A 54,807-nucleotide genomic window follows, 5' to 3' on the forward strand; every position below is an offset into this window, starting at 1 on the left:
TTATGCCGATATCGGCATAAGGGGCATTACTCCGGCGCTCCGAACCGCTGTGACCGCCAATTCGGCAAGCGCTTCGGCGACGACGCCTACGCCATGGAAGAACTCGTGGCCGAGCTGGGCGCGGCGTTCCTCTGCGCCGACCTGGGCGTGACGCTCACCCCGCGCCCCGATCACGCCGCCTACATCGACAACTGGCTGAAGGTACTCAAGGCCGACAAGAAGGCGATCTTCACCGCCGCCAGCGCCGCCGCCAAGGCCACCGACTTCCTCGGTGGCCTGCATTCCGAGGACACTACCGAGGCCGCCGCTTAGGCGGCCTCACCTCACTTGAATAGCGGTATGGGCCCATAGTTGACTGTCAGACATTTTCGTCTCATTTCCGTATTGCGGCTGTTCACTCTTTTGACGGTGCCATCAGCAGCCCTGACACCCGCTGCTTGTCGATGGCCGAAGGCTGGCCCTGCGGACCGCAGGGGCGGGCACGGCCGATCCGGAGTTCGACGACACGAAATGCGGTCACTCTGGTGCCTCCAGCACCAGCGCCATGATCTGCGCCCCGAGCGCCAGATCCGACACCTGCCCGAAGTGGCGCGCCCGCATCCGCCCCTGCCGGTCGATGAGCACCAGCGTCGGGGTGCCCTGCAGGCCCCAGGCTTCCATTGTTCGGGGCATGGGGTCCTCGCTGGGGGCGTCCACCGCGACCGGAAAGCGGATGCGGTATTCGTGCAGGAAGGCCCGCAGGGCAACCGGCGTCATGGCGGAGTGGTGCTCGAAGACCGAATGTAGCCCGATCACCGCCACCTCGGCCAGGTCGAAGGCGGCGGCGATCCGTTGCGCCTGCGGCAGGCCGTGACTGACGCAGCCGGGGCAGAGCATCTGGAACACCTCGACCACCAGAACCCTGCCGGTGAAGTCGGCCAGCGAAAGCGACGCATCGGCGTTCAGCCATTCGGCAGCGTGAAACGGGACAGGTTCGGCCATGATGCCCTCATAGGCTTGGGCGGCGGCAAGCGACCGCCGCCCGGCGTTGTCAGTGGTTCACCCGGCCCGGCAGGCTCAGGTCGCCCGAGGCGACGTCGAACACGTCGGTCACGCACAAAAGCGGTGCATGGATGTTGGCATTCACCCGCAGCGCTGCCGTCACCCCGTCAAAGCTCGCCGCCTCGACCGCACCGATATCGGCGAAGGGAGCGCGCACCGACAGGGTCTCGCCGGCAAAGATCGGCGACCAGCCGGGGCTGTCGAGCAGCAGCGGCAGTCCGGGCCAGGTCAGCGGCAGCGCGGGGGTGGCGCCGTCGGGGATGTCGATCACCTTCAGCGCGCCCGGCCCGCAGGCCTCGTCCGCGCCCAGAACCACCCAGTGGCTGTGCCAGATGCCGCCGTCGTCGTCGGTCCGCCCGGTGTTGCCTTCGTCGAACAAGGGCGTGTCGTCGAAGTCCGGGTGGATGGTGACGGCAAAGGCCAAGATCCCCGCGCCGGGCTCGAAGCCCACCGCCGAGGGGTCAAGGCTGGTCGGCCAAACGTAGGAGAAGACCGACGCCCCGGCCAACCCATCGGCCGGTTCCGGCACGGTCGCGCCCGGCGTGCCGGCAACCGACATGGCGAAGGTGGCGATCCGGCCCTCGGTGGTGATCGTGGCCGAAACGATGTCGAAATCGGCGTGTGCGACAGTGCCGGCGGTCGCGGCGATGCCGTGGGCATGATCGCCCTCGCCATGCGCCCAGGCCGCTGTCGTTGCAACCAGCAGCGCCGCGCTCGTCAGGATGGTCAAGCTCCGCATCACGCTGCTCCTCTCACATCGGCCAGTGATGCACCGAAGTTGATGTGATAGGGCACCCCATCGATCACGAGGGCGGGGACCGAGGCGACCCCGGCGGCGTCGGCCTCGGCTATGCGGGCCTTGTCGGCGCCGAGGTGGACGATCTCGACCTCGTAGCGCTGCGGATCGAGCGCCTGCGCGACCTGCTGTTCGGCTGCAACGCAAACGGCGCAGCCGGCATGGTAGAACGTGGCTTTCTGTGGCATTGTGAAACGTCTCCTGTCTTTTCGAGAGTCGGGTCGGACATCAAGGACGCCTCGCCCGTTGCCGCGGGCGGGGCGTCCGGCTTTACGGCTCAGGCCGCTTCGAACCGCCGCCAGATGGCGGCGGCTGTCTCAGCAGGGGCCGCTTCGTGTTCACCGCAGTCGAGGCGCAGCTGCGCGTCCCCGAAGGCGGCGTCCACAAAGGCGCAATGATGCGGGTAGGCCGCATCGGCATGGGCATGGGGGCGGAAATGGGTGCAGGTCGCACACATCCGTTGCACCGGGATGGCGCGCGCCTCCTGCAGGGCGCGGATCAGGCGGGTGAGCATACGCAGAAGTGACCCGGACTCGGCTGCGGGCAGGTCCGACACCGCGGCTGTCAGGACGTCGGACGCGGTGGCCAGCCGTTCCGCGATGTGCTGCCCTGCAACGCAAAGTGCGACCCGTCTGGCGCGGCCGTCGTCGGGGTCAGGCTGCCGCATGACAAGCCCTTTGGCCGCAAGGCTTGCCACAGAGTCGCTCAGGCTTGCCGCCGAAACCCCGAGAGCTGCGGCCAGATCGACCTGCCGCACCGGCCCCCGTCGGGCAAGATGGCCGAGGATTTCGGCTTGGGCGGGGTTAAGCCCTTCGGCCGCCGCCGCCTGCCAGACCCCTGCCCGCCAAAGAACGGCTAATCGGCCAAGGGCGAAGGTAATCTGATCGGATGGTTCGGACATAAGGGTTCCATGGAGGTTATTTGATTAGGATTCCTAACTTTAAACAAGGCGAACGTCAACGGTTTTCACGCCTGAGCTTGATAAGAAAGAGTACTGCCAGTTCTTGTTCGCGGCTGCGATCGTGGCGAAACGAGTGGCAACACCCTGGCTGTGGGACGGAGCGCACTGCCAGCGGCTGCTAGCACAGGGGGCGAAGCTGGCGGTCTTCACGCGAAAATCGCTGTCGTTCGACGGTTGGCGGCCCATTCCCGCCTTTCGTAGGAAGTCGACATGCTGCGATGCAGCTTGCCTGAACTTGCCGGCCGTCTCAAAGTCAAGCAAACTAGGTGCTGATGGCGCCAGTTGGAGCGGAGTATTGGCAGATCGACTTTCAGACCGACATGGCTACCGCAGTGCTGACGCCGAAATCCTCGTTCACGAGGACGCGCCCGTAAACTTGTGCTACGTAATTCCGCTGATTGCGCAGGACGTTGGCACGAGTCCGTCGGCCAAGCTGGAAGGCCAAGGCTTGGTTTATCGATACCCAGCGGAATGGTATTCTCCACCGCAGGCCTTTTTTTGAACGACTCGGCATCGAGTATCTGACGGTCGCTATGGATGAATCCGATGGTCGCCGCTTCGGCGATATCGTAGTGCTGGCGAGGGCGAGGACAACTTCGCAGAGTTCGTGAATGTCTGGATTAGCCTTCGGTAGCGGACTCTCCAGCAACCTCAGCGAACGACCGGTCACCGCCCTTCGTACTTGTCTAGTAGGCTGTTGAAGAAGTCAGTCACGTTCGCAGACGAAGCCCGAATGATCTCGATTGTGAATGCAGAAGTGGCCGACGAGGTGGCCAGCGGCGCCGATGGCGGGGTCGTTCTCGTCCTGTCCTTCCCGCGAGAACTCTGCACAGGCCGAGAACGACCCCGCGTGCTGTAGCGGACGTCGAGGAAGCCCTTGAACGCCCCGGATATGGACGGCCCGTCGGGCCGAGGCCGATCCTTGATCCCGCCTTGGCGCGATAACGTCTACTGCCAGCTTGTGCCGACCCCGCCGGCCTTGCCCAAGGTCGCCGCCCGGCCTTCCCGCTCCATTCGGGCGGCTGACGCCGCCCTCCCGTGTTGGCCGGATGCCCGAGGGGTGGCCCTTGGATCTCTTCGGACGGCGATCTGACGCTCACCCCGCGCCCGACCGTTCCGCCTACATCGACAACTGGCTGAAGGTGCTCAAGGTCGACAAGAAGGCCATCTTCGCCGCCACCTCGCAGGCGACCAAGGCCACCGACTTCCTCGGTGGCCTGCAATCCGCTGAAGTGGAGGAGTCGGCCTGACGGCCGCTAATCATGAGTTGTTCGATACATTAGGTGGTGTTGAGTGCTGGCGATAACTGGCTAATGAAATTATCGCTAAGCTCGACCAGAACGCCGTTCGCAGGCTCATAGCAACGACGGTTCGCATTTCGTAAGCGTTGCCCGCCAATATCCATCCAACCAAACCAAGGAAGACTATGGCGGTCGCTGCAGCGATCGCCAAGGCAGATATAGGCGCCCACCCACGCTTCAACATCAATCCAGCGCCGGTGGCGATATATGCGAAACCGGCTGCAAAGTTGAAATGCAATACGAAGGGAACGATTTTTGCTGTGGAGGTTTCTGTTCTATACAGATCAAAAAGAGCGTTTCCTCCGGAAACGAGTGTGGCTATTCCGAACAGAAGCGCGATTCCAGCAAGTACTTTAGTTGCCAAATTTGATGTCCAAACAGACACCATGACTTCTCCTCCTTATTCATTTCGGAAGGCGCGTACTACCGCTCCAATCTGAAGGCTAGTTTGCCGCCTCTCAGGCCGACATACCCGTTTTCGGAACGAACCAGTTTGACGCATCGTTCGGGAAGCAGTGCCCCAGGTTTAAGGCATAGGCCATCCGGGGTCGGCCGCCACTTCGGGGACAGGTCCATGATTTCGCCCACCATTTTTCCTGTGCCATTCTTGAAAAGCACAAGAGTTCCCACGCGGCCATCGTCTGTCGTCATCTTCCATGGATGCCCATCTGTAATATTATGGGCTGGGGACGGCTCCTCCGCCTTGCTCGCGTTATTCAAAGCCACGGTTGCCATGACGAGTGCGAGCCATAATATCTGTAATACGAAGCGCCTTTGCTGAAGGCTTCCACGATTAATTCCTTTTAACTTCTCCACTTTGTCGGCTCCTAAGGTCAAGATGTTTTGCCAAATGGGGAACATGTTCGTTTGTGCTGTCAGTCAAAGCCGCGCCCCTCGCCTGCTTCTTCATGCGTCACGCCGTCTCTGATGTGATAAATGCGCCTGAAGGTCGGGATGATCTTCTCGTCATGCGTGACGACGATGATGGCCGTTCCAAATTTGACTGCCATGTCGTTGAGGATGCGGATCACGGTCAGAGCACGCACGCTATCAAGCGGCGCAGTCGGCTCGTCGGCAAGAATAACTGGTGGCCGGTTGACCAGTCCGCGCGCAATCGCGACCCGCTGTTGTTCTCCGCCAGATAGCTGCGATGGCATGGCGGCAGCGCGATGCGCGATGTCGAGAGCCTTCAGGAGTTCACTCGCGCGCTGGCGCGATTCATTATTGGGAACACCCGCTAGCATCGGCAGCAAGGCGACATTGTCGGTGACGTCCAGAAAGGGGATGAGGTAAGGCGCTTGGAAGACGAAGCCGATCTTGTCCCGCCGCAACGCGCGAAGGTCTGAAATTTTCCAGCCGTCGTCATAAATCACCTCGTCGCCGAGAGTCATACGCCCCCCGCTCGGATCGATCACGGCACCCAAGGCTTTGAGCAACGTGCTCTTGCCCGATCCCGACGGACCGATCAGGCCGACCACCTCGCCGGGTGCGACCTGCATATTGACGTCTTGCAGGGCATCGACGGCGGTGTCGCCGCTGCCATAGCGCTTCCTAATTTTCTCGATGAGGATTCCGCCGCTGCCCATCTCAACCTCCGATGGCCTCGGCGGGATCGACCTTGAGCGCCATGCGGATGGCGACGACGCTGGCTAGTGCGCATATGACGATGACGGCTATGAGCCCGATCATAGTGTCTACGGAAAGAAGAAGGACGAATTTCGGAAAAAGAGGTGCCGCGAAGGTTGCCGTGATCTTGCCGACGACGAAGCCGATCAATCCAAGTACGACGGCCTGCTGCAGGATCATGGACGCGATGGTGCGATTGCGCGTGCCGATCAGCTTCAGCACGGCAATCTCGCGTATCTTGTCCATCGTGAGCGTGTAGATGATGAAGGCGACGATGGCGGCGCTGACGATGGCCAGGATGGCGAGGAACATGCCGATCTGCTTGGCGGACGTCGCGATGAGTTTCCCGATCAGAATTTCTTCCATCTGTGGTCGCGTATAAACCGTCAGCCGCTTCCACCTTGCTATGTCAGTTGCAATGCGCTCCGGGTCATAGCCAGGTTTGACGCGGACCAGGACTGCGTTCACGTAAGGGTTGCTGTTTTGCGAGGCGATCACTGCGTCCAGCAAGCCAGGCACCCAGGGCCGGTTGAACTCTGGATTTTCGCTGGTGCGTCGGCGCTGACGGACTATGGAGTCGTTGTCCTTGAGGAATTGCGCTTCCTGCGCATCCTTCAGCGGGATGAAGACCATCGGATCGCCGCCTGACGATACTGTCCGCCGGGTGAGGCCCACAATTGTATAATGGTTTCGTCGAATAACGATTGTGTCCCCAAGGGAAAACCCCGTAGCGACATCGGCCACCGCCTCATAGTGGCTGCGCGTGATCTGCCGTCCTGCGACAAGAAACGGTGGCCGGCCGGGTGTCGCCATATCTCCCGGCGCGATGCCCACCACCATGGCGCGTACGTCCGAGTTTCCCTTTTGAACCTGCATCGTCAGATAGGTTACGTTAGCGACCCGCTCGACGCCGGGGATCGCCAGGATCACGCGATAGATGTCATCATTGATGCTTGAGGATTCTGCGTATGGGCCGAGTGTGTTCTGCTGGACGACCCACATGTCGGCACCGCTGTTGTCGAGCAGCACCTTGCCGTCGTCGACCATCCCTCGATAGACGCCAGCCATGGTGAAGGTCACACCGATGAGCAGGCCAAGCCCGATCCCCGTGAAGACGAACTTGCCCCATGAATGCAGAATGTCACGTCCGGCGAGGCTGATCATTTGAGTAGCTCGGCAGGATTGTCGGCTACACGAATGCGGCTCGTACTTGCCAATCTGGATGCGCTGTAAACAACGATCTGATCCCCGACCTTCAGGCCTTTTGTGACCTGTACGATCCCTTCCAGGTCTGCTGCTCCGAGTTGGACCGCCGTAAAGCGGATTTTCCCGTCTTCGATTTTCCAAACGCCCAATTTGCGTCCGACATTCTGGATCGCAGCGTTCGGGATTGTCGGTGACGCGGCAAGCTCCGGCAGGGCGACCGATACCTCGGCCAGTTCTCCAATCGGAGGCAACGGCTCGGGAAGCGTGTCGAACTCTACCTTGGCCAGATTTTCTTCCGTCACCGCGTCCGCAAGGACTTCCACACGCGCCACTCGTCCCGGTACGCCTTTGCCGGCGCGTGAACGCAATGCAATCGAGGCGGGTAGGTCCTGCCGTAGGCCTGTTGCCGCAATTTGGTCGAAACGGGTATTGATCCAGAGGTTCGTCGGATCGATCATTTCTATGACCGCTTGGCCGGCAACCAAGGTCGTTCCCGGTTCAGCCTTGCGTGCTGCGATCACCCCGTCGACCGGCGCACGCAGAACCAGATTTTCCCGTTGCTTGATCAGGCCGTCGCGGTCGGCGCGATTGCGTTGGAGATCCTGTTGCGATGCAAGGAGATTCGACCGAGCGGCCGAGAGAGAAGCGTCAGCCACCTGGCTGTCCTGCCGCTTGGTTTCCACCGCGACTTGGCTGACGGCGCGGGTCTTCCAGAGCTCTTCATAGCGTTTCGCCTGGGCAAGCGCGAAATCATTACGCGCCAGTGCATCGTCTACCTGCGCTTCCGCAGTCTTTATTGATGCTTCTGCCCGGCCGATCGCCGCATCGAGCGCTGCGATGCGGGCGTCAAGGTCCACCGGGTCCATTTCCGCCAGAACCTGACCGGCTTTCACCCTATCGCCCACATCAACATGTATCTTGGCGATGCGACCTGCGAAGGTGGGGCCGATCTTGTAAGAGAAGCGAGCTTCAACCGTGCCGATGCCGAAGAGAGCAGGTGAGATTGAGCGGACCTCGACGGCAGCGGTAGTGACAGCGACCGGCGCGAGCGGCCCAGAGCGCAACACCACGTAGCCGAACAAGGCGGCAGTCACGGCTCCGACGCCTATGAGCATCAATGTGCGACGCTGCAATGAAAGCAATTTCACGGGTTTGCCTCCATGCATGCGTGATATGATTCGAAGGCATCCAGAGTCGCCTTGCGGATGCTGTCGAGATTCCCGGCGATCAGCGCTCTAAACACCAGATGTTGGACGGCGGCTATGAACAGACGGGCAGCAGTCCTTTTCTCGATCGTGGTTCGTATTTCGCCACACTGCCGGGCCTCTTCGATTATGCTGGAGAGATGCCGTTCGTAGCGCTGGATAACTGCCTCGATCATCACTCTAAGTGCGGAGCTGCTCGTCCTGCCGAGCGCGCCCAGCAACATGCGTGGAATGTTCGGATGATCCGCGAGATAGGCAATATCAGCCCTAAACATAGCTTCGAGGGATCGAAGCGGAGATGTGGCGGCCGAGAAATGCGGATGGGTCATCTGGCCGCCTCGACAGCGCGTCGATACAGCGCAAACGCTCCTGGTGCACTGGCGCGGATGCGTTTGACGTCACCGGCGATGAGGGACTGCATGACGAGACCCTGAATTGTACCGATGAAGAGTGTGACTGCGGCCTTGTCATCCAGCGTCGCGGCCAACTCGCCACGCTCCTTGCCCTCCGCAACGAGCCGTCCGAGGCGCTCGCCATAACGCTGGATCAGGGTGTGCGCCATACGCTTGGCTACTGTCTGCTCAGCGCGTTGCAACTCTCCAAACAGCATCCGGGGCACGCCGGGGTGCTCGGAGATGAATTCGATATGCGCAGTGAACGCAGCCTCCAGCGCGTCAAGCGGAGAGGCCGCAGCGGAAGTCGCCTTGTCGATCCGTGCCAGCAAGCGCTCTGATACCCATTCCATGACGGCCTGAAGAATCGCGTCCTTGGAGGGGAAGTGCCTAAACAAGGCCCCTTGGGTCACTCCCATCCGCTTGGCGATCGCGCCAGTTGTGATGTCTGTAGGATTTTGCTCCGCCGCCAAGTCGATGACGGTCTCAACCGTCACCTCACGTCGCTCCTCTGCGGAAAGGTAGGCCGTTCGCGAGATCACAGGCACCTCCAAAAGATAGTGATCAATTACTATCTATCAGATCATGAGGCGCGGTTCAAGCTCCCAACGACCGGTATCTCTAAAGACCCAGACATTAGGCGGTGTTGCCAAAGTGCCTGATCCACAGCCGGATGGCTCCGATGAGCGCTAAGCCGAGGTGGCTGGCTGAGGTTTTGTCTTAGCGGGTCGCGAGGTCACCATGAGAACGCCCGATATCGTGGTGCGAAGGGCTTGAAGCTAATCCCTTATTTTTCGCGCCCACCAGCACTCGGCGGGCGCGGACGATGGTGCTGTCGACCATCTGGACGCTCTGGCATGCTCCTCGTCGCTCTCTTTGAGAGCGTCGAGGATGACGTCCCAAACCCTGGTCAGGGTCCAGTGCCGGAACTGGCGGTAGATCCTGGCCCAACTTGGGAAAGCTCGCGTCCAGGTCACGCCACGGGGCGCCTGTGCGGGCGATCCAGAAGACGGCGTCGAGGATAGCTCAGTGATCCTGCGGAAGCCTGCCGCCGCGAGCGCCCTCGCGCACCAGAAAGATTGCGAAAATCGCCCACTCCTCGTCCGTCATCCGCCCTCGAACCACGGCCGCCCTCCCGCAAAGAGCAGCCTTGAAGCAGATCGAAGACGATTAGGGAACCCCCTTTGTCAACACGCCCGCGTCAGCAGTCTGAGGCGACCTCACGGCCGCCTCTTTCTCGCTCAAAATCAGCCTCTGTGCATTGTCCGGTCCGTCAAGACCGTAACGATACAGCGTTCGTGCAGTCACGCTCGCCCATGACGCATTCCAGTACACGTAATTCCAGCCTGGCCGGAACCTGCGCGCAGGGGACACCTACGAACTGAACAAAGCTCGTCTTGCTTCCGCCGGCAGGAACGTTGCTAACCGGACCAACATACGGCACCGATCTCCGGTTATCGTTGAAAGAAAGCCAATAGTTGAAACTCCTCAACATGGCGGAACCCCGGTTGGTGATTTCCACATTCACCATGCAGGTCCGGGTCGATCCTTCACCCAAATTCTCTTTGCCGATAATTTTGACATCGACCCTGTCGCCGCCATTGCAGGCGGTGAGTGCAAGCAACGCGACTACTGGAAACGTGCACCAACTCCTTGACATCCTGTCCTCCCGAAGCGGGTTGTCGAAAAAGCCAACCGACCCGCGTCGAAAAGAAATCGTGGTTTCTCTGCAACAGGGCGTCAGGCCGAGTGAGTGACAGAATGGGCAATAGTGTCGCTCGCCCAAGCGGTCCTGCGTTACGATTCAAGAAGTTGAAACAGTAACGGAGGGACGGCCTTCAATCACGCGCGAGGCGATATGGACTGGAGCCTGTTCGACACGGCCGGCCACCGGAAGTACCTGACCGAGGCCGAACGGCGGGCATTCATCAAGGCTGCGAAGAACCAGGCGCCGGAGGTCTACACGCTCTGCCTCGTGCTGAAGGATACCGGTTGCCGCCTTTCCGAGGCGCTTGCCCTGACCGCCGATCACATCGATCTGCGCGCGGGCGTCATCGTCTTCCGCAGCCTTAAAAAGCGCCGAATAGGCGTGCATCGGGCGGTGCCCGTGTCGCCGACGGTGCTGGCCGAACTCGACCGTGTGCACGGGGTGCGCGCCGCTCAGGGTGCTCCCGAGGGCGGCACTTCGGTGCGGCTGTGGCCGTGGCACCGCATGACCGGGCACCGGCGCGTGAAGGAGGTGATGGCGATGGCAGGTGTGAGCGGGCCGCATGCGACTGCGAAGGGGCTGCGCCACGGCTTCGGCGTGGCCGCGCTCGAACGCGGCATCCCGATCACCCTGCTCCAGAAATGGCTCGGCCACGCCAAGCTGGCGACCACGGCGATCTACGGCGATGCCGTCGGCGCCGAAGAACGCCGCATGGCCCGCAAACTCTGGGATTAACTGGATTTTTCGATCTTGATTTCTGTGACCGAATTGCCCATTCCGTCACATAAGGGAAGGATGGGATGCTCCTCTTTCCTGTCTTGTTGGGGCTCCCTTCACCGGTTTGGCGACGAGCTTGAGCTGCCCTATCCACCTTCACCACCGAGCTGTCCGATGGATAGGCGTGTTGCGCCAAGCACGGAAAAACCCTCCTGCCGAAGCAGGAGGGATGTCGTTAAAGCTGCAACGGCGCTTACGCCGCCGAGATGGCGGGGTTGGATGTCAAGCAGACGAGCCCGAGTAGGCTGATGTTTCAGCATGCAGAGCCTTATGCGGCGACGTGCGAACGGGGCTGACGCCCGCGCAAAAAAAGCCCGACATTGCTGCCGGGCTCTCTTCGTTTCGATGGCTACATGGCTGAATTGCCGGTGCCTACGGTACCGAACGCCGACTTGAAGCCTTGCGTCATGCCCTTGTAGAGGCCGGGGAACGCGGTGATGGCAGCGCCTGCGATCACGATCAGCAGACCCCACGAACTTTGCTGGGCCAGCCAGACCCACAGGCCGAACAAGGAAATGCCCAAACCGACCACCGTGCCGAGGTGACCGGTCAGTAGATTCTGCACGTCCGTCAGCAGGCCCTGGCCAGCGCTAGCATGGGCTACCTCGGGCGCGAACGAGAAGATGGCGAGCGCAAACAGGGTGAACGCTGTAGTAAGAATACTCTTTTCAGAAAAGTATGAGTTCATGAAATATTTCTCCTTATGCAATGCATATAAATATTATTGGGATATGTTGTTTCAATATCAATATAGTTAATTCATAATGATATGGAGTTGTCTCCATACAACTCAACAACGGGAAGGGCTATAGAAATATAGCCCTTTCTTTTAAGTTATTTTAGGCTACCGGCGTGGAGCCGAGGATGCACAAGACAATATATGAGAGATCCGCATTGCGGCAATCTACTTGCAGCAGATCGCATATGCATGCGTCCGTGTGCTGCTGGAGCACTCCCATCTGGTGCTACGGTATTCCGGGCCGCCGCTCGGATTGTCGAGAATCATGCCTCTCGCGGGATTGATGAAGTCTGGCGTCGGGGCGGTGCCGATGATGGCATTGGCTGAGCAGCTATGGTCTCCTCTTGCAACACAATCACTGTTACAGCCGCCCCCGGTCAGGACTTCGCCATCCAGGCAACTGCCGCCCGGCCTGACGCGGCATTCGGAGATCCCCTTTCTTACACAGACGGGTTGCCCGCCGACCATGGACTGGAGAACCTCGTTCTCAGGGCAGGAAATTGCCGAGATGTAGAGCATTCCGTTCAGACCGGTTGGGCCACTCGAGCCTGGGTTCCCGCTGACCAATATTCTCAATGATGTTTCGATGGTCGAGAGTTGCGTCTGAAGTGTTTCAATTCGCTGATTTAGCTGGTTTATGGTCGTCTCGGTCCCGGTACGCAAAAGAACCAGATCGTTTTCGACGCGGCTGATGGACTGGCCACTGGTATTGTACCCCTTAGAGGTCATGACTTGGGCATAGGCATGCGATGTGGTTATCGCAATAGCAAAGACAAAAGTAGATATAAGGATCGAGCGATTTAATTTCATTTTCTATTTCTCAATATTTAGCTGTCGGTCTCTTATGTATTGTGATGCAACAAATCCCCTGACACTCTAAATAAATAATCATTGCGAGGCATTGATAAGAAAGTCCGCAGTTCCAACAATGTCGTTCTGAAGCGGGATCTTCCTACCTTTTCCTCGTGTGCGCAGATGCGCGCCCGTTACCGCTTCATCCTCAAACACATCGAAATCATGAGCCCGTCGCCCTATGCGGCGGTTGATGACCCATGTCCAAAAGCCTTTCGAAGTCGCTCGCCTTCGGCGCATTCGCTCTGGTCGCCAGCGTGGGCGCGCTTCTTGGTGCCTACCTGCCTGAATCGCTGGTCCTGTCCCTATCCCCAGCCATGTTCTTCGTCACGGTCATTTTTGTGTCCGCTTTGGTGCTTGTCCTTGGCGCCGATGCAACCGCGGCTTTGGTCATTGCAGCCGACTTGGGCGTTGCTTTCATCGCCGCTGTCGTTGCCGGTTGCTTGGCCGTTGGCGGCAATGCCGTCATCGTCGTCAGCGGTACTTTCCTTTGTGTCGTTGCCATCGCTCTGGCGATCGAGGCAATCGATTACGCCCGAAAGGGCACGTAGCGAGAGGCCGCCCCATCACAGGGGCGGCTTTTTGCGTGCCAGCCGACGTTATGCCGACCGATGTCCCCCTACCGCCGGTTCAGAAGCCAGGCATCGCTGTCGATAGCCGAACTCGACCCAAGTTGATCTTTTGCTATGCATGATGGAGCGAGCAGACAGCCATTCGGCCCCGCCTTGCCCGGAGCGACGACGAAACCTTTCTCGCACTCGGGTACGGCATAGTCGGGGCACTGGCTTGCGCCGATTTTGCTGACACATTTCGCCGGACCAACGCAGCCGTCTTTGCCGGCGGCGCCTCCCACCAAAACCTCTCCCGACCGGCACTGTGGTGGCATGTAGAGCGGGCAGTCACGCTCGACCGTTTTCTTGCGACACGTCGGGGCAGAGATACACCCGCTTGCGTCGGGAGAGCCGGCGACGAGCACTTCGCCGGGGCCGCACTGCGGCGGCATGTAGACCGGGCATTCGGGCGAGTTCGGAACCAAGACCCCGGCCGAGCCCAGCAGTGCAGCCAAGCGCTTAACCTCGCTCCTCAACGTCTCGATGGTCTTCGCGTTTTTCTCTATGGCCTCGGTGTTGGACGAGATCGCTCTGTTCATTTGGGCCGTAATCGCCGTCGTCGATTGCTCAAGCAGGAGAACGCGATTTTCTACATGACCGATGGAACTGCCAGTACCTCCGTAGCCCTTGCTCGTGACTGTCTGGCCTAAAGCGATGGGAGGAGAAAATATGAGTGCGAATAGTGTCAGTAATGAAAATGCGCGCATTTCGGGAGCCAATTTAGTTTTGCTTGCTCGTCTTATGGTGAGAACAGAAAATATAGACCTGACAGGGAGGCACTCTGACTGCGGCGCCTCCGCCGCTTACAGGAGAGTGCCTGAGATATTGAAGGCCTAACCGGTCGATTTAGACTGCCCCTACGGAATATCGTGCCCGTTGCGCTGGACGGCACCGTTGGAAGCGCGCGAGTCCCCCAGGGAAACAGGACTTTGTTCAACAGGTGCATCAGGTTGCTGAGGGGAAACGCCTCTCTGTATGAGTTGTGTCAAACAGAAAAGAACAAATCTACAAAATGGCCGAAAGCTGGAGAAATCCAAAATAATTGAGTCAGCTTTCGGCCTCGAAAAAAAACAACCGAATACCGATAGATTCGGTCATTGAAATACGACAATAAAGAATCCGGTGGTTCTTGCCTCTCTACGTGCTTACCACTCTCGGCGGCACTGGATACGGTGCGATAAGAGTGGAGGCAGGCACATCCTTTCCTCGTGCTTTGGCGAAAGCGCCAGGCACAGCTTTTCCCTCTGCCTTACCTCCAGCTCCCCGTCCTACCGGACTACTTCGGCAGCTTGTTAATTGAACAAGAGCCGAATCCTAATGGGCTTGTCGCTGCAATATTGTCCGACGAAATGTAAGGAGTTGGGGTAGAGCATATCCTTCCCTCATGCTTTGCGACTAACATTCTGGTGGCAAGCACAGCTTTCCCCACTGTCTTACCGCCAACTCCTCGTCCTGCCGGACAACTTCTCGACATCCGCCGAATCTGCAAACCTCTTAAGCAGCCCGCTCCATATTGGCATAACTTTCCGAGCTGAAGCGAAATTCTGATCCGTCCACCCACATGCGGTGCATCGTAATGGCAAGCCTTCTTGCGACAGCGACTCTGGCGTTTTTCAAGCTGCTACGTTTTGCAATGCGCAATCCCCAGGCTTTAATTGGGTTGCTCTTCATGGACGGCCGTAAGATAATCGATGCTGCTTCAAAGAGATGGTTCCGGAGCATGGCGTCACCTGATTTTGAAATGCGGCCGTTATAATCAACGTCACCTGATGCATACTTTCGGGGAGTTAGGCCGATCACGGATGCCACATCCTTGGATTTAGCAAAACGACTCGGATCATCGATGACTGTTTTGAAGAGGATAGCAGTGAGTGTTCCTACACCAGGCGCGGTCGTCAATAATTGACATACCGGGTCAGTTCTCGCGAGGCCTACAAGTATCCGGTCTAGTTCCCGAATTTTTTCAAGAGCAATGTACGCACTTCGAGTAATGGTTCGACCGCGAGTTCAAATTCACCGTCGCCTTTGATCAACTCCCGTATGCGACCGTCATACCGCGCAGTCGTTACTTCGCCTGCCTTGAGGCCGAATACCTTAAGCGTGCCGCGAATCTGGTTCTCAAGGACAACCCGCTGATCCACTAAGCAGCGACGGTTGTTTAATAGCATTCGGATGCGTTGGCTTTCGTCACTTTTGACATGTACTGGCGTGAACAGGTTGGTGCGCATCAAATGCGCTATAGCTCTGGCGTCGTTCCGGTCACTTTTCACAGCTTGGAGATTTATAATCGCACTTGTTCGACGCGCATCAATGCAGGACACGTTATATCCAGAGTGGAACAGGTCCCAGTACAGCCATACGGACAGGTTACCTGCTTCCAAGCCAATTTTTTCGAACGAAACATCGGAAGATTGGAGAAATTCCCTAATGCACGACGGATCTGTGGAAACCATACCTTCTTTAGTGATTTTGCCTTCGTAATCCATGATGCAAATGGCAGTTTCCTTGTTGGAAACATCAAGTCCAGCGAAGTATTTCATCGGCATATAGGTCCTTCGTGTATTGTTTGTGTTCTACGCGCACCCCCATGTCAGTTTACTTTAGCGAAGTTTGTCTATTTTGGGACGCTCAAAACTCATACACTGTATCCTTTCCCCTGGCCTCAGCCTGATGTCTTCGGCGCACCCCATTCTGCGGGAGTGCCCGCAACGCCCCGGTAGGCCGCCGCGCCGGGACACGCGCTGACGCTGCCCGACGCGGCGGCAGCGGACGGCCCTTTGGGCCGGAGTTGATCCTCTGATCGCGCCTTGGCGCGATACCCTCTTCTGCCAGCTTATGCCGACCCCGCCGGGCTTGCCCAAGGTCGCCGTCCGGCCTGCCCGCTCCATTCGGGCGGCTGACGCCGCCCTCCCGTGTTGGCCGGATGCCCCCTGACGGGGCGGCTCCCTTGGAGCCCGTCGGATGTCGGCGCGCCGCCGCCAGGCTCAATACAAGCACGTCCTCGCACTCCACCGTCTGTCGTCGCTCGCCGCTGGGCAGAGGGTAATGCGCGGGGCGTGGGTGTCCTTCGCAGCCTTGAACGACTGAACGGAGGACTTCGGCCATGAGCCAGACCAACATCACACCAGACCATCGCAGCGCCTTCGAGGCGCTGACCAGCGGCGCGTTTTCCAACTTCGCCCTGTTCTCCTGCTTCGCGGACGGCCAGCCCGCCGCCGCCATCTGCGCGGTGACCGAGCAGGCGGGCGAATACCTCATCCGCCCGCTGTTCGTGTCGGTGACCGACACGATGCGCCTGACCGACCATGTCGGACGGGAGGCCGCGCAATGATGCCGCTTCTCACGGATTGCCAGCATGCGCGCATGCTGGCCAATGGCCGCGCCAATGCCGAGCGCATGGCGGATGACGGCAACACCCAGGACTTCTGGCCTGTGGTGAAGCTGTTCTGCCCGTGGGGTGCCGCGACGTGGCTTCTCTCGGAGATCGACCCCGAGGACGAGGATATCGCCTTCGGCCTTTGCGATCTGGGCTTCGGATGCCCTGAATTCGGCAGCGTCCGCCTGTCGGAGCTTGCCGCCATCCGTGGCCCCGCTGGGCTGACCATCGAGCGCGACCTTCATTTCAAGCCGACCAAGAGCCTGACGGCCTATGCCGCCGAGGCGAACGAACACGGGCGCATCAGCGCCTGACAACCCGCGCCCGCGTCACGGCGCGGGCGCTCACCCCATCGAAAGGACCTGAACCCATGACCATCGAAACCATCCCCTTCTCGAAACTCGCCCCGACCGAGGGCGCCAATCCCCGCCGCAGCATGGACGCCGCCGCCATCGAGGGGCTTGCCGCCTCGATCAAGGCGGACGGCCTTCTGCAAAACCTTGTGGTGCGCAAGGACGGGCGGATGTTCCGCATCGTCTCGGGCGAACGGCGCTGGCGCGCACTTGCCCTGTTGGCCGAGCGCGGCGACATCGGGAAGGATTATCCCGTGCCCGTGGAAGTGCGCGGCGGCCTGTCGGAGGCCGACGCGCTGCGCCTCGCCACCGTCGAGAACATCCAGCGCGAGCAGCTTGCCCCGATGGACGAGGCCGAGGCGTTCGCCGCCCTGTTGGGCGAGGGGGCCAGCCTTGAGGATGTGGCCGCGAAAGCGGGCGTGTCGGTGCTCACCGTCAAGCGCCGCGTGGCGCTGGCCAGTCTGTGCGATGAAGCCAAGGCGCTTGTGCGCGAGGGGGAGTTCTCCCTGTCGGTTGCCGAGGCGCTGACCTTGGCCACCAATGACCAGCAACGCGCCCTCATCGAGCGGCTGGAGCAGGGCTATCACTACGATGCCGACGATGTGCGCGGCATGTTGACGGGCGAGAAACCCGCCGTGTCGCTGGCCATCTTCCCGATGGCGCAGTACGCGGGCACCGTCACCGCCGACCTGTTCGCCGATGACGACACTACCTTCTTTGACGATGCCGAGCAGTTCCACCGCTTGCAGTCGCAAGCCGTCGAGGCGCTGGCCGAACATCACCGCGAGGCGGGCGCGGCCTTTGTCGAGGTGCTGACCGAAAACTACGCACCGTGGTGGCAGTACCGCGAGGCCGATGCCCAGGACGGCGAGGCGGGCGGCGTGGTCATCCACTTCAAGCCGAGCGGGCGTGTGGAAGTGCGGGAAGGGCTTGTCCGCCGCGAGGTGCGCCCGAGCGTGGCGGAGGAAACCGCCGACCATCCCGCCGCGCCGAAAGAAAAGCCCGAATATACGGGCGCGGTCATCCGCATGGTCGCCGCCCACAAGTCGCTCGCCGTCATGGCGGGGCTTCTGGCGAACCCTCGCAAGGCGCGGGAGGTGGCCGTGGTGACGATGCTGAATGCCTGTGACTGGACGGCGCGGGCGCGTCTCGATGCCCATCCTGCGCTCGCCTACTTCGCGGGCGAGGATGCGCAGCCCGACACCTACGCCAAGGTGGAAGGGGCGGCGCAGGTGGTGATGGAGGCGCTCGACATCGCCGCGACGCTCACCAGCCGCTATCCCGCGCCCGACCGTGGGGCATGGGAGACGCTCTTGCGCCCCCAGAAGGAGCCGCTGGCGCTCTACGAGGCCGTGACCGCCCTCGATGATGCCGCGCTCGATGCGCTGCATCTGCTTCTGACCACGCTGACCTTCGGTCAGGGGAACATGGACGCGCTCGACGCGGGCGCGAGCCTGTTCAACCGAGTGGCCAGCGATCTCGGGGTGTCGATGCGGGATCATTGGTGCCCCGACGAGGCGTTCCTGACCCGCCGCCGCAAGGATCAGCTGGAGGCCATCGCCAAGGAGACGGGCGCGGTGACCCGCCTCGGGGCGCTCAAGGACTACAACAAGACGCAGCTGGCCGCTGCCCTTGCCCGTCACTTCGAGCGTTGCGCCGCCGATGACAAGCTGATCGCCGCCGACCTGAAAGCCCGCGCCAATGCATGGCTTCCCGAGGCCATGCGCTTCGGCGGGGTCGCGGTGGAGGGCGGCGACATGGCCGAGGCCGAGGAAGTGACCGAGGTCGAGGCCGATGACGCGATTGGCGACGGTTTCCCCACGCCCGCCGTCGCCGAGGACGCGCAGCCCGCCCACGCGGCCTGACCCGTCCAGCGAAGCCCGCCCGCCATGGGCGGGCTTCGTCCTTTCCTCATTTCGTCAATTCCTCATCCGAAAGGTGTCCCATGCCTACCATCCTCGGCGCAGTCGCGCTTTTTGTCCTCGCCGCCTACATCGCCCATGTGACCGGCAATCCCGAGAACTTCCTCTGGACGATCGTCGCCGTGCCCTTCGTCATTCCCGTCACCGCCATCGTGCTCTGGATCATCGGCAAGCTGCTGGCCGCGTTCCGTGGCCCGCCGCCCTCACCCTGACGGACAGGGAGCCGTCGCCATGCCGATCATCGTGACCCTCACGCTCGTCATTCTCTCCGCCTTGGGGCTGTTCTACGTCCTGCTCATCCTCGGTTGGCTTGTTCGGGCGATCCGAAGCGGCTAGAAACCCCGCTGACCGCGTCTGTTTTGAGTGCACTGCGCCGAATTGGCGCGGTGCACAGCCTCGATCTAGGGCCACGCTCACGCTGAAACAGAATTACCTATTCTGTAACCACCGAATAAAATCGTCGCCTTCTCATTATTCACTCATGATATTTTTGGACTATTGTTACAACAAATGCCAATAAAAACAGTTCGTTGACAGAATAGGTAATATTGTCTCACAATAAACAGGTATCCAGTGATGGATATATCCTCAGAGGCTGGCGGGGGACCGTCAGCCTCGCTGCTGGACATCGGCGTGGGTCTGCGTGGCGAGGAACCGCTCGCCGATCCCCTCGTTGCGATTGGCCGCGTTAATCTCAACACAAGGAAGTGCTGCATCGACGTGAAGCTGAAGACCTACGAGGCGCGCCTTTACAACAATTGGGTCCGACTGCTCCTGGACTCGGGTGAGCCGAACGTGACGGGTTTCAGTGACGCATGGGCCGATACGCGCTACGTCGAGGTCAGAGCCGACTCCATCGAGCAAGCGGCGCGGCTGCTTGCACGCGACTACCCTTCGGAGGCCGGCTTTGTCGTTATCGGCATCGAGGAGCTGCCTGAGCCGGACAAACCGCGCCTGAAGGCCGTCACATGAGAAGGCTCGTACCCGCGCTCTGCCTGCTAACTCTTTCCGCCTGCACGGATTACCAGCGTGGAGCAACGGACGCCCATGTTCGCCAGCCCGATGGCCCGCTGGACTGCCCCGCCTTTCGCCTGGGGCTCATGGGCTGCCCGGCCACCCTCCACGATCACGTCGGCGATTGCAGTTGCGCCGGTGCGTCCGTGGAAACGGGCGTCCGGTATTTCTGCCGGAACGGCCAGTGGCAGCACGTCAGCGGCTCGTGTCCGCCATTGTCCCCCGCGCATCGGTAGGCAGCCGTCCCGCCTCGGGCAGTACAGTGCTTGCCGTTCGTATCCGGAGAGGGCGGCGTCCTGCACCGGTTGGTCGATTGTGCATGCGTAGCCGCGACTGCCGCATGACCGAGCCCATCCGTTGCGTGCCTGGAATGGCGGATGTGGCAGGCCGCTTCTCGACACGGCACTGCCTTGTCCGGTGACGAGGCGGCGCATTCTCTCGACATCAGCACTGACGCAACCGTAGCCATTCTCGCCCATCGGGATCTGATACCGATTGGCCGCGTGTCGGGCGAAGGAGGCCGAGGTCGCCAGCGCGTCCTCCCCCTGTTTGGCGCGGATCAGCCGCCCAAACGCGTCCTTTCCTCGCATGGCCACATCTGAGCCCGTCGCCCGTCCCCGCAACGGCGCGCGGTCAGTTTCTTCCCCTGCGGCTTCGCCGCATTCCTCGCGGGCGCTGCGCTTCAAGAAACAGCCCGCTTGCCGTCTCCCACTGCGTTCCGCCCTGCGGGTGCGGGTCCGTGCTTCGACGGTCTCTCTCATGGGCCATGGAAAGGTCGCGATGGGCGCGACCGCCAGAACCAAACAGAGGAGACTTACATCATGGCAACCATCGGCACCTTCACCAAGACCGACAGCGGCTTCACCGGCACCATCCAGACCCTCGGCGTCAAGGCCACCAAGGTCGCGATCACCAGCGTCGAGAAAACCGCAGACGCCGCCCCCGACTTCCGCGTCAAGGCGGGCGCCGTCGAGATCGGCGCGGCCTGGCACCGCACCTCCAAGGGCGGCAACGAATACATCTCGGTCAAGCTGGACGACCCGAGCTTCGCCGCCCCGATCTACGCCAACCTGGTCGAGCAGGACAAAGGCTTCGCCCTCATCTGGAGCCGCTGACCGCAGGCGACGCCGCCCGCCGATGAGGCGGGCGGCGCTGCCTCCCCCGATAGTTTGACGATTTAACGAATGGACGATTTCAACATGATCACTTTGACCGACATCCATCTGCAACGCCTGCACGCCGAGGCCGCACGCCTCGCCGAAGACGCCGACCGCCGCCTCGCGGCCGCTGAGGACAGCGACGATCCCGACGACTGGGATTCGTGGAAGGAAGCCGACGGCATCGCAACCGGCTTCAAGCTCGCCCTTCAGGAGCTTGCCCGCGAGGCTGCCAACCCTGAGCCGACGCCGCCCGCGCCCGCTCTCTGCTACGACGAATGGCGCGACGCCTATCGCCCTGTCTCGAACACGCTCCGCACGGATGCGCCGTTCGACGGCTGCATGTTCGAGACCTTCGGCCCCGAACTCGACGCCGTTCGTGCAGCCGACCCGGCTTGCGTCTGGACGCTCGTCAGCAGCGATGACGACGACGGCCTCTACCTTCTGACCGGCTTCCACTTCGTCAACCGCCTTGGCTACCTCATCACCGAGCGCCCATGGCAGGGCGTTGGTCAGCTCGACATCCGCGTCGACTGAGGGTGCGTTCCGCCCCCGTCGCTTCGGCGGCGGGGGCTTTTCGTGTGGCCTGATCGGGAATGTGGTCGCGTCCGCGCGACTAACCAAAGGCGCCCGACTTTCGATTGTCACCTGGAGCCAAACGCAGGCCGCCTATGGCAAAGCCCTCCCGCTGAAGCGGGAGGGCCAACCGTTTGGGCAGGTTAGCAGAGCTTGCCGCGCTTGATGATGTCATGGACGCACCATGCAGCAACCGCGAGACTGAGCAAAAACCCTGTGGTGTTCCCAGCGCCGAAATGGAGGCCGGCGAGGAACAGGTTCAGACAGAGCACGAACACGATCATGGCACCACAGCCGCCGCATCCCCGCGGACGGTTCCCTATTGAGCGTTGTGAGAATTGCAGACTGAAATGCCGCTTACGCCGCCCATTGGGCGGGGGTGATGCTCGAAGCGGGACGCCGTTCAGGCGAAGATGTTTCAGTTTGCCGGAAATTATGGATCGCAGCGCAAGTGGCCTGGCTGACGGGCACTCGGGCTAATGGTGTGCCGAATCGCGGCGGCGAGGCGTGACGTGGCGAGCTGGCCCCGGCACAGGCGTCGGTCGGCCGACACGGGTCTTATGGCGGTGACGTGTCACCCGGCGCCTGACGTCCTCACGGTCAGCGGGTCGGTGGTCGGGCATGCAGGGCGGGGCTTGCCACCTTCCGAGGCGCGCGACCGATGCGGGCCTTCCAACTGGGCAAACTGGCGTCGGCGGCGTCCGCCGCAACGGCGCTGCCCGACTTTCTTCCCCTGGCCGATCACCCCAAGCGACAGGTCGCTCGGGGACGCCGATCTTGGCCATTCCTCGCGGTCGCTGCGCTCCAAGAAAGACGGGCCTCGCCGTCTGCCGCTGCGCTTCGCCCTTCGGGTGCGGCTGGACGCCTTTGCCGACGCCTCACGTTGCCCATGGAAGGCCGCGGTCGCGGCCACAGCAACGGAAGGAGGCAAACCATGAACACCCTGCACACCATCGACACCGACTACGAGCTCACCTGGGACGAGTTCCTGATCACCGTGGAGGACCTGCACCTTATCGAGACCGCTGCCGACCTGGCCGACGACGACTACGCCACGGTGCTCGCCGCCTTCGAGCGCGGCCTCAGCCCGAACGGCTGCGTCATGAGCATCATCGACGCCCGCCGTCCGCTCGACGCGCGCGAGCACTGGTTCCACGCCGCCTGACAGACGGCGGCCCGAGCGAACCCCGTCGGGGCGACCCGGCGGGGTTTTCGCATGCCTGTCCGCCGGCAGCTTTCGGGCGGCCGCGACGGCGCTGATGCGCCTCCGTCCGCCCGCTGGCGCTGTGCCGGGTTTCGGCGGCGACATTGTGTTGGTGGCCGTTGGTAGGTGTTGTAGCTTGTGGTACAGGGCGATTGCGGTTAGTATCGCGTTGTCCATCACTGGCATTAAGTGTTTGACCTGTCAGTCCGAATCCACTCCACCCTGTGGACCGACCCCATAAGCGGGGGAGGGTTTTCGTGTCACAGGGGGAGGCAAGATGGATGTTGCGTTACAAAAACTCCCGCGTCGAGGCTGCCGCCCCGACACCGGCCGCGGCTTCGCCGACCGGCCCGGCGGGAGTTTCTTCCACCCAACAGCGCCCGCATTCGACCCCCTGACGGGGTCTCAAGCGACACTCATCTTGCTCTGCGAGGCGACCGGGACAGGGGGCATCTGAGCCATGGCACGGCCAACCCTCGATCCCCAGCGCAAACGCTCCGAGGTCCTGAACCTTCGGCTCTCCCCGACCGAGATGTACGACCTGCGGCGCCGGGCGGCCGAGGCGGGCGTGACGCTCGCCGACTATGCCCGCGCCACCCTGACGGGGCGGCGGCCGAAGCCGAAGCCGGTCAAGGACCGGGTCATGGCAGCGCTGCTTTACGAGCTGTCGTCCATCGCCACGAACCTCTCCCAGCTTGAGGATGCCACGGGCGAAGCCAACTTCGGCCAATGGGCACGCTATGTCGGCGGCGAGCTGGTCGAGCGGGTGACCGACCGCCATGACCTGACGCCGATCATCGAGGAGCACCTTGAGGCGATCAACGGCGCGGGGCACATGGTCAACGCCATGGCGCGGCGCGCCAACATGGGCAAGCCGCTGGACGCGGCTCAGGTCGAGGAAACCCTCTCCATCCTCCGCCGCGTGCTGGAGCCGATCCACCGTGCGGTGAAGCGACCGGCCAAGACAGGCGACGGCGCGTCCGATCCGGGACACGGGCCGGATGCGCTTTAAGGTGCCTGCCCGCCAGCCGGAGAGCTTCCGGGCCTCCGCCCTCTATCTCGCCGGGCGGGTGCAGGGCCTGTCGCCCGACCGGGTGGAGTTCGTCGAACGGCGCAACCTCCACACCGACGATCCGCGCTCGGCGGCGGCCGTCATGGACGCCACCGCCCAGAAGTCGGCGCGGTGCCGCCAGCCAGCCTACCATTTCATCGTCACCTTCGACCCCGACGACGCGGCGGCGGGCAAGGTGACGCCGGAGCTGAAGCGCCGCGTGGCGCAGCAGGTCATCGAGCGGATGGGGCTGACCGAGCACCAGCTCCTGGTCTATTCCCACACCGACACCGACCACCCCCACCTGCATTTTCTGGTCAACCGGGTGCACCCGACGAAGCACATCGCCTACGACCGGCATCAGGACGGGCGGCGGCTGACCGACATCGTGCAGGAACTGGCGCGCGAGCACGGGCTCAACATCCTGCGCAACCGCGAGTACGAGCGCCAGCTCGGCCGCGAGGTGGTGGAGGATTTCGGCCCGGCCCCGACCGATGCCGAATACTGGCGCGCCCGGCGCGAGGAACGCGAGGCGCAGCGCCCCTTCGAGAAGGATGCCGTCACCGACCTGCGCCGCCGCCTGAAGGACGACTTCATCCGCGCCCGCGACTGGGATGACCTGGCCGAGCGCCTCGCCGCCAAGGGCATCACCATGGAGCGCAAGGGGCAGGGCCTGGTGCTCACCGACGGCGACCGCTTCGCCAAGCTCTCGGACATGGGCAAGGGCGTGCGCTTCCACGTCCTGGAGGAACGCTACGGCGAGAGCTTCGACGACCACATGGCCCGCCGCGCCGCCCGCGTCGCTGAGCGGGATCGAGGCAAGGAGGAGCGCACCCCTGACACCAGCGGCATGGCGCCGGCCGAGCGGCGGACGGTGGAGGGGATGTTCGACGAGGAGCCGGATCGCGGTTCGGCCGAGGCGGCCGTGCGGCGCTTCGACCAGGCGGACATGGAGTTCCGCTACTGGAGCCAGATCGAGGCGTCCTACCGCTCTGCCGCCGGCAAGGTGCGCTACGCCGAACGCCAGCAAGCCTTCAACGAGAAGCAGGTGCACCGGGACGAGGCGTGGCTTGGCAAGCGCAGCCGCAGCCTCGACGAGATTCTGGGCAAGGTCTATCGGGACGCCGACAAGGCACGGGCGATCTGGGATGACCTGGAGGAGAAGTTCGGAATCCGCGACGCCGAGCGGATGATCGAGAAGGACCCGTTCATCCTCGGCGCGGTGCGGGGCATCCGATTGGGCGACACCCGCACGGCCGACAGGCGGGAGGCGAAGCGCTACTTCCGCTACATCGTCGAGCGCCGCCAGCGCTGGCGTGACGCGAAGAACCGCCTGGAGCACACCCGCGCCGAGATCGAGCGCGCCCGCCAGCGGGTGAAGCTCGCCGTGCGCGAATACGAGCTTCTCCAGCATGTCGCTGGCTCACCGCAGATGCTGCGCGAGACCATGCTGGAGAAGATCAAGGCGCGGGCACGCGCCCTGTCGCGGGTGACCGAACGCGCTATCGAACGCAGCCGCCTCGCCGACGAGCGGCGCGAGCAGTTGCATCGCGCCTGGCGCGTGGCCAAGGAAAAGCGTCTTGAACGGGAGCGCAAGCGCGAGCGAGGCCGGGCGTTCGGGCTAGATCTCAGCTTGTTCGATAAGTGATACCTGGTAAGAGCATGTGCCGCTACTGATCCGTGTCGGTATCGTACATTCGATCAGGGGACGTGATGGCGGCAGTAATGGCAGGATGTACCCGATTTTGTAGCGCGTCATGCGCCCAAGCCGACAGCTTCGGTATATTGCGCGCCCGCACCATGCGTAGTGCAATCATCACTCGATGGATTAGTGGAAGGGAGCCGCTATCCAAGGCGGCGTCAACCCAAGCATCGGCGTCGGTCCATGTGCGTGAAAGTAGGTCGGCCATAGCCTGAGTTGCTGCTTCGATGGGTGCGCCTTCTTGGCAGAGCACCCGGCCGAGATTGTCCAGGTCGTGCTCTAAGTGACCCAGTCCTTTCTCGTTTGCCCGCAGCAGCGGAAACGGGCATTGGCCGATTTCGAGCAGGACCGAAGCGTCCATCCGTTGGCGGTCGTCACCGACGACAGCGGTCGGCAAGCGTGCGAACTGACCGAGGATCATCCAGGGAGTCGTGTCAGCGTACATGCGAGACCGCTCGGCTCCGAGGTCGATTGCTTCTCCACGAATTTGGCCATGGCGGTCAGATAAGAAAGCCTTACCGTCCTCGATCTTGATGTGTACGATCTGGCCGTCAGGAGTTGCCAGGGCAATCAGCGCGTGCTCGACGAACTCCTCCTGAGGTTCGACTGACAACAGTCCGCTGATGATTCCCGAACTAAACCCACCGGATTTGTCTGCGAGGCTGCGAATCGCCTGCGCACCGATCAGATCACCGAGGTAGACCGCGCCAAGCCGCCGTCCCAACCACACGCCGGCGGCGTGAGGGTCGATTTCCGCCCGGCGCCCGAGTTCGTCCGCAGCCGCGTCGGCAAGTTCGACAAGGAAGGCGGCCGGCACCGTGGGCACGACCACGTCGTCACTGCTGGCGTGGCGGTAGGTCCGCAGCCAACCTGCCGCCTTGAGGCTTGCTAGGTTGTCGCGGGCTTCGCCTGAAATAGCGTCGCGCCGGATAACGAAGCCATTGGAGGCGGTCAAGGCGAGTTCAGCCGAATGAGCCCCGCCATCAGCGAGGGCATCGCGAGCGAGTAAGCGATAGCCGCGAAGGAGGTCTGTCTGGTCGGCGTAGGCTTCGCGGGCAGCGTCCACCAATTCCAGCCCCAGCGAGGGGGGGAGCAGTACCCCGCGGCTCGGATCATTGTAACGGGGGTCGCGCGCAATGTTGTCGTAGATGGTGCGCAACACCCAAGGCGCGCGGTAATCCTCGCTGTACTCCGCCCCATCGAGAAAGACGATCTTGGCACCCTCCAGGGTGCGTCGTGCTGCTCTAAATTCATCCAAGCCGAGAGGGCCAAGCTCGATCAGGGTAGCGTGGGCACCCAGCCCTGTCTTCGTGCGCCCGTTCTGCGCCTTCACCAAACTCTCGGGGCGGTCTGTCGTCAGGATTACCCGCAGCTTTTCGCCTAGATGCAGGCTTGCCAACTCTTCCAAGTCTGCGGCCATCGCCGTTCCCGGATCAACACCGTCGACTGCGACCACCAATGTCGGACCAGTGGAACCGTTTGACATACGGCGGAGCCATTGACGCGCGTCATTGGATGTTATGTTCCACTCCAGTTGAGCAGCAAACAAATTGGCAAGGGTCTGGAAAAGTCCGGGACCGGAGCCCCGTAGCATTAGCACTGCCAGGTCCTCACTATCGACCATCCGCAGTGCCAACTCCCGCAAAAGACTGGTCTTGCCAGTCACCGGTGCTCCTTCTACCACAATGAAGATTGGTCCGCCCTTAAGTGCCTTGATGGCTCTTTGCGTAGCCAGACGTGGGAAAAGGAGATCCCTGGCGAAGGGGCGATCCGCAGCACCGGGTGGATCTGTCATCGCGGCAATGAGCGCATCAGTGTTTGCTCGAACGATACGAGGCCATACCCCCGTCTCCCGACCCATAAGCGCTTCAATCGCCCAACGCATGTCGGCGGCTGCCACTTTGGCGGCATTAGTCAGTAGCTGCTCCACCGCGGTCGCCGTGTTGTCCCCACCAGACCATGGCTGGCCATTATTGGCATCGTAGATACGGGTATCGGCCCCGTTGGTGACGATCACCAGAGGCGGTCGCGGTGTGATCTGATTGGCGTAGCTCTGGGCCTGTTCGAAGTCGGTGTGCGTCAGGGGCACGCTTTCCCGCTTGACCTCCAGCACCGCGAGCGGACGCTCCTGGTAGAAGATAAGAATGTCAGCTCTACCGCTCTTTTCCCATTGAGCGGCGCTATCGAATTCGTGGGTCTCATGCCCAAGTCGCACTCTGAAGTGCCGCTGCTGCACAAGCTGGTCCCGTGGGATGTTCGGGAAGGCGGTGGCTATGGCTGTTGCCAGCCGACTTTCGAGTTCGGCTTCGGGCCGCACGGCGTGGGCGGTTGCTTTGACCTTCTTGGGCCTCTTCGTAGGGGTTATCTGAGCCATACTTCATCCTACGACATTTGATGCCGACCGAAAATTGCGCTGACGGTCAAAGTCTCCCCAGACTGCGCTCGAAGTCCATCTAAGTGGGATAGTTACAATCCGTCCCCAGTACAGAATGGCATACCGTTTCGGCGATCATGCCAGCCGATCATGAACCTGATACGGGCTTCCTCATCGCTTGTCACGACGGTCGCATTGCAGCGTCGGTAGTCGCCAGTTGAACCAGTGCGAATTTCTGTCGCTGCGTAGAGCCCGAGGACGGTTCGACGGCCCTGCGCTTCGAGCGTCTCGCGAACCTGATCCGAAGAGCTCGCCTCGTCGCATCGCGGCAACTCCATCGCGTTCCCATGGGCGTCGCGGTCCAGGAACATAGCGAGCGGGATGGCCCAGACTGTGGCGACGAGCAGGCCCAGAAAGGCGTACCCGCCGATATCGTGATTGAACGGTTTCATCATTTCATCCTTTCGCTATTTCATCATGTCGGCGGAGATGAGCGCGCCGGGATCATCCTCGGCCGCTTCCATCCGCCACGGCGTCCAGCGCCCCTTGAAGGCGCGCTCCTCGAAGTAGCGGAGCTTCTGCGCCAGGATCGGCCGACAGCCCTGCACGAACAGCAGCTGGCAGCTCTCTGGCAGCAGCATGATCTCGGACGGCGCCAGCAGCGGGCGGCCGATCTCGCTCTGGTGTTCGCTGTAGGTCGAAGCGAAGGTGAGGAACGGCAGTCGTCCGCTCTTGCCGCCGCTGGTGACGGGGATGGTACGCTTGCCCAGCATGGCGGAGAGAAGCTGCGCGGTATCGCTGTCCTGAACGTTGAAGGCTTGCCGCACCGCGCAGTTGGCGATCATCGAGCGCCATTTGCGGTAGGTGCTCTGGAGCTGGTCGAGGTCCTGGACGAACAGCCACAGATGCGCCCCGTAGCCCGCGAGGTAGCCGATACCGTCCTCGATGGGCCGCATCGAGCCCAGCGTCGGCAGCTCGTCCAGCAGGAAGAGCACCGGATGCCGGGGCACACGCTTGTTGCGGGTCATGGCCGCCGTGGTCAGTCCGACCATGAGCCGCAGGAAGGGCTGGTAGACCGTCGCGTATTCCGGCGGGACGATGAGGAAGATTGACATGACGCCGTTCTTCAGGTCTTCGAGCCGGAAGGTCGAATGGTTGGTGATCGCCGCGAGCTGCGGGCTGTCGAACACCGCCGTGCGCGTCTGTGCCGTCGAGACGACGGCCGAGCGCTCCTTGGCCTCCTTCTGCGAGAATCCGTCAGCGATGCGCTGGACGATGGGGTGCTTGCTGTCGCCCATGTGGGCGAGCACCGCGTCGAACTTCTCGCGCGAGCGCATCAGGAGGACGCGGAGTTCGCGCAGGTTCCGGCGGTGCGGCGGCATGTCCAGGGCGATATGGAGCAGCAGGCCGGTGACCAGCACACGGGCCTCTTGCTCCCAGTGGTTCGGCTCGTGGCCTTCGGGAGCCACGATCATCTCGGCGATCAGCCGCGCGTCGTCCACATCGTTGACGGTTCCGGCGCGAATGAACTCGACGGCATTGTAGGAGGCGCTCTCGATGCCGGGATCGAATGGCGCGAAGGCGTGCACCGGTCCGAGCGTGCCGCGATGGCGGGCGGTGATGCGGTAGTTCTCGCCCTTGATGTCGGTCACCACCACCGAGCCCGGATGGTCGAGCAGGTTGGGGATGACGACGCCGATACCCTTGCCCGAGCGCGTCGGCGCGAAGGTGAGCAAATGCCCCGGCTTCCCGAAGCGGATGAAGCGTCCGCCTTTCTTGCCCAGGATTACGCCACGCGAGCGCAGCCCGGCGCTGCGGATGTCACCCGTCGTCGCAAAGGCCGCTGAGCCGTGTGCATCGGACGGCTTGCGCGAGAGGCGATAGGCGAAGAAGAGGATCGCCGCGAAGGCCGCGGCTGCCGTCGTGCCCAGCACGACCAGCCGGTCGGCGCCGATGGTCAGATTGTCGATGATGGTCCAGATGAGTGCTGCGATGAGCAGGCAGATGGGCAGCTCGACGAGGACAAGCCTGACGAGACGCCACAGAAGACATAAATGCCCCATGGTGCATTCCCTTGGTAGTTAACTTTGCCAAGAGTTTATGGGACGGCGAAAAATTACATTGGCTGACGTGTGGTAATTCGTATCGTTTGAGACAATAATTGAAGTGTTGCCGACCCCGTTCGTCGCATTCCCAATTGACGACTTTGCCAAATGAGGGGTCGGCAACGCCTTCCTGATACAGATATTGGCATCGAGGGTTTGCAGGAAAACCTGTCAACCTTCACAGCTTGTATTTCATAAAGAAATACCTATATAGCGATTTCGTTATTTCTTCATCCGCGCCGCTGTTTCACCAGCGCGAAGCCCTCTTTCAATATGTCCAGCATCGAGACGCCATGCACCGCCGCGTAGGCTTTGAACTCGCGGTGAAACTCTGGGCTGACCTTGAAGTTGAGCGGCTTCATAGCACCCGCCTCGGCGCGATCGAGGTTATGCACGACCTGAACCGGGGCGGGCGGCAGGCCCTTGCTCGTCCTCTGGGGCGGCAGAATCTTCGTCATCTCAGGCGGCCTCCCTGTTGCTGCTCGCCTGCATCAGCTCGGCGATCTCCTGGGTGATGGCTTCGGCCCGTTCGTTGAGGGACGGGAAGCGCGTTTCTGTCGGGGCGCGACCTTCGTCGCTGGCGCGACGGAATCCGGTCTTCTCGGGCAGAACGTTGGCTAGAGAACGGTATCCCGCCTGACGCACATAGGCGCTGGCCTCGGCCAGCTCGCCTTCGCTGTCGCCCACGCGGCAGAAGGCCACGACGATCTTCTCGGCCGGTATGCCTTTCCGGGTCAGTTCATGCGCCAGCAGGACGGTTGGTTCAAGGTCGTCCAGGGCAAGCCCGGTGGGCAGCACGACGAGCGTGCTCGCTTCGGCGATCTGAAGCGTGCCCATGGTAGCGTGCGGCGGGCCGTCGAGGATCATCAGGTCGTATCCGGCTGCCGCCTTCACGGCCTGGCCGACGGTGCCGAAGCGTTCGACCGCGACCACCGGCTCGACGCTGCGCTGAAGGCGCCGCGCCTGCCAACTGAAGCTGGTGCCCTGCTGGATGTCGAGGTCTGCGATCTTCACGTTCCAGCCGGCAAGCGCATATTCACGCGCGATGAGGCGGGCCAGCGTGCTTTTGCCGACGCCGCCTTTTTGAGAGATGGTTCCAATGAAAAGAGTCATGTCCGATCTTTCTTGTTGTTTTTGTTGAAAGGACGAATTGAGGAAATCATGACATATGGAAATCGTTATTTCACGCATTTTCGCCGAAGCGCATAAGTATTGGCAAAATACAATGTATGGAGGAGCCGCGCATTCGGCCGACCGTCTTCGCCTTCCTTGACCAGATACGCCATGTGGAGGACGTGGCGTCCCTCGAAGCTGCCTTCTCGAAGGCGCTCTGGGACCTCGGATTCCGGGAATGGGCCTACCAGGTCATTCGCACCGACGCGCTCCCGGACGAGAAGCCGCTCATCCTCACGACCTTCTCCGATGACTGGTACAACCACTACATCGACAACGGCTATCACCGCATCGATCCGGTGATCCAGAATGGACCGTTGCAGGTCGCGCCCTTTACCTGGAGCGCCATGTCATTCGGCATCGAGCCGTCGCCGGAACAACGGCGCCTGTTCGCAGAAGCCGCTGAGTTCGGGGTCCGGGAAGGCGTCGGCATCCCGATCCATGGTGCGCGCGGCGCGCTGGCGATGGCGTCCATGGTTTCCGACCATGGCGCGGCCGGTCTCGACCGACTGATGTCGACCGTTGGGCAGGATGTGCACCTGCTCTCGCTGGCTTTCCACAATCATGCCCGTGAGCTGCTCGCGCTCGGCCGCATGGGGCGCACCACCGTCAGCCTGACGCCGCGCGAGCGGGAATGCCTGCTCTGGAACGCGGCCGGCAAGTCGGCCTGGCAGACCGCGCAGATACTCGGGATATCGGAGCGCACGGTCTATTTCCACCTCGCGAACGTCCGCGCCAAGATGGGCGTCGCGAACGTCTATCACGCCGTGATGAAAGCGATCATGGAAGGCATGATCTCCCCCTGAAAGCGCTTTACTCGCCAGTAACCTGTGGAGGTTGACAGGATGGCAGGCGCGTCTTTCTCTGGCTCAATGCTCCCAAACACATTGGGAGGGAAGCCATTGCTTCACATCATATCGAAAGAGAATGCACACCTGCACTGGGATGCGCTTGCATCCATGCACCAGCTCCGCCGCGCGGTCTTCAGCGAGCGGCTTGGTTGGAGCGTCACTGTCGTCAACGGGTTGGAGCTCGACCAGTTCGACCTGCCCGAGGCGCATTACCTTGTTCACTACGCCGCCGACGGCCGCGTGAACGCCTGTACCCGGCTTCTGCCGACGACCGGCCCCAATCTTCTGGCCGATGTGTTCCCCGAGCTCGTCGAGGGAGAGATGCCGTGCGCAGCCGATATCTGGGAGAGCACCCGCTTTTGCGCCGACCAAGCCACGGCGCCGGGTAACATCGCGGCCATTCTCATGGCCGGCATGCTGGAGTTCGGGCTGTTCACCGGGCTGCGCGGTTATGTGTCGGTATCGGACGTCCGCATGGAGCCGATTATGCGCCGTGCCGGATGGAATCCCGTCCGCCTGGGCGGAACGATGGAGACTGGCACAGATACCGCGGCTGCCGAATGGCTGGAGGTGTCTCTGGCCTACCTCGGGCGGGTCCGCGAGCGGGCTGGCTCCGGCGCGCCGATCATCGCCAACCTGGACGAGATCGATCAGGGAAGGGTTGCGGCATGACATACGACACCGAATGGCCGGCGTCGCCGCCACAGGCCGGCGAACGGGCCTCCTGCATCGAAGCCGACAGGCTGGCCTGGTGCATCCGGTATCTGGCGGATGAGGCGCGGCGGAGTGGATTCGATGAAACCGCAGCGGCTCTGGAGGCAGTAGAAATGCCACGCAAAAACGACCGTTTATGCAACAAGTCAGACTATATTGATGGTACTGTATAATTCTGTTGCGAATACTTGTTGCGAAAAATGGAGTGCCGCTGACGGTTGATATTTGGGTATGTCCGCGTCTCGAAAGCTGAGGGCCAGGATACGGCCCCGCAGGTCGCTGCGCTGAAGGCTGTGGGGGCAGAGGCGATGTTTGAGGACGTGGCCTCGGGTGGACGGTTCGACCGCCCGGCGCTTCAGAAGCTCCTCGTCAGCGTACAGCCAGGTGATGTGGTCATCGTCTGGAAGCTCGACCGCCTCTCGCGTTCCCTGACGGACCTGCTGCGGATCATGGAGCGCCTCGACAAGGTAGGGGTCGGCTTCCGGTCACTGACGGAGGCCATCGACACGACAACGCCGGCCGGCCGCATGATGATGCAGATGCTGGGCAGTGTGGCAGAGTTTGAGAGGGAGATTATTCGCGAGCGCACCCGTGCTGGCTTGGCCCATGCCAAAGCGCAAGGGCGCACGCTCGGTCGGCGTCGTGCCATCACCAGCGATCAGCACCGCAAAGCCTTGCGCTGGATGCAAGAGGGGCAAAGCCAAGCCGAAGTTGCCCGAACTCTCGGGGTCCACCGTTCGACAATATCCCGTCTTACGGCAGCTACGCGACATAACAAAGATTGACAGTCTTTGCTTCGACCAGCATCAAATCTCCGCTACTTTCTGCCGCGAAGGCGGACGTAGTCGGGCTTGGCGGCCGGGTTCCTGCGGGGCATGGCAATGCCCGTGATAGTGACCGGCACACGTCGCATGGCGACGGTCTGGCTGCCCACCTTCACGACGCAGTCCATGTAGTGGGTGCCGCGATAGGCCGAACGTTCATTCGCCGTGAGGCCGAGCCCGGCAAAATGGCCAAGATCGTTCGTGTTCTCGGCCTCGCCGCCTTCATTGCGCACCATCCATGCGACGGAGCTGTTCGCCGGAAGCTGTCCCGGATTCACCACCTCGAAATTGATATCGCAGTCCTTCGGTATCGGCCCAATCCGGTTCATGTCAGTGAACCGCCCGCCCTGCGGGTTGTTGCGAGAAACCGCCGTGATCCGGATCTCGGGCATCACCGATCTTACCGGCAGCCACTTTGCCATTTCGACCAGCGCCTGCTGCCCCTCGGGCATCGGGAATAGGTGCTCGAACGCCTCCTGCCAGATGTCGGCTGCGGCGAATTCGGTTTCCGCCTCGCAGGCGCGGCTAGCTACGTCCAGCAGGTCAGATAGCGCAAGGGTGAAGTCGTGCATTTGCTGCGAGGACATCCGGACCAGGTTTTCATCAGGATCAACGGGATTAGGTACTTGCCAATCGTCCTCAAGGCGCTCGGTGATGTGCTCGACGAGATCGCGCAGAGCTTCATCATCGGCCGGAAGTTGGCCCAACTTCTGGGCCGCTTCGGCAATCAGAACGGTTAGAAGGATTGACGAAGGCCGGTCGGATTCAGGGAACTTGAGGGCGGCCCACGCCTTTAGGTATCTGATCTGGCGTCGCACTTTGCCGCGCTCGATGTCATCGAACGAGTCGCGAAACCAGATGTAGATTGCCTTCGGATCGCTGTCCTCCCAGCCATCGCGGGTCGCAAGGGACCGCTCGTCCAAATCAGGTTCCAGATGATACGCGGGCACGTCGATATGGAAATCTCCCTTGAACCGGATGCGCTCGCACCGTGGCTTGGACGGGGCGACTTCCAGAACGTCGTCCGGATTGTCCGCCGCATAGGCGACAAGACTGTCCCTGACGAAGCCCTTCAGGGTTTGAGGGGTATAGTCTCCGTCGTCGCGCGAACCCTTCCACACATAATAGATGCCGAGGTCGATATCGAACTCCTCGCCAAAGCGAACAGGGCGCGTTTGCGTTCCGAATTTATATGACCCCTGAAGCCATGTGCGGATCGAATAGCCGCTCCTCTCCCGCAAGTCGGCGGAGAGGTGTTCGGCGAGGGCGTTCCAGCGCTCCTGCTGTTCCTCGAACTGCTCGCTTGAGGGCGTAATGCGCCGATGCAGCGTCTGCTTCTCGGTATCGTTAGAACTGTAAAAAAGCGATGATGCGGAACCCATAAAATCATCCCTTCAAAGTGTCGAGATTGTAGAAAACAGGCGCGGGGGCCTGCCCTGACATTATTTCCTTTAGGAGGGGCGCGTTAAGCGCGGTCTGGACAGTAGCTTGGGCCAGACCCTTGATGGTTTTCTGGGCGTCAGGCGTTGCCACGTCGAGCGCAAGATGGCGCTCTTGTTCTTTCGACTGCACCGCGTCAAGCCGTAGGTAGCGCTCGGCCAAACGGTGCCTCATCATAAAGTCAACAGAATGTTGCTGCGCAGCGATGATGACGCTGACAAGCCGCTGCTCGCGCATCCATCCGAAGGCACCAAGCTCGCGGCCGTGCGCATGGGCAAAAGAAAACTGGGCGGTGGTCGTGCCGATACTCAGCAGCCGAACTTGGTCGGCCGGTCTCTGGAAGAAATGCTCGGCCTCATGTACGGCGAGCAAGTCGGGGGAGTTCGCATAGAGCCCGCCGTCGGTGAACAGCGCGTCCCCGACCTCGGCGATAGGAAAGTAGGTGGGTGCCGCGGAGGTCGCCAAGGCGACATCGACGGCCTTCAGGTGCAGATCCCTGCGGAAATCTTCGTGATGCGGGGTTTTGAACATCTGCGGCCCGCCCTTGGTCAGGTTGACGGCCGGGACAATGACCGGGTGTTTCAAATGACCAATGAGCGTGTCGGCGCCCACGATGCGGACGATAGTGTTCCTCAGGGCGTCGGGTCGGTATTTCGGCTTCCGCCAATAGCGGCACAGGTCGGCGAACGAGCCAGCAATACCTTGCGGCGCCGGACGGTCGGAAAAGATCATCGTGCCGTCGTCTTCAAATGCCTTCTTAATGTCTTTTGCGGGTATTTCGTTCGCCAGACCGAGGGCGATAATTCCGCCAACCGATGTGCCGGCAATCAAGTCGAAATGGCGGGCGATAGGGGCGCCGTAGCTCTCTTCGAGTGCTGCGAGGACCGACGCCGTATAAAGGCCGAGGTAGCCGCCGCCGCTCAAGGAGAGAATCGTAAAGCGATCAGTTTGCGTGCGCATGTCTGTTCTCCCTGTCCGGCGGCCGCTTCTTAATGCTTCTTGTCTTTGGGCGGGTTTGGGTCGTTGCCAGGCGCGACCGTATCGGAATCGCGCCACTTTCCGTCGCGACCCTGAATCCGCACTTCGCCGCCTCCCGCCTTTTCCACGACCTGCTTGGCCGCACGTTCGGCATCCGCCTGTCGCTCATGGACGCTACTGGCCCGCTCCGCGCCAGCGCCTTTCACAGCCCAGCCCTTCGGGTGTTTGACCACATACCGGTCGTTCTTCGACATCGCTCTCTCCAAATGCGTTGACGGCGATTCCCTCATGGGATAAGAAAGTATACGGGCAGTGTTTCGCTGTCAATAAAGTTACTGTACGGATCGGAGCGCACATGTCGGGAGGTGGCCCAGAGCTACGGTGGGGGGTCGAGCAACGGCTTGAGTTTATTGAGTTCCGCCTCTTCTGGGAGGGCGGCATCAACCGCTCAGACATCACCGGATTTTTCGGCGTATCGGTGCCGCAGGCGTCGAAGGACCTGACCCAGTACCAGGAGCTTGCGCCCGACAACGTGCGGTATGACCGCAGCGAGAAGCGCTACTTCGCGACCGAGTCGTTCCGCCCGCGCTTCCTGAAACCGGACGCGGATCGCTACCTTACGCAGCTTCTGTTCGCGGCCGACCCCGCTCTTCATGGCGACCGCACATGGCTGACCAATCCCCCGAGCGTGGACACCATGCCCGTGCCGCATCGCCGGGTGGACATCGCTGTCCTCCGCATGATCCTGGCTGCGGTCCGGGGCCAGGCCTCGGTTGAGGTTCTCTATCAGTCGATGAATGAGCAGCGGCCGGAGCCCCTTTGGCGGCGTATCAGCCCTCATGCCTTCGGCAGCGATGGCTTTCGCTGGCACGTCCGCGCCTTCTGTCACATCGACAACAGGTTCAAGGATTTCTTGCTCTCGCGATGCCTTGAGGCCCGATCGCTTGGGGAGCCCGGGGCACGACCCGAAGATGATAAGCAGTGGGCAGATTTCTTCGACGTGGAACTTTCGCCCAATCCGAAGATCGGCGAGAATCAACGAAAGATAATCGCGCAGGATTACGGCATGCGCGACGACAGTATCGCAATCCCCGTCAGGCGGGCGCTGCTTTACTACTTCCGAAAACGGTTGCGTTTGGACGTGGCGGATGTTCTCGACGATCCACACGAGACGCCCGTCGTCGTCACCAACCGCGCGGAATTTGATGCCGCCTTGGCTGAGGCGATGAAGTGAAACGGGGAGACGTCGGCTTGAAGGTCAAGAACAACATTATGGGGTGGGGCAAATCATGCTGACCGGCGAAATCCGCAGCCAGATCGATAGCATCTGGAACGACTTCTGGGCAGGCGGCGTCGCCAATCCGCTCTCCGTCATCGAGCAGATGACTTATCTGCTGTTTATCAAGCGTCTGGACGAGCTGCATACCCTTGAGGAGCGCAAGAGCCAGACGCTCAAGATTCCGATGGAGCGCCGTATCTTCCCGGAGGGGCAGGACGACAAGGGACGCCCCTACGACGATCTTCGCTGGTCGCGGTTCAAGAATTTCGAGCCGCGCGAGATGATGGACGTGGTCGATGAGCACGTCTTTCCGTTCCTGCGCGCGCTCAACGGCAGTCAGTCCAGCTACGGCAAGCTGATGCGCGACGCCCGGCTTGGGTTCTCCAATCCGGCGCTGCTGGCGAAGGTGGTCGAGAAGCTCGATCGCATCCCGATGGAGGACCGCGACACCAAGGGCGATGTCTATGAGTACATGCTCGCGAAGATCGCGAGCGCAGGCCAGAACGGCCAGTTCCGCACGCCACGGCACATCATCCGGCTGATGGTCGAGATGACCGCGCCGAAGCCGACCGACGTAATCTGTGACCCTGCCGCCGGCACTTGCGGCTTCCTTGTCGCCGCCGGCGAGTATCTTCGCGAGAAGCATCCCGTGCTCATGCGTGACCCAGCCTTGAGGAAGCATTTCCACGAGGGTTTGTTCCACGGGTTCGATTTCGACACAACCATGCTGCGCATCGGCGCCATGAACATGACGCTGCACGGCGTTGAGAACCCGAATGTCACCTATCGTGACAGCTTGGCCGAGGACCACGCCGAGGACGCGGGCGCCTATTCCCTGGTGTTGGCGAATCCGCCTTTCGCCGGGTCGCTCGACTACGAGGCGACCGCCAAGGATCTCCAGAAGATCGTCAAGACGAGGAAGACGGAGCTTCTCTTTATCGCGCTCTTCCTGCGTCTCCTGAAAACCGGAGGCAGGGCGGCGGTGATTGTGCCCGATGGCGTCCTGTTCGGTTCGTCCGGTGCGCACAAGGACATCCGCCGCATGCTTGTCGAGGATCACAAGCTCGATGCGGTCATCAAGCTGCCCTCGGGCGTGTTCCGCCCCTATGCAGGTGTGTCCACCGCAATCCTCCTCTTCACCAAGACTGGCGTCGGTGGCACCGAGAATGTCTGGTTCTATGACGTGGCGGCAGACGGTCTCAGCCTGGACGACAAGCGGGCCGATCTCCTGCCGCCCGAAAAACAGGGGCCGACGCCTGCTCAGCCGCTGACCGAGGCAGAACACGAAAAGAACAATCTGCCCGACATCCTGGCCCGGTGGGGAAATCTCGCCGCCGAGGCCGAGCGCCCCCGCACCGCGCAGAGCTTCTTGGTGCCGGTGGAGGATATCCGGGCCACGGGGTCATGGGACCTGTCGCTGAGCCGTTACAAGGAGGTGCAGCACGAAGAGATCATCCACCAGTCTCCGCGTGAAATCATTGCAGATCTGCGTGCGATCGAAGCCGAAATCAACGAAGGTCTGGACCGGCTTGAGGAGTTGCTCGGATGAGTTGGCCGAGGGTCCCGATTACCAAAGTTGCGCGGGTTGTAGGCGGCGCCACCCCCAAAACCGACAACCCCAGCTTCTGGGGCGGACACATCGACTGGGCGACACCCAAGGATTTGAGCGATCTCAGGGAAAAATTCATTTCTTCGACACCGCGCAAGATCACTGATGCAGGATTGAGAGGGTGCGCCGCCGAAGTACTTCCGGCGGGATCGGTCCTATTCTCGTCTCGCGCCCCAATTGGTCACATCGCAATCAACGCTGTGCCAATGGCGACCAATCAGGGCTTCAAAAGCTTTGTACCCGGTCCCGAATTAGATGCCAGTTTTCTTTATTGGTGGCTGGACGCCAACCGAGAACGGTTGCAGGCCATGGGAACAGGCGCGACCTTCAAGGAAGTCTCGAAGGCCGTCGTCGAGCGCATAGAAATCCCCCTCCCTCCCTTGGAGGAGCAGAGGCGGATTGCGGCGATACTGGATCAGGCGGACGCGCTCCGCCGCCTCCGCACCCGCGCCCTCGACAAGCTGAACACCCTCGGCCATGCGCTCTTTCATGAGATGTTCGGGGACCCCGGCCTGAATTCTCGAAACTGGCGTACCCTTCCTATTGGCGATGCCGTCGAGAGAATATCTGATGGCCCCTTTGGTTCGAATTTAAAGAGTTCTCACTATGTTGATCGGGGAGTAAGGGTCTGGAGATTACAGAATATTGGTGTTGGCGAAATCATCGACAGTGACAAGGCCTTCATTTCAGAAGAGCATTTCGTGAAACTCAAGAAGCACGAATGCAATCCTGGTGATGTGATCGTGGGCACGCTTGGCGACCCCAACCTGAGAGCCTGCATTCAACCTGAGAACATCCCTGTTGCATTGAACAAGGCAGATTGCGTTCAAATCCGACCTAATGATGATGTTGCGGTAGCTGAGTACTGGGTCGGACTCCTGAACCACCCTTCTACACTCAAGTTGGCTCACAGCGCCGTGTTAGGGCAAACCCGATCCCGCATTAGCATGGGGAGGCTAAAGAAGCTTCAGGTCCCAGTTCCTGACATCTGTGTACAGCGCGACTACCAAGCCAGAATGGCGATGTTGCGAGGCATCAGAGCCCCCCTGCACTCGCAGGTGGAGGCAGGTCAGCGTCTCTTCGAGTCCCTCCAACACCGCGCCTTCAAGGGGGAGCTATAGGTATGCCCACTGTTCCGGTTCTCACAGATGCCCAGCTTGAGCAGGTTTCCCGCTTGCTGGGTGACTGTGCGACCGGTTCGGAGATCACCCGTGTCCTGAACAGCCTCGGACTGGACGACGTTTCAGGCGAAAGCACGAAGTGGCGGCGCGTGTATGGCACGTTCCTTCACTACCAGCGGCAGGACCGGGCGGCCAGCAAGCTGATCGACTTCATCCGCACCCTGCTTGACCCGGCCGGGTTTGTGGGGCTACCGGACGAGTTCGAGGTTGTACGCCAGCAGTTGAACGCGGTCCTCGCCTTTGCCGGCTTGCAGTATGGCGAGGATGGAAAGTTCCGGCGGGCCACGGCGGCGCAGACGATCGAGGAAGCCCACCAGCGCGCCAAGACGCTGCAAGCCAAGTTCAGGGGGCGTCGCATCCACTCCGAGGTCGTCAAGTACTGCAAGCCCGAACTGCTACAGGATAACTATTTCCACGCCGTGTTCGAGGCTTCCAAGGGGCTCGCGCAAAGGATCAGGGAGTTGTCAGGTGCGGATGGCGACGGCGCTGCTCTGGTGGATAAGGTGTTCTCCATCGACCGTCCGATGCTCGCCATCAACACGCTCCAGACGGAAACCGAACGGTCCGAGCACAAGGGCTTTGCATCGCTCCTGAAGGGATGCTTCGCCGCTGTCCGAAACCCTTTGGCTCATGAGCCAAAGCTCCTTTGGAAAGGCGAAGACGACGCTGCTGATTATCTGTCGCTGATATCCCTTCTGCATCGGAAGTTGGACGACTGCGCAAGGACTGGACTCGGGGGGATGCGATGAGGGGAGAGATTATCGGGGTCTGGTCGGAGACCTGGCGTGAAATCTGGTCGAAGCTGGCCAAGCACCCGGACGCGCCGGAGGACCTGTTTTGCGAACTGTTCCGCGAATTGAACGCTGCCTGCTCCGCTCCGCTCGACCCCGCAACCGAACTGGCCGATATCGTCGATAACCCCGATCAGGCCCGCACGGCATTCCGCCGAACCAAAGCCTCGGCGTTGATGGGCGAGATCGCGTTGCTGGAGTTCATGGAGCGCGCGCATGGGGTGATGGTCGACCTCGGGGGCGATCCGCTGGCGAACCGCTACTTCGTGCTGACCGAGGCGTTCCTCAACAAGTACAGCCTGCGCTATGACCTTCGTCGGCCCTTCAGCCTCAACCCGACACTGCCGGGTGTGTTTGCTCGTCTCATGCGCGACCTGAAAGACGCGACGGCGCAGGATGCAGCTTTGCACCCGCTCATGATGGAGTTCGAGGATGCCATCCGCGACCTTCGTGCGGACCGCTCGGCGGGCAGGATCAAGACCTGCATACAGAAGCAGGTCAACCTGCTGGAGGCCATTGGCCAGCGCTGCCCCGGGGTAACGACCAACACGCTCGGCCAGATTTGCGAGCAGGTCGGCACATGGCCGCACAACAAGGTCAAGGACGCGATGAAATGCCTCTATGGCTTCGCGTCCGACTATCCCGGCATCCGGCATGGAGGCAACGCCAACAACAGCATCCGAGAGATTGAGATGCGCGACCTTGTGGGCATCACCGTGTTGCTCGCGGGGTTTGCACCGTATCTGACCAACCTGATCAATTCCGACAACGTCTACCGAGGCACATAGGGAGGATCGACATGTCGCAGTTCTCGTTCCTCCAAGCAGAATTCGCGGAGGTGCATGAGCATGCCGTCAAGGCGGAAAGCCTGGCGCTTTCCGACCCGCGCAGTGCCTGCTTCTACGCGCGGTTGGCGCTGGAGGTAGCGGTCAAGTGGATGTACCGCCATGATCGCGCGCTCCGGTCGCCCTATGAGACGACACTATCCGCGCTGATCCACGAGCCGACGTTCCGGAAGCTGGTGGGCGATGCGCTGGTCGCCAAAGGGAAGGTGGTCAAGGACCTTGGCAACGCAGCGGTTCATGAATCCAAGCCCGTCGCCCCCGCGCGCGCCATCACTGCCGTCAGAGAGATGTTCCATATCTCCTATTGGCTCGTCCGTACCTATGCGAAGGGCGCGAAGTCGGCCGCCGCAGTCGCATTTTCGGCTGATGCGTTGCCGCATACCACTCAGGTGGAGGCGTCCACTCTCGGAAAGCTCAAGGAAATCGCAAGACGCTTCGAGGAGGCAGCCAGGGAACGAGATCGCGCCGAGCAACTTCGCCTGAAAAGCGACGGCGATCGGCTGAAGCTGGAAACCGAGATCAAGCGGCTTCAGGACGAGATCGCCAAGATCAAGAAGGCCAACCAGGCCGTCCCCGACGGGCACGACTACAACGAGGCGCAGACACGGGACGCTTTCATCGACCTGCTGTTGGCGGAAGCTGGGTGGACCTTCACCAGACCCGGCCACGACACTGAGTGTCCCATCAGCGGCATGCCGAACGCCACAGGCGAGGGCTTCGTCGATTATGTGCTCTGGGGCGACGACGGCCGACCGCTCGGCTTGGTGGAGGCGAAGCGCACCCGCCGAGATGCGCGAGAAGGGCAGCGTCAGGCCGAACTGTACGCCGACGCGCTGGAGCGTCAGTTTGGGCAGCGGCCGATCATCTTCTACTCCAATGGCTATGAGCATTGGATCTGGGATGACCGCCGCTATCCGCCGCGCCCAATCCAGGGATTTCTCAAGAAGGATGAGCTGGAGCTTGCGATCCAGCGGCGTGCGACACGCAAGCCGCTGGCGCCGGAGGACATCAACTCAAAGATTGTCGAGCGCTACTACCAGACCCGCGCCATTCGCCGCGTTGCGGAGGCTTTCGAGAAGGACAATCTGCGCAAGGCGTTGTTGGTCATGGCGACGGGTTCGGGCAAGACGCGCACCGTCATCGCACTTTCCGACCTGTTGATGCGCGCCAACTGGGCGAGACGCATCCTGTTCCTTGCTGATCGTGTTGCGCTCGTCAATCAGGCGTCGAACGCTTTCAAGGCGTTCCTGCCGCAGGCTTCGCCTGTGAACCTAGTCACCGACAAGGCTGCCCATGGACGAGTCTACGTTTCCACCTACCCGACAATGATGGGGCTGATCGACGAGACGAAAAGCGGTGTGAGGCGCTTTGGGCCGGGGCATTTCGACCTGATCGTTATCGATGAGGCGCATCGGTCGGTCTATCGGAAGTACAAAGCGATCTTCGACTACTTCGACAGCCTTCTGGTCGGCCTCACTGCGACGCCGAAGGATGAGGTAGACCGCGACACCTACGCGCTCTTCGATCTGGAGCGCGGTATCCCTACTGATGCCTATGGGCTAGACGAGGCCGTCAGTGACGGCTTCCTCGTGCCGCCCAGGGCTGTGTCCGTGCCGCTCAAGTTCCAGCGGGAGGGCATTAAGTACGACGACCTCTCGGAAGAAGAGAAGGAAGCGTGGGACGCCATCGAATGGGACGAGGACGGTGGGATCCCGGACCGCGTTGAGGCGGCGGCCGTCAACAAGTGGCTGTTCAACGAGGACACCGTTGACAAGGTGCTTGAGCACGTCATGACCCATGGTCTGAAGGTCGCCGACGGCGACCGGCTGGGGAAGACCATCATCTTCGCCAAGAACCATGACCATGCGCAGTTCATTGCTGAACGCTTCGATGCGAACTATCCGCATCTCCAAGGGCGTTTTGCCCGCGTGATCGACTTCAAGACCGAATATGCCCAGTCGCTGATTGACGATTTCTCGTCTGCGGACAAGGAGCCTCACATCGCCATCTCGGTGGATATGCTCGATACCGGTATCGACATCCCCGAGGTGGTCAACCTCGTCTTTTTCAAGATTGTTCGCTCGAAAACCAAGTTCTGGCAGATGATCGGGAGGGGAACGCGGCTGTGCCCTGACCTGTTCGGCATTGGTCAGCATAAGGAATATTTCTACGTCTTCGATTTCTGCCAAAACTTTGAGTTCTTCAACCAGAACCCCGACTTGTCCGAAGGATCATCTGGCGTTTCACTGAGCGAGCGCCTGTTTGCGGGGCGCGTCGAGCTGGTCGGCGAACTCGACAGGCACGGGCATCCGGACGGCGATGATCCGGCCGCGGTGCTGCGGCGCGATGTTGTCGCCCAGCTTCGTGCCGAGGTAGACGGCATGAACGTCGAGAACTTCATCGTTCGACCCAAGCGGCGGATGGTGGAAAAGTATAGGGCCGATGATGTTTGGTCGAAGCTGGGTCTGGACGAGCGCACCGAGCTCATCGACCACATCGCCGGGCTTCCGTCTGCCGTGGTCGATGACGACATTTCCGCCAAGCAGTTCGATTATCTCATCCTGCAAACCCAGTTGGCGGTGCTGCGCGCGGAAAAGGCATTTGCCGGCTACAAGAAGCGCATCGTTGATCTGGCAGCGGCGCTCGAAGAACTCGGCAACGTACCGATGGTCGCAGCCGAGATGGCATTCATCCTAGAGATACAGACCGACGAGTTCTGGCAGGACGTGACCCCGCGGATGCTCGAAAACGTCCGCCGCCGTCTGCGGAGCCTCATCAAGCTCATCGAGCTGAAGAAGCGCCCGCATGTTTACACCGACTTCGAGGACGAAATCGGAGGTCCGACCGAGGTCGAGCTTCAAGGCGTCGCGGTCGGGACTGATATGCACCGTTTTCGCATGAAAGCCAGGCACTTCCTCAAGGAGCATGAAAACCACATAGCGATTCAAAAGGTTCGCCGGAACGAGCCCCTCACGGCACAAGACCTGGCGGAGCTGGAGCGCATCTTCATCGAAGCGGCTGTCGCGGCTCCCGAGGACCTGGAGCGGGTCCGCAATGATGGTGGGCTCGGGATTTTCGTCCGCTCTCTGGTCGGCCTCGACCGCGAGGCAGCAAAACACGCGTTCGATCAGTTCCAGTGCGAGCGAACGCTGTCGGCCAACCAGATCGAGTTTCTCAACATGGTGATCGATTACCTTACTGAGCGTGGTGTGATGGACCCACGGCTCCTCTATGAGAGCCCCTTTACCGATTTTGACGCGATGGGGGTCGAAGGCGTTTTCGACGATGCCGGTGTTGTTGAACTCATCGGTATCCTGGAAGAGGTTCGTCGGCGCGCAGCGGCCTGATGCGGATGCCGTCAGCGGCGAGCTTGCTTTGGGTGTTTGTCTTTTCGCTTTGCGCTACCCGCTTCAGGGGTCAATCCGGTCAAGCCGGATACGACCACCGGCGGCCGGTCGGGAAATCGCGCGATGAGCTCCAGCGTTCCGCCCATGGCGGTGACATAGCTGCGCAGCGTGGACAGAAGCAGGTCGGAGCGCTGTTCGAGGCGCGAAACGCTATCCTGACCAATGTGAAGCAGCTCCGCCATGCGCTCCTGGGTCAGGTCGCGCGCCTTGCGGAGATCACGAAGTGTCAGCTCTTCCGCGATGAGTTCCTCGGCGCGCGCCGCTACACGCTTCTGCCGTTCGGCCGGGAGCCGGTCCATCATCGTCTTGAGAGTGGTCGCCATCATCGACCTCCTTTCTTGCTCAGTCTTGCCAAGTGACCGTCAAAGCGTTCGTCCGCCTTAGCGATCAGTTGGCGGTAGAACCGCTTCTCCGACTGGCCGGACTTGTCGCCGGCCACCAGCAGGATGCCCTTCCGCTCGGGGTCGAACGCGAAGGCGACGCGCCAGACCCCATCGTCGGCTTCGAAGCGAAGCTCTTTCATGTTCGCGTGCTTCGACCCGTTGAGGGTGTCCGCCCGCGGGCGCTTCAGGTGAGGCCCCAACGTCTCAAGCAGCTTGGCGTGCGCCAGCAGCTCATCCTGTACGGCCTCCGGCAGGGCCTCGAACTCGCCCTCGAACGCCTCATGAAAGATCACTTCCCATTCCATAGCTTATTATGGTGTTGAAGGCATATGGTTTCAAGTCCATATTTCGGCTGCGAAAGAAGCCCCACCGCGAGGGTGGGGCTTCAGTCGTCGATTGGTGCCGGTCAGGCCGCGGGCTTCAACGGCTTCGGAGCCATGCGCTGGCTCTCCAGCCACTTGTTGAATTCGGCGCGGTCGATATAGACCCGGCCACCGATCTTCAGCAGCGCGGGCTTCAGTCCATTCGTCTCCGCATGGAATATCCACCAGCGCAACGTGTGCTCCGTGATGACCGGCGAATCCGCCGCAACCTGCTTCACGGTAGCGAGGTCCCTGTAATCCACCATGTTTTCCTCATGGTTCGGGGCCTATAAACAGCAGGAAGCCTTATCTATAGCCGGGACAGGGTTTCCCGACAATTACCTGGCCGTGTGCTGGCCTACAACTCGGCCGGCAGAACCTTATCGTTGACGGCCTGGACCAGCTCCTTGACGTGGCTTTCGGAGAGGTGCGCGTAGCGGCGCACCATCTGGAGGGTCCGGTGACCCAACACCTCGGCAATCTCGACCAGGCTGGCACCGTTCATGGCCAGATAGCTGGCCGTCGAGTGCCGGATGTCGTGGAAGCGGAAATCGACCAGTCCTGCCGCATCGCGGGCATTCTCCCAGGCGGTGCGGATGTCGATCGGCGCCATGCCGTCGCGGCGCGGGAAGACCCAGCGGGTAGGCGGGGTGTAGTCCAGCTTGTCGTAGAACGCCTCGACCTTCCGCATATGCGCCTTGAGCAGGGCTTGCAGGCTCTTCACGACCGGCACCGTCCGGGTTTCGCCGTTCTTCGTGTTCCGCAACACGGCGATGCCGCGCGTCAGGTCCAGGTCGGCGAAGGTCAAGGAGAGCACCTCGTTCTTTCGCGCTCCCGTGGACAGGGCGACGAGAACGACGGGGTAGAGGTGCTCGTTCTCGCTTGCCTTGCAGGCCGCAAGCAACTTCGTGCGTTCGTCGTCGCTCAGGAACCGTATCCGCTCGTTCCTGATCTTGGTGATCTTGTTCACCCCGTCGATGGGGTTGGCCGCCGTCCAGCCCCATTGTTTGGCGTGTTTGAGCAGCAGCGCCAGCGTGTCGCGGTAGTGCTTCAGCGTCTTCCGGCTCTTCGGCTTCGGAGCGCGGGCCGAGGGTTTGCTCCCGTTCTCCGCCGCGTCTTCGTCCGCCTTGCGGCGACCGTCGCCGGCTTCGCCCAGCTCCCGCAGCTTTTCGCTGATTTTCTCCGGCTCGATGTAGGAGAGGGCGTAAGCGCCCAGCTCGCGCTCCCAGAAGGCAATGTAGGTGGCTTCCGCCCGCTGCGTTGTCGCCGCCTTGTGCGGCAGCACATCATCGCGGTAGCGCTTGATGACATCCTTCAGGGTCTTGCTCCGCGCCGCCGAGACGACATTCTGGAACTCGCCCTTGCGGATGGACGCCTCGGTCTGTTGCGCCCAGAGCTTCGCATCCGTCAGACGCTTAAACGTCTTCTTCTGCCGGGGGAAGCCGTGGATGCGAACGTCGGCGAGATAGACCGTCCCGGTCTTGCGTTCGCGCTTTTCGATGGTGGCCATGGGAGCCTCATGGGGCAGGGGCAGCAGGGACAGTGCCCCTACCCGGTCAGGACAGCCCTTGAGAACCTGAAGGTTGCTGGCCGTATCATTGGGGGCACTTTAGGGGCACTTGATACCAGGATTTGGCCACAAAAGGCAATAGCTCTCAACGGCAGGAGATGGCATAAGTAGCTGAATAGGCGATGGAAAATTTTTGGCGGTCGTTGACGTCTATAGATCGTCATAGGGCTCATAACCTGAAGGTCGCAGGTTCAAATCCTGCCCCCGCAACCATCTTTACTTGCGACCCCGTAGCCCCCGCTGCGGGGTTTTTGCTTTGCGTGGAAATCGTAAGGATTCCAGCGAGATCGCCCTGAACGGCGATCTCCACCTTGCCGTCGACCGGCGTCAGCTCGATCTGATCCACGAGCGAGCGCAGCGTGTCGGCGGCCTCGATCCGCTTCCCCTCGTCTTCGTCCTGCAGGGCGTCGTAAAGCTGTTGGACCCGCTTGCGGTATTGCAGTGCCATGCTCGGGTGCAGCAGGGGTGGCGGCTCGTCGGCTTCGGCCAGGAACAGTTCAAGTTCCTTCTTGCGTTTCTCAATCGCCACCATCTTCGCGTTGAGCGCGTCAGCGGCCCCACCCTTCAGTATCAAATTGAGGAGGGTCTCGAGTTCCCGATCGATCTTCGCAATCTCCGCCTCGGCCGACGCGATCTCGGCGCGGCCCTCCATGCGCAGCCGGTTCATCTCCTGCGTGAAGACCTCGCAGAAATGGGTGAAGAGCTCCGGATCGACGAGTTTGGTACGCAGTGCGTTCAGCACACGCGCTTCCAACTCGTCGCGGCGGATGTTGACCCGGTTGTCGCAGGTCCCCTTGTTGCGCGCCGTCGCACATCCGATCAGCGTCGCCGAGATCGCGGAATAGCCGCCACCACAGCAGGAACATTTGGTCAATCCCGAGAAGAGGTATTTGGGGCGGCGGCGGGTATTGATCCGGGAGAGATCGGCCTCGCCGTTTTCCTTCCGGGCGATCTTGTTCTTCTCCTGCCGCGCCTTCACGGCGTTCCAGAGATCGTCATCGAGGATGCGCAGCTCCGGCGTTTCCTGGATGACCCATTCCTCTTCCGGGTTGGGGCGGGCCTGCCGCTTGCCGGTGTTCGGATCCTTGACGAAGCGCTGCCGGTTCCAGACGATCTTGCCGATATACATCTCATTGTTGAGGATGCCATTGCCCCGTTTCGGGTTGCCGTTGATCGTGCTGAACCCCCAATCGCCGCCTGACGGAGCGGGAATGCCTTCCTTGTTCAGGGCGAAGGCGATGGTCTTGGCCGACTTGCCGGCGGCGTAGTCGCGGAAGATGCGGCGGACCACCTCGGCCTGGAACTCGTTGATGGTGCGATCGCCGCGGATCGGCTCGCCGTTCGCATCGAGTTTCTTGACCACATCGTAGCCATAGGCATTGCCACCACCCGATTTGCCCGCCTCGACGCGGCCGCGCTGCCCGCGGCGGGTCTTGTCGGCCAGATCCTTCAGGAACAGCGCATTCATCGTGCCCTTGAGACCGACATGCAGATGCGTCACCTCGCCTTCCGACAGGGTGAACATCTTCACGTCGGCATACGACATGCGCTTGAAGATGCCCGCGATGTCTTCCTGATCGCGGGAGAGGCGGTCCATCGCTTCGGCCAGGATCAGGTCGAAACGGCCGCCCATTGCGTCGGCCATGAGCGCCTGAATGCCTGGGCGGATCAGCGAGGCGCCGGAGATCGCGTGGTCCGAATACTCCTCGACGATATGCCAGCCCTGCTTCTCGGCATGGAGACGGCACATACGGAACTGGTCGGCGATGGAAGCGTCGCGTTGATTGTCGGAAGAATAGCGGGCGTAGATCGCGACTTTCAAAACCTGGCTCCCGTCCGTATCAGGAGGAGCGCTTCCTCCTTTGCCGTGACATCTTCACTTCCTCTGCATAGCACTCCTGCGCCGCCTGCCTCGCCAGGATGCCGACCAGACGCAGAAGGCGAGGGTCGGGATTGCCACGCGGCGTAAACGTCAGCTCCGGCGCGTCCAGCAGCAAGGATTCGAGCAGCGCTTCGCGCTCTCCTCCTGTCATCTTTGCCGGGTTTCCTGGGGCTCGCAAGGTCATAGCTTGCAGCATTCGCCCCGAGGGAAGCATAAGCAACGGAAATTGAAGGCGAATATTCGGCGGCGATTGGCGCGGGCAATCGTGCCATGGCGTGGCCAAGCGCAGCCGGGCGTGCCTTTGCGTAGCAAAATAACCTATCGGAATCCCTCGCTGACCCGGTCATCATTGGCCTCGTCGCCTCTCCTCGTGAGGTCATTGACTGTTGACGCAACCCTAGCGTATTGTAATTCGCGATACAAGGCGCTATATACCGACCAAGGAGATTCGCCATGGCCACGACCGCCGAACGCAAGGAATATCCGATCTCGATGCGCCTGCCCGAGGCGGATGTCGCAATGATCGATCGCGCAGCGAGCCTGCGCGGCCGCTCGCGCACCGATTTCGTGCGCGACGCCGCAGTGCGCGCGGCCGAGGAGGTCGTCATGGAGCAGGGGCTGATCCGGATGAGTCCAGAGGGCTTCGCTGAGTTCATGGATGTGCTGGCGCGTCCGGCCGCTCCCGTTCCGGAGATGGTCGAAGTTCTGAAACGGCCCGCGCCGTGGGAGCCCGGCTACGTGGCGAAGCGGTAAGCCATTGCAACTGTCAGGCCCCGAACCGCTTACCGCCGCTCACGATGTGTCTGATTTCTCCTGTGGCAAGCCCACGCTTGACCACTGGCTGAAGACGCGCGCCCTCTCCAATCAGCAGAAGGGCTTCACCGCCGTCCTTGTCGTGCACGAGGCCGGACGCGTGGTCGGTTACTATGGCCTGGCGCCGACCGCCGTTGTGCCATCGGTGCTGCCGCGTTCGATCCGGACGGGGCAGCCACCCAATCCGGTCCCGTGCATGCTACTCGGCCAGCTCGCGACCGATACGGGTTGGGCAGGGCTGGGCATCGGGACCGGTCTTGTGAAGCACGCCCTCCAGCGCTGCGTTCAGGCCGCTTCGCTGATCGGCGGACGGGCCTTGTTGGTCAATGCCGTCGATGGTGAAGCCGCCGAATTCTGGAGGCGGCGCGGCTTTGAGCCGTCCAGGGATGATCCCCTGGTTCTGCTCCGATCGATCAACGACATCGCGGCCTCGCTCGGTGAGGCTGGAGGTTGAATGCTTGGCTGGCCTCACCCCAGCGATCCGCCCGTTCACTCAGATTGCAGTAGACCAGATCTGCCCATGCAAATTCGTCTCCCCCCATTGTCCACATTCCGCTGGCAGATGTTCGTGCTTTCCCTCGCTCTATCTTGGGCGGTCGGCGGCCTGCCGGAACCTGCCCAGGCTCAGCCTCGGCCGCAGATTGCGAAGTGCGTTCCCGGTCAGGCGCGCACCGCTGACGAATATTGTCTCGTCGACGGTGACACGATCTGGATTGACGGGGAAAAGCTGCGCATGGAGGGATATGACACCCCGGAACCGCAAACCCACATCTGCGGTGGCGAGGCCGAAGTCGCGCTGGCACACCGAGCCAGCGACCGGGTGATCGAGCTGCTGAACTCGCATAACTGGACTGTCGAATATGGAGAGCGGGATAACACCGGCACGCGGACGCTCGTGACGATCAGAATCGGTGGTCGCGACATCGGCGACATCCTGATCGAAGAAGGGCTGGCTCGCTCCTGGCCTGACGGCGATGAATGGTGGTGCAGCCGGTAGGTGCGGCAATGCGAACCGCGCGTGGAGCGGCGAGGTGAGATGCCAGTTATGCTGACAATGCGCCTTGTTGCTGCGTACGCGCAGTTTCCAACCTCGCAGGTGCAACATCCGGAGGCACGCACGGAACATCAGCCATTCGGCGCGTCACCTCCGAAGTTGATGGCTACGGTAAGAAGCTACATGTTCGTGGTTGCTTTCTTCAGTCATCAGGGCCTGATAACAAATATTTATGATTGAAGACTGGCTGAACATCGAGGAGGCGGAGCACGGCGAAAGAAAGCGCCTCTTTGTGCTTGGCGAGAGAGGTGGCGGTAGAGTCGCAGTCCAGGCGGACCTCATGGAGCGTGTCCGCGCTCACTACGACGATCCGCGGCACATTGCCGACGACATTGCCGAGCTGGGATTCCCCGGCGCTGCTGCCATTCTTCGCGAGCGCTTGCCGACCGACGCCAGAACGCGGTCCGGCGAAGTAGGCGAGATATTGGCTACGGAGTTTGTGGAGCACCAGACTGGATTCCGGATCCCCGTTCGCCGCCTGCGCTACAAGGACGGTCGCGAAATGGCCCTGCGCGGCGATGATTTCCTCGGCATCGAGGAGGTAGATGGACGCCTTGCCTATCTGAAGGGCGAGGCCAAGAGCGGTCAGGCGATGGCCGCAGGTGTGATAAACGCCGCTCGTGCCCGGCTCAATGACGACGATGGCCGTCCCACGCCGATCTCCCTACTGTTTGTAGCCGATAGGTTGCTGGAGGGGAGCGAAGAAGACGAGGCGCTAGGTCGCCAAATCCGCAATGCTGTCGGCAGAGGCACGATTCGGGCGCGTGATGTCACGCATGGACTGTTCACGTTAACCGGCAACGACCGGCGCGCCGACCTCGAAGCCGATCTTGCAGGTGCTGGCGGTGACCACGGCCATATCTCGGTGAACCTCCGCATAAACGACCACCAGGAGTTCATCGCCTGGATTTATGAAGAGGCCGAGAGCCTTGGAAACGATTGAGGAGCTTCAGGAATTTATCGAAGTGATGGCGCAGCCGACGGTACGCGGTCGGCTTCAAGCACGGGGTGACGCGCGGGCGATCATTAGGAGGGCCGGCCAACTTCCCGAGGGTGCTCCGGCTTTCGCGGTGAGTCTCGACACCGATTTGTCCGAGTATGGATTCTCTTTGCTCCGTGCATCGCTCGCCCTGCGGGAGCGGGGCGAGGGCGACCCAGCAATATGGCGCGAGGGCTTTCTCAAGGCTGGCAATGCCTTCGAGGCCCTTGTCCGCAACGGGTCACCGGAACTCTCCCAGCGTGGCTTCTGGCGTGTGATGGGCGCGGCCTCGTACCATCTCGCGGGGTACGCAGCGATGGCGTTCTCGCTGATGTCTCAGGCCGAAGAAGAAGCGAATCTTGCGCCCGCAGAACGCGTGATCGTACGGCTACTCCTTAGTGATCTCGGGACTCTGCGTGACGAGGCGCGATCCTGGCTGCGCAATCCTGAATACGGCGACGATGCTCTCCAAGCTGCTCTCGAGGTCGGCGATCAGGAGATCGACGACATCTTGTCGATCATGCTGACTACGGCGGTCTTCAGAGCTTTCGCGTTCTTCGAATTCGCGTTGCTCACCGGCGATACCGCTATGCACGACGGAGCGCTATCAATACTCCGGCGCGCTCTGAGAGTGGCCAGCAATGTCGGTGCGGTATCCCATTGGTGGATCATCCGCGTAGCCCGAAATTTAATTGACGATCTCTGGGGCAATAGCCTCCACCATGTGCTGCCTCAAATCGGGCCAGCCGGCACGGATGGTTATGCCGCGCTGCGGGAGATGTTTCTTGCGTCGCTTTATGCGCGCAAGACGGCCGAGGTTGAGCTCTGGCCTTCGCAGATCGGCGCGGCGCGCCGCGCAACCGATTTGACTGATGATCTCGTGGTGGCTCTGCCGACGAGTGCTGGAAAGACCCGCGTCGCGGAAATCTGCACCCTCATGTCGCTCAGTGCAGAGAAGCGGGTGTTGCTCGTGACGCCGCTGCGGGCACTGTCGGCGCAGACCGAGCGGTCCTTTCGCAAGACGTTCGGTCCTCTCGGATTTTCGGTGTCCTCGCTCTACGGTGCGAGCGGCGCAATGCCGGGAGACCAGGACGCACTGCGCTCGCACGACATCGTTATTGCGACGCCGGAAAAGCTGGACTTCGCGCTAAGAAGCAATCCGCAATTGCTGGATGATATCGGATTGATCGTTCTGGATGAGGGACATCTGATAGGGCCGAGCGAGCGCGAGCTCCGCTACGAAATTCTCGTGCAAAGGCTTCTGCGCCGCGCGGACGCGGTCGACCGGCGTATCGTCTGCCTGTCGGCGATCCTGCCCGATGGCGAACAACTCGAAGATCTGACGGCGTGGGTGCGTAGCTATGCCGAGGGCGAAGCGGTGAAATCAAGCTGGCGGCCGACCCGTCAGCGTTTCGGAACGCTGGCGTGGGGCGGACAGGGAGCGCGCCTGACATTCGATCTTGATGATGACGGACCCTTCATCCAGAACTTTGTCACGGAGCAGCCTCCCATCGCTCCGCGTCGAACGCCGTTTCCCAGAGACAATCCCGAGTTGACCATTGCTGCGGCATGGCAGTTTGCCGATGAGGGCAAGCGCACATTGGTATTCTGTACGCAGCGGGATCATGTCGAGAGCTACGCAACGCGCATTGTCGACCTCGCCCGGCGTGGCTTCATCGCTCCACTTCTTGCTGACGAAGGCGCAATAGAGAGGGCGAAATCGGTTGGGGCTGAATGGCTAGGTGCAGAGCATCCGGCCGTCCGCTGCCTTGAACTGGGCGTGGCCATTCATCACGCGCGTTTACCTAACCCTTTCCTTCGCGAGGTCGAACGCCTGCTAAACGAAGGCGTTCTAACTGTGACTATCGCATCGCCGACCCTCGCCCAGGGGCTTAATCTCAACGCAGCGGTCCTGCTTGTGCCGACCCTGTATCGCGCGGGAACTCCCCTCACCGGTGAGGAATTTGCGAACGTCGCGGGGCGCGCCGGACGCGCCTTCGTCGATCTCGAAGGGCTTGTGATCCACGTAATGTTCGAACCGCTGCGTTGGCGCAGGCAGGCATGGCGCGAGCTTGTGAACGCATCAAGGGCCCGGACGCTTGAGAGCGGGCTTATTCAGATCGCCAGCGAAATTCTCAATCGTCTGGCGCGCAGCGGGACGCTAAGTCGAGACGACGCCTTTGAGTATCTCGCCAACAACCGAGATGCCTGGAACATCCATGTCGACGAGGAAGACGACGAGCCTTTCGAGCTTCTGCTAGAGAAACTCGATCACGCGATCCTTGGTCTTGTCGAAGCGCTGGATGCTGATGATGCGGACTTGCCGCGGCTCATCGACGAGTCGCTGAACGGTTCGCTTTGGGCGCGGCAGCTTGCCCGCCGTGGCGATGACCTGCGTGAGCGCCAGCTTGAATTGTTCAGGGCGCGCTCGGGGCTGATCTGGTCGCAGACGAACGCCGATCAAAGGCGCGGTCATTTTGCGATGGGTGTTGGGCTTGAGTCCGGATTGACACTCGACGCGATGGCCGACGAGCTCGCCGTGTTGCTCGACCAAGCCGACGAGGCAGCGTTGCCCGGCGATAGCGAGGTGCTCGTTGCATCGCTTACCACGCTTGCGGAGCGC

61 protein-coding genes (1 of these 61 only partly in view) are annotated in these 54,807 nt (G+C 61.4%); 30 read left to right on the plus strand and 31 right to left on the minus strand.

What is annotated here, in order from left to right; genetic code table 11:
• Nucleotides 1-312 (plus strand): zincin-like metallopeptidase domain-containing protein (locus tag P2PM1_RS20965; protein WP_244301587.1); only part of this gene is annotated, 312 nt, incomplete at its 5' end.
• A gap of 82 nt (nucleotides 313-394) precedes the next feature.
• Here the strand turns inward: P2PM1_RS20965 and P2PM1_RS25725 are convergent.
• The 5 genes from P2PM1_RS25725 to P2PM1_RS20985 form a co-directional block, all read right to left on the minus strand.
• A complete protein-coding gene (locus tag P2PM1_RS25725) occupies nucleotides 395-520 on the minus strand; it encodes a hypothetical protein (protein ID WP_256376482.1) in 126 nt (41 codons plus the stop codon).
• Nucleotides 517-981, minus strand: coding sequence for a redoxin family protein (locus tag P2PM1_RS20970; protein WP_186400406.1), 465 nt, complete (start codon nucleotides 979-981; stop codon nucleotides 517-519). The genes P2PM1_RS25725 and P2PM1_RS20970 overlap by 4 nt, the downstream gene beginning before the upstream one ends.
• Nucleotides 982-1,030: 49 nt before the next feature.
• Nucleotides 1,031-1,780, minus strand: coding sequence for a hypothetical protein (locus P2PM1_RS20975; protein ID WP_186400407.1), 750 nt, complete (start codon nucleotides 1,778-1,780; stop codon nucleotides 1,031-1,033).
• Nucleotides 1,780-2,025, minus strand: a complete 246-nt coding sequence (locus P2PM1_RS20980) for a thioredoxin family protein (protein ID WP_186400408.1) — start codon at nucleotides 2,023-2,025, stop codon at nucleotides 1,780-1,782. Before P2PM1_RS20980 ends, P2PM1_RS20975 begins: the two co-directional genes overlap by 1 nt.
• A gap of 89 nt (nucleotides 2,026-2,114) precedes the next feature.
• The gene (locus P2PM1_RS20985; protein ID WP_186400409.1) at nucleotides 2,115-2,738 is read right to left on the minus strand and encodes a MarR family winged helix-turn-helix transcriptional regulator; all 624 of its coding nucleotides are present in this window, start codon (nucleotides 2,736-2,738) and stop codon (nucleotides 2,115-2,117) included.
• Between the two features lie 1,127 nt (nucleotides 2,739-3,865).
• Between P2PM1_RS20985 and P2PM1_RS20990 the strand changes: the two genes are divergently transcribed.
• Nucleotides 3,866-4,048, plus strand: coding sequence for a zincin-like metallopeptidase domain-containing protein (locus tag P2PM1_RS20990; RefSeq protein ID WP_186400410.1), 183 nt, complete (start codon nucleotides 3,866-3,868; stop codon nucleotides 4,046-4,048).
• Between the two features lie 10 nt (nucleotides 4,049-4,058).
• On the opposite strand, the gene P2PM1_RS20995 is transcribed toward P2PM1_RS20990, so the two are convergent.
• The 6 genes from P2PM1_RS20995 to P2PM1_RS21020 all read right to left on the minus strand — a co-directional run bounded on the left by P2PM1_RS20995 (nucleotide 4,059) and on the right by P2PM1_RS21020 (nucleotide 9,070).
• Complete coding sequence (locus P2PM1_RS20995) at nucleotides 4,059-4,487, minus strand: hypothetical protein (protein WP_186400411.1); 429 nt, start codon at nucleotides 4,485-4,487, stop codon at nucleotides 4,059-4,061.
• A gap of 487 nt (nucleotides 4,488-4,974) precedes the next feature.
• Nucleotides 4,975-5,685, minus strand: coding sequence for an ABC transporter ATP-binding protein (locus tag P2PM1_RS21000; RefSeq protein ID WP_186400412.1), 711 nt, complete (start codon nucleotides 5,683-5,685; stop codon nucleotides 4,975-4,977).
• A gap of 1 nt (nucleotide 5,686) precedes the next feature.
• On the minus strand, nucleotides 5,687-6,889 hold the full coding sequence (locus P2PM1_RS21005) for an ABC transporter permease (RefSeq protein ID WP_186400413.1): 1,203 nt from the start codon (nucleotides 6,887-6,889) through the stop codon (nucleotides 5,687-5,689).
• A complete protein-coding gene (locus P2PM1_RS21010; protein ID WP_186400414.1) occupies nucleotides 6,886-8,079 on the minus strand; it encodes an efflux RND transporter periplasmic adaptor subunit in 1,194 nt (397 codons plus the stop codon). The genes P2PM1_RS21005 and P2PM1_RS21010 overlap by 4 nt, the downstream gene beginning before the upstream one ends.
• Nucleotides 8,076-8,465 (minus strand): TetR/AcrR family transcriptional regulator C-terminal domain-containing protein, encoded by a 390-nt coding sequence (locus P2PM1_RS21015; RefSeq protein WP_186400415.1) that lies wholly within the window; start codon nucleotides 8,463-8,465, stop codon nucleotides 8,076-8,078. The genes P2PM1_RS21010 and P2PM1_RS21015 overlap by 4 nt, the downstream gene beginning before the upstream one ends.
• Entirely contained in the window at nucleotides 8,462-9,070 is a 609-nt protein-coding gene (locus P2PM1_RS21020; RefSeq protein ID WP_186400416.1) for a TetR/AcrR family transcriptional regulator, read from the minus strand. Before P2PM1_RS21020 ends, P2PM1_RS21015 begins: the two co-directional genes overlap by 4 nt.
• Before the next feature lie 936 nt (nucleotides 9,071-10,006).
• Here P2PM1_RS21020 and P2PM1_RS21025 point away from each other — a divergent pair.
• The gene (locus P2PM1_RS21025) at nucleotides 10,007-10,285 is read left to right on the plus strand and encodes a hypothetical protein (protein ID WP_186400417.1); all 279 of its coding nucleotides are present in this window, start codon (nucleotides 10,007-10,009) and stop codon (nucleotides 10,283-10,285) included.
• Between the two features lie 101 nt (nucleotides 10,286-10,386).
• Nucleotides 10,387-10,971 (plus strand): site-specific integrase, encoded by a 585-nt coding sequence (locus P2PM1_RS21030; protein WP_186400418.1) that lies wholly within the window; start codon nucleotides 10,387-10,389, stop codon nucleotides 10,969-10,971.
• Nucleotides 10,972-11,362: 391 nt separating this feature from the next.
• Here P2PM1_RS21030 and P2PM1_RS21035 read toward each other — a convergent pair whose 3' ends face one another.
• Both P2PM1_RS21035 and P2PM1_RS21040 read right to left on the minus strand, forming a co-directional pair.
• On the minus strand, nucleotides 11,363-11,701 hold the full coding sequence (locus P2PM1_RS21035; protein ID WP_186400419.1) for a hypothetical protein: 339 nt from the start codon (nucleotides 11,699-11,701) through the stop codon (nucleotides 11,363-11,365).
• A 216-nt stretch (nucleotides 11,702-11,917) separates the two neighbouring features.
• A complete protein-coding gene (locus P2PM1_RS21040) occupies nucleotides 11,918-12,562 on the minus strand; it encodes a hypothetical protein (RefSeq protein ID WP_186400420.1) in 645 nt (214 codons plus the stop codon).
• Nucleotides 12,563-12,804: 242 nt separating this feature from the next.
• Between P2PM1_RS21040 and P2PM1_RS21045 the strand changes: the two genes are divergently transcribed.
• Entirely contained in the window at nucleotides 12,805-13,155 is a 351-nt protein-coding gene (locus P2PM1_RS21045) for a hypothetical protein (RefSeq protein ID WP_186400421.1), read from the plus strand.
• 68 nt (nucleotides 13,156-13,223) lie between these two features.
• Here P2PM1_RS21045 and P2PM1_RS21050 read toward each other — a convergent pair whose 3' ends face one another.
• The 3 genes from P2PM1_RS21050 to P2PM1_RS21060 form a co-directional block, all read right to left on the minus strand.
• The gene (locus P2PM1_RS21050; protein ID WP_186400422.1) at nucleotides 13,224-13,922 is read right to left on the minus strand and encodes a hypothetical protein; all 699 of its coding nucleotides are present in this window, start codon (nucleotides 13,920-13,922) and stop codon (nucleotides 13,224-13,226) included.
• A 787-nt stretch (nucleotides 13,923-14,709) separates the two neighbouring features.
• Nucleotides 14,710-15,114: a transposase gene (locus tag P2PM1_RS21055; RefSeq protein WP_186400423.1), complete on the minus strand. Its 405-nt coding sequence runs from the start codon at nucleotides 15,112-15,114 to the stop codon at nucleotides 14,710-14,712.
• Nucleotides 15,115-15,161: 47 nt separating this feature from the next.
• The gene (locus tag P2PM1_RS21060) at nucleotides 15,162-15,755 is read right to left on the minus strand and encodes a transposase (protein ID WP_186400424.1); all 594 of its coding nucleotides are present in this window, start codon (nucleotides 15,753-15,755) and stop codon (nucleotides 15,162-15,164) included.
• A gap of 563 nt (nucleotides 15,756-16,318) precedes the next feature.
• Between P2PM1_RS21060 and P2PM1_RS21065 the strand changes: the two genes are divergently transcribed.
• From P2PM1_RS21065 to P2PM1_RS21095, 7 genes are all read left to right on the plus strand, one after another.
• Entirely contained in the window at nucleotides 16,319-16,546 is a 228-nt protein-coding gene (locus tag P2PM1_RS21065; protein ID WP_186400425.1) for a hypothetical protein, read from the plus strand.
• Complete coding sequence (locus P2PM1_RS21070; protein WP_208985370.1) at nucleotides 16,546-16,905, plus strand: DUF2958 domain-containing protein; 360 nt, start codon at nucleotides 16,546-16,548, stop codon at nucleotides 16,903-16,905. Before P2PM1_RS21065 ends, P2PM1_RS21070 begins: the two co-directional genes overlap by 1 nt.
• Before the next feature lie 56 nt (nucleotides 16,906-16,961).
• A complete protein-coding gene (locus P2PM1_RS21075; protein WP_186400427.1) occupies nucleotides 16,962-18,809 on the plus strand; it encodes a ParB/RepB/Spo0J family partition protein in 1,848 nt (615 codons plus the stop codon).
• Between the two features lie 80 nt (nucleotides 18,810-18,889).
• A complete protein-coding gene (locus P2PM1_RS21080) occupies nucleotides 18,890-19,078 on the plus strand; it encodes a hypothetical protein (protein ID WP_186400428.1) in 189 nt (62 codons plus the stop codon).
• Nucleotides 19,079-19,499: 421 nt separating this feature from the next.
• Nucleotides 19,500-19,838, plus strand: coding sequence for a hypothetical protein (locus P2PM1_RS21085; protein ID WP_186400429.1), 339 nt, complete (start codon nucleotides 19,500-19,502; stop codon nucleotides 19,836-19,838).
• A gap of 863 nt (nucleotides 19,839-20,701) precedes the next feature.
• Nucleotides 20,702-20,995, plus strand: a complete 294-nt coding sequence (locus P2PM1_RS21090; RefSeq protein ID WP_023433005.1) for a DUF736 domain-containing protein — start codon at nucleotides 20,702-20,704, stop codon at nucleotides 20,993-20,995.
• Nucleotides 20,996-21,064: 69 nt separating this feature from the next.
• Nucleotides 21,065-21,574 carry a hypothetical protein gene (locus tag P2PM1_RS21095; RefSeq protein WP_186400430.1) on the plus strand — a complete coding sequence of 170 codons (510 nt, stop codon included), beginning with the start codon at nucleotides 21,065-21,067 and terminating at the stop codon, nucleotides 21,572-21,574.
• A gap of 182 nt (nucleotides 21,575-21,756) precedes the next feature.
• Here P2PM1_RS21095 and P2PM1_RS21100 read toward each other — a convergent pair whose 3' ends face one another.
• On the minus strand, nucleotides 21,757-21,897 hold the full coding sequence (locus P2PM1_RS21100; RefSeq protein ID WP_186400431.1) for a hypothetical protein: 141 nt from the start codon (nucleotides 21,895-21,897) through the stop codon (nucleotides 21,757-21,759).
• A 650-nt stretch (nucleotides 21,898-22,547) separates the two neighbouring features.
• Between P2PM1_RS21100 and P2PM1_RS21105 the strand changes: the two genes are divergently transcribed.
• The 3 genes from P2PM1_RS21105 (at nucleotide 22,548) to P2PM1_RS21115 (ending at nucleotide 25,516) form a co-directional block, all read left to right on the plus strand.
• Nucleotides 22,548-22,778, plus strand: a complete 231-nt coding sequence (locus P2PM1_RS21105) for a hypothetical protein (protein ID WP_208985366.1) — start codon at nucleotides 22,548-22,550, stop codon at nucleotides 22,776-22,778.
• A 499-nt stretch (nucleotides 22,779-23,277) separates the two neighbouring features.
• A complete protein-coding gene (locus tag P2PM1_RS21110; RefSeq protein WP_208985367.1) occupies nucleotides 23,278-23,829 on the plus strand; it encodes a hypothetical protein in 552 nt (183 codons plus the stop codon).
• Nucleotides 23,819-25,516 (plus strand): relaxase/mobilization nuclease domain-containing protein, encoded by a 1,698-nt coding sequence (locus tag P2PM1_RS21115; protein WP_186400432.1) that lies wholly within the window; start codon nucleotides 23,819-23,821, stop codon nucleotides 25,514-25,516. The genes P2PM1_RS21110 and P2PM1_RS21115 overlap by 11 nt, the downstream gene beginning before the upstream one ends.
• 22 nt (nucleotides 25,517-25,538) lie before the next feature.
• Here the strand turns inward: P2PM1_RS21115 and P2PM1_RS21120 are convergent, their stop codons facing one another.
• From P2PM1_RS21120 to P2PM1_RS21140, 5 genes are all read right to left on the minus strand, one after another.
• Nucleotides 25,539-27,944 carry a type I restriction enzyme HsdR N-terminal domain-containing protein gene (locus P2PM1_RS21120; RefSeq protein ID WP_186400433.1) on the minus strand — a complete coding sequence of 802 codons (2,406 nt, stop codon included), beginning with the start codon at nucleotides 27,942-27,944 and terminating at the stop codon, nucleotides 25,539-25,541.
• Between the two features lie 92 nt (nucleotides 27,945-28,036).
• Nucleotides 28,037-28,396, minus strand: a complete 360-nt coding sequence (locus P2PM1_RS21125; RefSeq protein WP_186400434.1) for a hypothetical protein — start codon at nucleotides 28,394-28,396, stop codon at nucleotides 28,037-28,039.
• Between the two features lie 15 nt (nucleotides 28,397-28,411).
• A complete protein-coding gene (locus P2PM1_RS21130; RefSeq protein ID WP_186400435.1) occupies nucleotides 28,412-30,007 on the minus strand; it encodes a type IV secretory system conjugative DNA transfer family protein in 1,596 nt (531 codons plus the stop codon).
• A gap of 272 nt (nucleotides 30,008-30,279) precedes the next feature.
• A complete protein-coding gene (locus tag P2PM1_RS21135; RefSeq protein ID WP_186400436.1) occupies nucleotides 30,280-30,507 on the minus strand; it encodes a hypothetical protein in 228 nt (75 codons plus the stop codon).
• A 1-nt stretch (nucleotide 30,508) separates the two neighbouring features.
• Nucleotides 30,509-31,162: a ParA family protein gene (locus P2PM1_RS21140; RefSeq protein ID WP_186400437.1), complete on the minus strand. Its 654-nt coding sequence runs from the start codon at nucleotides 31,160-31,162 to the stop codon at nucleotides 30,509-30,511.
• A gap of 116 nt (nucleotides 31,163-31,278) precedes the next feature.
• Between P2PM1_RS21140 and P2PM1_RS21145 the strand changes: the two genes are divergently transcribed.
• From P2PM1_RS21145 to P2PM1_RS21160, 4 genes are all read left to right on the plus strand, one after another.
• On the plus strand, nucleotides 31,279-32,028 hold the full coding sequence (locus tag P2PM1_RS21145) for a LuxR family transcriptional regulator (protein ID WP_208985368.1): 750 nt from the start codon (nucleotides 31,279-31,281) through the stop codon (nucleotides 32,026-32,028).
• 96 nt (nucleotides 32,029-32,124) lie between these two features.
• Nucleotides 32,125-32,745: an acyl-homoserine-lactone synthase gene (locus P2PM1_RS21150; protein ID WP_208985369.1), complete on the plus strand. Its 621-nt coding sequence runs from the start codon at nucleotides 32,125-32,127 to the stop codon at nucleotides 32,743-32,745.
• On the plus strand, nucleotides 32,742-32,960 hold the full coding sequence (locus tag P2PM1_RS21155; protein WP_186400438.1) for a hypothetical protein: 219 nt from the start codon (nucleotides 32,742-32,744) through the stop codon (nucleotides 32,958-32,960). The genes P2PM1_RS21150 and P2PM1_RS21155 overlap by 4 nt, the downstream gene beginning before the upstream one ends.
• Before the next feature lie 45 nt (nucleotides 32,961-33,005).
• On the plus strand, nucleotides 33,006-33,572 hold the full coding sequence (locus tag P2PM1_RS21160) for a recombinase family protein (protein WP_186400439.1): 567 nt from the start codon (nucleotides 33,006-33,008) through the stop codon (nucleotides 33,570-33,572).
• 32 nt (nucleotides 33,573-33,604) lie between these two features.
• Here the strand turns inward: P2PM1_RS21160 and P2PM1_RS21165 are convergent, their stop codons facing one another.
• Genes P2PM1_RS21165 through P2PM1_RS21175 form a run of 3 tightly spaced genes read right to left on the minus strand, consistent with a single transcriptional unit; the run spans nucleotide 33,605 to nucleotide 36,283 of the window.
• Nucleotides 33,605-34,993 carry a nucleotidyltransferase gene (locus tag P2PM1_RS21165; protein WP_186400440.1) on the minus strand — a complete coding sequence of 463 codons (1,389 nt, stop codon included), beginning with the start codon at nucleotides 34,991-34,993 and terminating at the stop codon, nucleotides 33,605-33,607.
• Nucleotides 34,994-34,997: 4 nt separating this feature from the next.
• Nucleotides 34,998-36,011, minus strand: coding sequence for a CBASS cGAMP-activated phospholipase (locus P2PM1_RS21170; protein ID WP_186400441.1), 1,014 nt, complete (start codon nucleotides 36,009-36,011; stop codon nucleotides 34,998-35,000).
• Nucleotides 36,012-36,040: 29 nt separating this feature from the next.
• A complete protein-coding gene (locus P2PM1_RS21175; protein WP_186400442.1) occupies nucleotides 36,041-36,283 on the minus strand; it encodes a DUF2188 domain-containing protein in 243 nt (80 codons plus the stop codon).
• Nucleotides 36,284-36,384: 101 nt separating this feature from the next.
• Between P2PM1_RS21175 and P2PM1_RS21180 the strand changes: the two genes are divergently transcribed.
• Genes P2PM1_RS21180 through P2PM1_RS21205 form a run of 6 tightly spaced genes read left to right on the plus strand, consistent with a single transcriptional unit; the run spans nucleotide 36,385 to nucleotide 45,081 of the window.
• Nucleotides 36,385-37,263, plus strand: coding sequence for a WYL domain-containing protein (locus P2PM1_RS21180; RefSeq protein ID WP_186400443.1), 879 nt, complete (start codon nucleotides 36,385-36,387; stop codon nucleotides 37,261-37,263).
• A 55-nt stretch (nucleotides 37,264-37,318) separates the two neighbouring features.
• Nucleotides 37,319-38,857, plus strand: coding sequence for a class I SAM-dependent DNA methyltransferase (locus P2PM1_RS21185; protein ID WP_186400444.1), 1,539 nt, complete (start codon nucleotides 37,319-37,321; stop codon nucleotides 38,855-38,857).
• Nucleotides 38,854-40,038 carry a restriction endonuclease subunit S gene (locus tag P2PM1_RS21190; protein WP_186400445.1) on the plus strand — a complete coding sequence of 395 codons (1,185 nt, stop codon included), beginning with the start codon at nucleotides 38,854-38,856 and terminating at the stop codon, nucleotides 40,036-40,038. The genes P2PM1_RS21185 and P2PM1_RS21190 overlap by 4 nt, the downstream gene beginning before the upstream one ends.
• 2 nt (nucleotides 40,039-40,040) lie before the next feature.
• On the plus strand, nucleotides 40,041-40,847 hold the full coding sequence (locus tag P2PM1_RS21195) for a TIGR02391 family protein (RefSeq protein WP_186400446.1): 807 nt from the start codon (nucleotides 40,041-40,043) through the stop codon (nucleotides 40,845-40,847).
• Complete coding sequence (locus P2PM1_RS21200; RefSeq protein ID WP_186400447.1) at nucleotides 40,844-41,677, plus strand: hypothetical protein; 834 nt, start codon at nucleotides 40,844-40,846, stop codon at nucleotides 41,675-41,677. The genes P2PM1_RS21195 and P2PM1_RS21200 overlap by 4 nt, the downstream gene beginning before the upstream one ends.
• Nucleotides 41,678-41,688: 11 nt before the next feature.
• A complete protein-coding gene (locus tag P2PM1_RS21205) occupies nucleotides 41,689-45,081 on the plus strand; it encodes a DEAD/DEAH box helicase family protein (RefSeq protein ID WP_186400448.1) in 3,393 nt (1,130 codons plus the stop codon).
• Between the two features lie 11 nt (nucleotides 45,082-45,092).
• On the opposite strand, the gene P2PM1_RS21210 is transcribed toward P2PM1_RS21205, so the two are convergent.
• The 6 genes from P2PM1_RS21210 to P2PM1_RS21235 form a co-directional block, all read right to left on the minus strand.
• Complete coding sequence (locus P2PM1_RS21210) at nucleotides 45,093-45,464, minus strand: helix-turn-helix domain-containing protein (RefSeq protein WP_186400449.1); 372 nt, start codon at nucleotides 45,462-45,464, stop codon at nucleotides 45,093-45,095.
• The gene (locus P2PM1_RS21215) at nucleotides 45,464-45,829 is read right to left on the minus strand and encodes a type II toxin-antitoxin system RelE/ParE family toxin (protein WP_186400450.1); all 366 of its coding nucleotides are present in this window, start codon (nucleotides 45,827-45,829) and stop codon (nucleotides 45,464-45,466) included. The genes P2PM1_RS21210 and P2PM1_RS21215 overlap by 1 nt, the downstream gene beginning before the upstream one ends.
• A 101-nt stretch (nucleotides 45,830-45,930) precedes the next feature.
• A complete protein-coding gene (locus P2PM1_RS21220; RefSeq protein ID WP_186400451.1) occupies nucleotides 45,931-46,152 on the minus strand; it encodes a helix-turn-helix domain-containing protein in 222 nt (73 codons plus the stop codon).
• A gap of 92 nt (nucleotides 46,153-46,244) precedes the next feature.
• Nucleotides 46,245-47,396 (minus strand): site-specific integrase, encoded by a 1,152-nt coding sequence (locus tag P2PM1_RS21225; RefSeq protein WP_186400452.1) that lies wholly within the window; start codon nucleotides 47,394-47,396, stop codon nucleotides 46,245-46,247.
• A gap of 229 nt (nucleotides 47,397-47,625) precedes the next feature.
• Nucleotides 47,626-49,278: a recombinase family protein gene (locus tag P2PM1_RS21230; RefSeq protein ID WP_073469449.1), complete on the minus strand. Its 1,653-nt coding sequence runs from the start codon at nucleotides 49,276-49,278 to the stop codon at nucleotides 47,626-47,628.
• Nucleotides 49,279-49,297: 19 nt separating this feature from the next.
• Nucleotides 49,298-49,489 (minus strand): hypothetical protein, encoded by a 192-nt coding sequence (locus P2PM1_RS21235; protein ID WP_120443149.1) that lies wholly within the window; start codon nucleotides 49,487-49,489, stop codon nucleotides 49,298-49,300.
• 302 nt (nucleotides 49,490-49,791) lie between these two features.
• On the opposite strand from P2PM1_RS21235, the gene P2PM1_RS21240 reads away from it, so the two are divergent.
• From P2PM1_RS21240 to P2PM1_RS21260, 5 genes are all read left to right on the plus strand, one after another.
• Nucleotides 49,792-50,091, plus strand: coding sequence for a DUF1778 domain-containing protein (locus P2PM1_RS21240; RefSeq protein WP_039194720.1), 300 nt, complete (start codon nucleotides 49,792-49,794; stop codon nucleotides 50,089-50,091).
• A 4-nt stretch (nucleotides 50,092-50,095) separates the two neighbouring features.
• Complete coding sequence (locus P2PM1_RS21245; RefSeq protein ID WP_039194721.1) at nucleotides 50,096-50,605, plus strand: GNAT family N-acetyltransferase; 510 nt, start codon at nucleotides 50,096-50,098, stop codon at nucleotides 50,603-50,605.
• 66 nt (nucleotides 50,606-50,671) lie between these two features.
• Nucleotides 50,672-51,148 (plus strand): thermonuclease family protein, encoded by a 477-nt coding sequence (locus P2PM1_RS21250; RefSeq protein WP_039194723.1) that lies wholly within the window; start codon nucleotides 50,672-50,674, stop codon nucleotides 51,146-51,148.
• A gap of 229 nt (nucleotides 51,149-51,377) precedes the next feature.
• Nucleotides 51,378-52,148 (plus strand): Hachiman antiphage defense system protein HamA, encoded by a 771-nt coding sequence (locus tag P2PM1_RS21255; RefSeq protein WP_050475055.1) that lies wholly within the window; start codon nucleotides 51,378-51,380, stop codon nucleotides 52,146-52,148.
• Nucleotides 52,135-54,807 carry the 5' portion of a DEAD/DEAH box helicase gene (locus P2PM1_RS21260; RefSeq protein ID WP_186400453.1) on the plus strand. 741 nt of this gene lie beyond the right edge of the window, so the window shows 2,673 of its 3,414 coding nt (coding positions 1-2,673); the start codon lies at nucleotides 52,135-52,137; the stop codon falls past the right edge of the window. The genes P2PM1_RS21255 and P2PM1_RS21260 overlap by 14 nt, the downstream gene beginning before the upstream one ends.

The sequence above is a fragment of the Stappia sp. P2PMeth1 genome, assembly GCF_900185735.1.
In the GTDB taxonomy this organism is placed as follows: domain Bacteria; phylum Pseudomonadota; class Alphaproteobacteria; order Rhizobiales; family Stappiaceae; genus Stappia.

Coding starts and splice junctions, on each gene's coding strand:
- P2PM1_RS21115 (WP_186400432.1), top strand. CDS start 23,819: ATGCGCTTTAAGGTGCCTGCCCGCCAGCCGGAGAGCTTCCGGGCCTCC.
- P2PM1_RS21075 (WP_186400427.1), top strand. CDS start 16,962: ATGACCATCGAAACCATCCCCTTCTCGAAACTCGCCCCGACCGAGGGC.
- P2PM1_RS21165 (WP_186400440.1), bottom strand. CDS start 34,993: ATGGGTTCCGCATCATCGCTTTTTTACAGTTCTAACGATACCGAGAAG.
- P2PM1_RS21065 (WP_186400425.1), top strand. CDS start 16,319: ATGAGCCAGACCAACATCACACCAGACCATCGCAGCGCCTTCGAGGCG.
- P2PM1_RS21175 (WP_186400442.1), bottom strand. CDS start 36,283: ATGTCGAAGAACGACCGGTATGTGGTCAAACACCCGAAGGGCTGGGCT.
- P2PM1_RS20975 (WP_186400407.1), bottom strand. CDS start 1,780: ATGCGGAGCTTGACCATCCTGACGAGCGCGGCGCTGCTGGTTGCAACG.
- P2PM1_RS21110 (WP_208985367.1), top strand. CDS start 23,278: ATGGCACGGCCAACCCTCGATCCCCAGCGCAAACGCTCCGAGGTCCTG.
- P2PM1_RS21235 (WP_120443149.1), bottom strand. CDS start 49,489: ATGACAGGAGGAGAGCGCGAAGCGCTGCTCGAATCCTTGCTGCTGGAC.
- P2PM1_RS21130 (WP_186400435.1), bottom strand. CDS start 30,007: ATGGGGCATTTATGTCTTCTGTGGCGTCTCGTCAGGCTTGTCCTCGTC.
- P2PM1_RS21080 (WP_186400428.1), top strand. CDS start 18,890: ATGCCTACCATCCTCGGCGCAGTCGCGCTTTTTGTCCTCGCCGCCTAC.
- P2PM1_RS21185 (WP_186400444.1), top strand. CDS start 37,319: ATGCTGACCGGCGAAATCCGCAGCCAGATCGATAGCATCTGGAACGAC.
- P2PM1_RS21170 (WP_186400441.1), bottom strand. CDS start 36,011: ATGCGCACGCAAACTGATCGCTTTACGATTCTCTCCTTGAGCGGCGGC.
- P2PM1_RS21000 (WP_186400412.1), bottom strand. CDS start 5,685: ATGGGCAGCGGCGGAATCCTCATCGAGAAAATTAGGAAGCGCTATGGC.
- P2PM1_RS21045 (WP_186400421.1), top strand. CDS start 12,805: ATGTCCAAAAGCCTTTCGAAGTCGCTCGCCTTCGGCGCATTCGCTCTG.
- P2PM1_RS21030 (WP_186400418.1), top strand. CDS start 10,387: ATGGACTGGAGCCTGTTCGACACGGCCGGCCACCGGAAGTACCTGACC.
- P2PM1_RS21005 (WP_186400413.1), bottom strand. CDS start 6,889: ATGATCAGCCTCGCCGGACGTGACATTCTGCATTCATGGGGCAAGTTC.
- P2PM1_RS21100 (WP_186400431.1), bottom strand. CDS start 21,897: ATGATCGTGTTCGTGCTCTGTCTGAACCTGTTCCTCGCCGGCCTCCAT.
- P2PM1_RS20995 (WP_186400411.1), bottom strand. CDS start 4,487: ATGGTGTCTGTTTGGACATCAAATTTGGCAACTAAAGTACTTGCTGGA.
- P2PM1_RS21180 (WP_186400443.1), top strand. CDS start 36,385: ATGTCGGGAGGTGGCCCAGAGCTACGGTGGGGGGTCGAGCAACGGCTT.
- P2PM1_RS21135 (WP_186400436.1), bottom strand. CDS start 30,507: ATGACGAAGATTCTGCCGCCCCAGAGGACGAGCAAGGGCCTGCCGCCC.
- P2PM1_RS21240 (WP_039194720.1), top strand. CDS start 49,792: ATGGCCACGACCGCCGAACGCAAGGAATATCCGATCTCGATGCGCCTG.
- P2PM1_RS21205 (WP_186400448.1), top strand. CDS start 41,689: ATGTCGCAGTTCTCGTTCCTCCAAGCAGAATTCGCGGAGGTGCATGAG.
- P2PM1_RS21015 (WP_186400415.1), bottom strand. CDS start 8,465: ATGACCCATCCGCATTTCTCGGCCGCCACATCTCCGCTTCGATCCCTC.
- P2PM1_RS21120 (WP_186400433.1), bottom strand. CDS start 27,944: ATGGCTCAGATAACCCCTACGAAGAGGCCCAAGAAGGTCAAAGCAACC.
- P2PM1_RS21250 (WP_039194723.1), top strand. CDS start 50,672: ATGCAAATTCGTCTCCCCCCATTGTCCACATTCCGCTGGCAGATGTTC.
- P2PM1_RS21125 (WP_186400434.1), bottom strand. CDS start 28,396: ATGAAACCGTTCAATCACGATATCGGCGGGTACGCCTTTCTGGGCCTG.
- P2PM1_RS21035 (WP_186400419.1), bottom strand. CDS start 11,701: ATGAACTCATACTTTTCTGAAAAGAGTATTCTTACTACAGCGTTCACC.
- P2PM1_RS21220 (WP_186400451.1), bottom strand. CDS start 46,152: ATGGTGGATTACAGGGACCTCGCTACCGTGAAGCAGGTTGCGGCGGAT.
- P2PM1_RS21105 (WP_208985366.1), top strand. CDS start 22,548: ATGAACACCCTGCACACCATCGACACCGACTACGAGCTCACCTGGGAC.
- P2PM1_RS21255 (WP_050475055.1), top strand. CDS start 51,378: ATGATTGAAGACTGGCTGAACATCGAGGAGGCGGAGCACGGCGAAAGA.
- P2PM1_RS21210 (WP_186400449.1), bottom strand. CDS start 45,464: ATGGCGACCACTCTCAAGACGATGATGGACCGGCTCCCGGCCGAACGG.
- P2PM1_RS21215 (WP_186400450.1), bottom strand. CDS start 45,829: ATGGAATGGGAAGTGATCTTTCATGAGGCGTTCGAGGGCGAGTTCGAG.
- P2PM1_RS21145 (WP_208985368.1), top strand. CDS start 31,279: ATGGAGGAGCCGCGCATTCGGCCGACCGTCTTCGCCTTCCTTGACCAG.
- P2PM1_RS21225 (WP_186400452.1), bottom strand. CDS start 47,396: ATGGCCACCATCGAAAAGCGCGAACGCAAGACCGGGACGGTCTATCTC.
- P2PM1_RS21090 (WP_023433005.1), top strand. CDS start 20,702: ATGGCAACCATCGGCACCTTCACCAAGACCGACAGCGGCTTCACCGGC.
- P2PM1_RS21040 (WP_186400420.1), bottom strand. CDS start 12,562: ATGAAATTAAATCGCTCGATCCTTATATCTACTTTTGTCTTTGCTATT.
- P2PM1_RS20980 (WP_186400408.1), bottom strand. CDS start 2,025: ATGCCACAGAAAGCCACGTTCTACCATGCCGGCTGCGCCGTTTGCGTT.
- P2PM1_RS21155 (WP_186400438.1), top strand. CDS start 32,742: ATGACATACGACACCGAATGGCCGGCGTCGCCGCCACAGGCCGGCGAA.
- P2PM1_RS20970 (WP_186400406.1), bottom strand. CDS start 981: ATGGCCGAACCTGTCCCGTTTCACGCTGCCGAATGGCTGAACGCCGAT.
- P2PM1_RS21200 (WP_186400447.1), top strand. CDS start 40,844: ATGAGGGGAGAGATTATCGGGGTCTGGTCGGAGACCTGGCGTGAAATC.
- P2PM1_RS21060 (WP_186400424.1), bottom strand. CDS start 15,755: ATGAAATACTTCGCTGGACTTGATGTTTCCAACAAGGAAACTGCCATT.
- P2PM1_RS21095 (WP_186400430.1), top strand. CDS start 21,065: ATGGACGATTTCAACATGATCACTTTGACCGACATCCATCTGCAACGC.
- P2PM1_RS21070 (WP_208985370.1), top strand. CDS start 16,546: ATGCCGCTTCTCACGGATTGCCAGCATGCGCGCATGCTGGCCAATGGC.
- P2PM1_RS21050 (WP_186400422.1), bottom strand. CDS start 13,922: ATGCGCGCATTTTCATTACTGACACTATTCGCACTCATATTTTCTCCT.
- P2PM1_RS21140 (WP_186400437.1), bottom strand. CDS start 31,162: ATGACTCTTTTCATTGGAACCATCTCTCAAAAAGGCGGCGTCGGCAAA.
- P2PM1_RS21190 (WP_186400445.1), top strand. CDS start 38,854: ATGAGTTGGCCGAGGGTCCCGATTACCAAAGTTGCGCGGGTTGTAGGC.
- P2PM1_RS21195 (WP_186400446.1), top strand. CDS start 40,041: ATGCCCACTGTTCCGGTTCTCACAGATGCCCAGCTTGAGCAGGTTTCC.
- P2PM1_RS20985 (WP_186400409.1), bottom strand. CDS start 2,738: ATGTCCGAACCATCCGATCAGATTACCTTCGCCCTTGGCCGATTAGCC.